The sequence below is a fragment of the Shinella sp. NM-101 genome, assembly GCF_021401195.1.
Taxonomy (GTDB): Bacteria; Pseudomonadota; Alphaproteobacteria; order Rhizobiales; family Rhizobiaceae; genus Shinella.
Genome location: NZ_JACBFT010000001.1, coordinates 166,932 through 222,330, shown reverse-complemented (window position 1 = coordinate 222,330; position 55,399 = coordinate 166,932). Strand labels below are relative to the sequence as shown.

Below are 55,399 nucleotides of genomic sequence, written 5' to 3'. Positions count from 1 at the left end.
AGACGACGCTCGCCCCGGAAGCGCTGCTCGACGCGTGTCTCGGCATCGAGCGCGACATGAAGCGCGAGCGAAAGGAGCGCTGGGGACCGCGCACCATCGATATCGATGTCCTGACCTTTGAGGGCGTGAAGCAGGCCGGCGGCCGGCTGGAGCTGCCGCATCCCCGGATGACGGCGCGGGGCTTCGTGCTGATGCCGCTGGCGGACGTCGCGCCCTCGCTCGATGTCGGGGGGCGCACGGTCGAGGCGTGGCTGAAGGATGCGGATGTCGCGGGGATCGAGCCGGCGAGCGCCGGCCCGGACTGGTGGACGGCCTGAGCCTTACTTGATCGAGCCGACGGCGATGGCGTCGAGGTTGCGGTCCAGCGACAGGCCGATGACCGGCACCATCTTGTTCTCGACCTTGACCGAGATGGTGATGTTCATCTTGTTGTCGCTCTCCAGGCGCGCGATCATCGCGCCGTTGAGCTTCTGGCGGTTGATGCCGACGACGACCTTGTTGCCGGCGACCTGGCCGGAGGTGATGTCGAGACCCTTGCCGGCCGCGCCGTCGAGGAACCTGCCCTTGTAGGTGGCGCCGGCCTTGGTGATCAGCGCGGACATCGGCTGCTTGAACACGCCGACGCGGCAGAAGCCGTCGAGCTGGATGCCGGCATCCTTGGCGACGGCGGTATCGCCGGTCAGGTCGCAACTGAATTTCGTGCCCTTGTACTTGCCGGCGACGATCTCGCCGCTGCCCTGCCAGTTGCCCGACACCTGGTCGAAGAAGGCCTTGTCGCGCGAGCCGGCGGCGGCCGGAAGGGCGAAGGCGGTGGCTGCGAGGATGGCCGCTACGGAGACGCGGGCGATCAAAGAGGTGCGCGAGTACATGAACGATCCTTGATGGGCGAGGGCCATCTGGCCTGCTTGGTGCAATGAGGTTTGCGCGAAAATGGTTAATGGACGGTTTCCCGCCGTCCTGCCTCCCGTCATTTGACGGGGGCGCAGCCGCTGAAAAGCGGGGTGTTGCCGTCGGGTCACGCCTCGTCGCGGCGGCCGGCGGCGGTGCCCGGCGTCAGGTCGCCGATGAAATCGCCGATGCCGGGGCGTTTCAGCGCCCGGAAGGGCATGGGGCGGCAGAGGTCCATGGCGGCGATGCCGATTCGCGCCGTCATCAGGCCGTTGATGACGCCTTCGCCGAGGCGGGCGGAGAGTTTCGAGGCGAGCCCGTGGCCGAGCACCTGCTGCACGAGGCTGTCGCCCATGGCGATGGAGCCGGTGACGGCGAGGTGGGCGATGACGTCGCGCATCAGGCGCATCATGCCGATCTTGCCGGGGCGCCCGCCATAGAGCTCCGCCATGCCGCGCACCAGCCGGCTGCTCTCGTAGATCACGTAGCCGAGATCGACCAGCGCGCGCGGGCTGACGGCGGTGACGATGGAGACGCGCTTGGCGGCGCCGAGGATCAACCCGCGCGCCTCGCGGTCGAGCGGCGCCATCAGCTCCCGTTCGGCAAGGTCGATGAGGTGCGCGGCGTCGATGATTTCACTCTCGGTTTCCGCCAGCCGCGCGCGGCCACGCGCCGTCTGCGGCCGGGCCGCGAGAAGATGGACCAGGCGAGCGACGATGGCGCGGCCGACCGAGGGCGATGGAGAGGCGGCGGCCTCCAGAACATCGTGCTTGAGGTCCTGCACGGCGGCGAGCCGGCGCAGGCCGATCAGTTCGCGCAGCACGACGCCGAGAAGGGCGAGCACGGCCGCCGCGGCCGCGGCGATCGCGAGGTATCCGAGCCAGTCGTTTCGGCTGAAGAGGTCGCGGATCAGCGCGTCCACCCACAGGCCGACGGTAAGCGAGACGAGAACGCCGAGTGCGCCGAAGACGATGCGGCCGAGCGTGATGCGGCGCCGGCGGGGCGTCGCCACGGGCGGCGTCAGGTCCGGCAGACCGGCCGTGGTGGCGATGAAGGGATCGTCCGCGTCCGGCGTCAGCGTGACCGCATCCTCGAAGGCAGCGGGTGCGCGGGGCTTGCCGCGCTCCGGCTCGCGCGCGGTGGCGTCGGGCGGCAACGAGAAGGCGGCGGGCTTGCGCGGACGGTCGTTCATGCGAGCCGGTCTCCGATGAGATATTGCAGCGCTCGGTCGAGGCGGATGTGCGGCACCGACAGCTTCAGGCCGCCGCCGGTCTCCTCGATATGCGGCGGGCGGAAGCGGACGAAATTGAGGAGATGCGGCGGAACGCCTTCAGGCGATGATTCAAGCGCTTGAAAAAGTGAGTCCGGATTCTTCGGCAAGTCACCGGGAAATATCGCTGTTTTGCGTTCGCCGTCGAAGGCTTCGCCGTTGATCGTCTCGCCGGCCATCGGCACGCCGACGATGACCGGCAGGTCCTCGCCATCATGCTTGACCGTCGCCTCGCGGGTGGCGCGCACGGAGGCGAGCGCCATGACCTCGATGCCCGCACCGCTCATGCCGATGCGCTCGATGGCCCGCTCGACCAGCCGGCGGGTGATGGCTTCCAGCCGCGGGTGACTTTCGTGGTGCAGGTGGTCGGCCTTGGTGGCGGCGATGACGATGCGGTCGATGCGGCGGGTGACGAAGGAGGAGAGGAAGCTGTTGCTGCCGGCGCGGAAGCAGTCGAGCACGTCGCCGAGCGCCCGTTCCAGGTCGTGCACGGCCTCGGCGCCGCGATTGATGGCCTGCAGCGCGTCGATGAGCACGATCTGCCGGTCGAGGCGGGCGAAGTGCTCGCGGAAGAACGGGCGCACGACATGGGTCTTGTAGGCTTCATAGCGGCGCTCCATCATCGCATGCAGCGATCCCCTGGCGGGGCTTCCCTTGGGAAGGTCCGGCAGGGGCGCGAAGGTGAGCGCGGGCGAGCCTTCGAGGTCGCCGGGCATCAGGAAGCGGCCGGGCGGCAGCGTGGAGAGCGAGCGTTCGTCGGACTTGCAGGCCTTGAGATAGGCGGTGAAGGCTTCGGCGAGCGACCGGGCGGTCGCTTCCTCGGCATTGGCGGCAGGATCGATCGTGCCGGAGAGCGCGAGCCAGTCGCGGGCAAGCTCGGCGCGAATGCCCGACCCCGCCAGCGCGACGGTGTTTTCGCTGAAGGTTCGGAAATCCTGCCCCAGCAGCGGCAGATCCAGCAGCCATTCCCCGGGATAGTCGACGATGTCGATGGAGAGCCTGCCGGGCGAGAACAGGCGGCCCCAGCCGGAGGCGCTTTCGTATTCCAGCGTGAGGCGGAGCTGCGAGATGGCGCGGGTCGAATCCGGCCAGATGCGGTCGGCGACGAGCGCGCGGATGTGGTCCTCGTACTGGAAGCGCGGCACGGCATCGTCCGGCTGCGGCTCCAGCCGGATCTTCGAGACGCGGCCCGAGCGCCCGGCCTCGAACAGCGGCAGGCGGCCGCCGTTCAGGAGATTGTGCACCAGCGAGGAGATGAAGACGGTCTTGCCGGCGCGCGAAAGGCCCGTCACGCCAAGCCGGATCGACGGATTGACGAGATTGGTGGCGCGGCCGGTGAGCGCGTCGAGCGCGAGCCGGGCTTCGTCGGTGAAGGTGGTCAGGCTAGGCGGCAAGGTCTTTTTCCAGCATCGATGGCGATATAGGAAACCAAATCCGGCGAAAAAAGAGGCGCCGCCGTTCGATCAGTGGGCCGGGCGCGGCGCCATGAAGCCGGCAAGGCACGCGCCGCCGTAATCCTCTTCCGTCGGGCGGCGGTCGAAATCGAGGATGGCGAGGCCCGCCGTCGGATAGCCGAAGGGCGCGGCCGTCTCGGCGATCTCCTTGCCGACGAGCCGGTGGAAGAACTCCTCGATCATCGGATTGTGGCCGACGATCATGATCGCGCTCTCCTGCCGACGGGCGAAGGCGAGTTCGGCGTAGGTCTCGACCGAGCCGGAATAAAGCGAATCGACATAGTCGATGGAAAGGTCCTCGCTGACGGTGCGGTGGAACGGCTCGGCGGTCTGGCGGCAGCGCACGGCGGTCGAGGAGATGATGAGGTCCGGCCGGTAGCCCTGGTCGGCGGCCTCCTCGGCGATCACCTCGGCCTCGGCGAAGCCGTCGTCGTCGAGCGTGCGGTCGAAATCCGACTGGCCGGGCCGGGCCCAGGCGGCGCGCGCGTGGCGAAGGATATAGAGCCGGAAGGCCGGCGTGCCGAGAGATGCCAAGTGTGTCCTCCATCCGCCCGCGGGCGAGGATCCGCACCGCTTCCGACTTCATGTCTTTCCTCGCCGGAAAGATCAACCGGTTTTGCGAATGGGGGCGTTCACGATCGTGTCGGCGGCGGCCTGGTAGGCGAGGGTTTCCTCCAACCGCTGGGGCCGGGCAAAGTAGTAGCCCTGCATCATGCGGCAGCCGAGCTTCCTGAGGGCGGCGACCTGTTCGCGCGTCTCCATGCCCTCGACCACGCAGACGCAGCCGACATTGCGCGAGAGGTCGACGATCGTCTTGACGATGCTGCGGCTGAGTTCGTTCGTCGCGATGTCGACGATGAAGCTGCGGTCGATCTTGATCTTGCTGAGCGGCAGCCTGTGCACGTAGCTGAGGCTGGAATGGCCCGTGCCGAAATCGTCCAGCGCGATGCCGACGCCGCGGTCGGCGAAGCGATGCAGGTTCTCCGCAGCGAGCACGAAGTTGCGCATGACGGCGGTTTCCGTCACCTCGATGTCGATGCGCGCGGGGTCGATGCCGCTTTCGGCGATGATCTCCAGCAGCGCATCCACCGTCTTGTTCGAGGTGATATCGCGCGTGGAGAGATTGATGGAGAGGCGGACATGGTCGGGCCATGTCGCGGCCGCGGCCAACGCCTTGCGCATCAGCACTCCGGTGAGGCGGCCGATGATGCCTGCGTGCTCGGCAGCACGGATGAAGACGCCCGGCGGCACGGTGCCGAGGGATGGGCTTTCCCAGCGGGCGAGCGCCTCGTAGGCGGAAATGCCGTCGGTGTCGGCGTCGACCACCGGCTGGAAGACGAGGTGCATCTCGCTCTCGAAGTCTGCGGCGCGCAGCGCCTGCTGGACGCGGCCCTGCTCGTTGATCTCGGCCTCGTGCTCGGCGGAGAAGACGACGGTGGTGCCGCGGAAATTCTGCTTGGCAAGGTAGAGCGCGAAGTCGGCGCGGTCGAACAGGCGGTCGGCAGCGGTGCCGGCCTCGCCGAGGATGGAGATGCCGAGCGAGCCGGAGACGCGGGCCGTCTGGCCGTTGAAGACATAGGGTTCCTGGAGCGCGGCGCAGATTTCCTCGCCGAGCGCGTGCAGACGGTCGGCGGAGGGCACGCCCTCGAAGACGAGGCCGAATTCGTCGCCGCCGAGCCGGGCGGGAAAGACGCCGCGCGCGACGAAGCCCGACAGCCGCTCGCCCACCTCGACGAGCAGCTTGTCGCCGATGCCGTGGCCGAACGTGTCGTTGACCGGCTTGAAGCCGTCGAGGTCGATGAGGCCGAGCGCAAGGCCCTTGCCGCCCGCCTCGGCGCCCGCGATGCGCCTTTCCAGCTCGGCGCGGAACTGGCGGCGGTTCGGCAGGTTCGTCAGGCTGTCGAGATTGGCCAGGCGATGGTTCTCGTCGCTGAGCCGTTGCGTTTCCGCCTGGCGCGCCGTCAGTTCCTTCTGCGACTGGATGAGGGCGCGGAAATCCCGGTAGTAGGTGAGCAGGATGAACACCATGGCGACTGTGACGAGCGCGACGTTGAGCGCCAGCGCCGTGAAGACCGGGTTGCCGGTCGCGGCGAAGAAGACCGTGAAGGGGCCGAGGACGATCGCCGTCAGGGCGAGCGCCGCGGCGCGCAGGTGCATCAGGCAGAAGATGCAGCCGATCACCGTGTTGGCGATGTAGAAGGCGACATGGGACTGCTGGTAGGCGTTGCCATAGGGAAAGAGGCTGAGCGACCAGGCGCAGAAGCCGGCCCCGAGCAGCGCGGTCAGGCGGTAGGTCGAGCTCAGCCGGCCGGCTGCTTCTTCATGGGTGTACTGCCTGTGACGGCTGAACCACCAGTGGACGAGGCGGAACAGGCTGACGGCATAAAGCACCGCCGGGATGTAGAGGGTGAGATAAGCGGGAGCGGCATCGTAATGCGTGACCGTCAGGGCGATCGTGTTCGTCACCAGCATGAAGTAGAGCAGGGGAACCTGCTTCGTGAAGGCGGCAAGCTGTGCCTGCACGAGCTCCGGGTTTCCGGATTCGATCGTGAGAATGGCCTTCACCTGCTTGAACATAAATGCGTGCTCCTTACCTTACGGCAGAAAAGCACGAGTTGCTAAAATAAGTCTGAATCGCGCGGAGCGACAGTTTCGCAAAAGAAAAACGCGTCATGATCCGTCATTAAAGCAAGCGTGGCGTGCCTGAATCGAGGGCAGGCGCGGCAGGTTGGCGGCTCGGGCGGCGGCGCTGCTGCGGCGGCGGAAGGCCTGTTCGAGGGGCGGCGCGCCGGATGTTTTTGCCAGCCCGTTGTAATCTTGATGAAATATTAGACTGGCAGGGTCCAAAATAAAGGCATGCGCGAAAAACCGTGGGTAAGTCCCGTCAGGCTTGAATCGCGTTACCCGTGGGGATATACAGCGCGCCTTGAGATGTTCTTCAGGAGAATCGCGTTGAGTGAGAAGATCGATCTTAGCAATTTCGTCCTCGACGAGGCCGAAGAATTCATGAACGCAAACCAGCGGGCTTACTTTCGGGCAAAGCTGAACGCCTGGAAAAACGACATCCTGCGCGAAGCGCGCGAAACCCTCGATCATCTGGCGGAAGAAAGCGCCAATCACCCGGACCTCGCGGACCGGGCGTCCTCCGAAACCGACCGTGCCATCGAACTGCGCGCTCGCGACCGCCAGCGCAAGCTGATCTCCAAGATCGATGCGGCCTTGCAGCGTCTCGACGAAGGCACCTACGGCTATTGCGAGGAAACCGGCGAACCGATCGGCCTCAAGCGTCTCGACGCCCGTCCGATCGCCACGCTTTCGATCGAGGCGCAGGAGCGCCATGAGCGACGGGAAAAGGTGTATCGCGACGAGTAGGCGTTTCCCGCCGGTCTGAGGAGGCCCTGGGAACGCCGATCGCACCGGACATGGTCCGGTGCGGGCATCCTTCGGGCTGCCGGCACCGGCTGATGACGATTGAAAGCCCCCGGAAACCTCGTTTCCAGGGGCTTTTTTCGTTGTTCGGGTTCAGGCCTTGCGGTTGGCGGCGATCTCGCCGAGCAGGCGGGCCATCTCCGCTTCTGTCTCTTCGCGGCTCTTTCCCGCCCCAAGGCCGATCATGGCGGCGGTCTGGGTGGGATTGGCGGTCGGCTGGGCGCTCGTGCGCGGCGCGGCGGCGTTGCCCGCCATTTCCGCTTCGAGAAGCTTTTCGAATTCGCTCACCAGCGCCGGGTTGTCCGTGGCGCTCGCGGCCGGCCTGACGGCGGTCGCCGCTGGGGCGGGACGCTGCACGTTCTGGGCCGGGACCGGCGCCGCCGTTGCGGGCGGCTGGGAGAGCACACGCTGGCGGTTCTGCTCCAGCATGTCCTCCACGCGGCTTTCCGGCACGCGCTGCGGCATGTTCGCCTGCACCTGCGGAGCAGGCGCCGCGGGTTGCGCATTGGGTCGGGCAGTCTGGGCGCGGGGGGCGGCGTCCTCGTCGCCGGCATAGAGCACCTTGCCCATGGCGGAAACGCCTTCCGGGAGGGCTGCGGGGCGGCGATCGGCCATGGCGGGGACGGCGGGCGTGGCCGGGCGGGCGGGGAGCGGCGCTTCGGCCGCCCGAGCCGGTGCCTCCTGCGGCAGGGGTGCAGGTTCGGTCTTTTCAGCCGGCCGCGCGGCTTCCCGCTCAGTGGTCTCGGCCGCGGCCTTGACGATGCGGCTCTCGATGACGATGTCGGTCGGCCCGCCGATCATGACGAGATGCTCCACGTCGTCGCGGCGCAGCAGCACGAGACGGCGGCGCGTGTCGATCGCGGCCGCATCGAGCACGGCAAGGCGCGGCGTGCGGTTCCGTCCGCCGCGGATGAAGGGCGAGGAGGGGCGGCCCCGGACGATCCAGAGCACCAGCGCGAGGCAGAGAAGGCCGAGCAGCACCACCACGGCGGCGATGACGAACTTTGTGCCGCTCTCTGCTAGGATCTCCTGGAACATGGCGCAGTCACTCCTCGTCGGCAGGTTGCTTTCGTCAGGCCGGCATCATCTGACGGCTTTTCAGGGGTCGTACAAGCGCTTGACGCCGATTGTCCAGCGCCTATTGCACCCCAATGGCCGCCTAACTATGGCGCCGTGCGGAAATTGCGATGGCAGGGCTGCGAATATTCCCTGTGAATTCGCGGCTTTGCTTTCCTCGGGCGGCTTTTTGCGCTTCCCTCGGACAGATAAACATGATTCTGGCATCGGGTCCGGGCAAAGCGCAAGGCCGGGCCGTTGCACACGAGGGACTGATGACGAGGATGAAGCGGCCTGGCGAGGACAATGTGCCGATCGTGGACGGCGGCCCGCGGCCGGCGGTGGCGCTACGCGTGGTGGTGCTCGCGGTCGTGCTGGCCGCCTCCGCCGGCGCCTTCATCGTCTTCAAGAACCAGCTCGACAACGAACTGGTCCTCGGCGTTCTCGGCGTGCTCGCCATGGCGGGCATCTTCTTCGTCGTTTCCGCGCTGATCGGCTTCATCGAGATCATGCCGCAGGCCGCCGCCTCCGACGACCTCGCCCGCTCCTTCCTCGATTCGCATCCCGACGGCACCGTCGTCACGGACCGCAAGGGCCGCATCGTCTACGCCAATGCCGCCTATGGCGCGCTGACCGGCGCAAGGGGCGATGCGGAGGTGCAGACGCTGGAGACGCTGCTGTCGCGCAACCGCGACGCCACCGAAGCCGTCTACCGCCTGACCAACGGCCTGCACGAGGGCAAGGAGGGCGCGGAGGAGTTCCGGGTCCAGAAGGCCCTCGACCCGACGTCGCCGAGCGGCTCGGGCGCCCATTGGTATCGGCTGAAGGCGCGCGTGCTGCCAAACAGGAGCAATGCCAGGCAGCCGCTCTATATCTGGCAGATTTCCGACATCACCTCCGAGCGCGACGACCAGGAGCGCTTCTTCAAGGAATTGCAGAACGCCATCGACTATCTCGACCACGCGCCCGCCGGCTTCTTCTCGGCCGGCCGCAAGGGCGAGATCGTCTATCTCAACGCCACGCTCGCCGAATGGCTCGGCATCGACCTCACGAAATTCCATCCTGGCTCGCTTTCCATTGCCGATGTGGTGGCGGGCGAGGGGCTTGCGCTCATCCAGTCCGTGCAGGCCGAGCCGGGCCTCAAGCGCACCGAGACGCTCGACCTCGACCTGCGCAAGACCAACGGCCAGAGCCTGCCCGTGCGCATCGTGCACCGCGTCTCCTCCATGCGCGACGGCGCGCCGGGCGAGAGCCGCACCATCGTGCTGGCGCGCGAGGAGGGGAGCGAGAGCGACCAGTCCGCCTCCATCGCCTCCATGCGCTTCACGCGCTTCTTCAACAACACGCCGATGGCGATTGCCTCGGTCGACGGCAACGGGCGCATCCTGCGCACCAATGCGCCGTTCCTGAAGCTCTTTTCGGGCGTCGTCTCGCGCGACGACATCGACCGCGGCGCCAAGCTCGAAACCATCGTGCACGAGACGGACCGGCTGCGCCTGCAATCGGCGCTCGATGCGGCCAAGGACCGGCAGGGCGACATTCCGCCGCTCGATTCGCTGCATCCGGGCGACGACGGCCGGCATTTCCGCTTCTATGTGAACGCCGTCATCGACCAGAGCGACGAGGCGCCGGAGGAGGCGGCCATCGTCTATGCCGTCGAGATCACCGAGCAGAAGGCGCTCGAGACGCAGATGGCGCAGACGCAGAAGATGAACGCGGTCGGCACGCTCGCCGGCGGCATCGCGCACGACTTCAACAACGTTTTGACGGCGATCCTGCTGTCCTCCGACCACCTGCTGCTGTCCGCGCGCCCGTCCGATGCGAGCTTTGCCGATCTCATGGAGATCAAGCGCAACGCCAACCGCGCGGCCGTGCTGGTGCGCCAGCTCCTCGCGTTCTCGCGCAAGCAGACGATGCGCCCGACCGTGCTGAACCTCACCGACGTCATCGGCGACCTGCGCATGCTCGTCGACCGCATGACGGGCACCAATGTGAAGATCCACGTCGAATACGGTCGCGATCTCTGGCCGGTGAAGACCGACCTCGGCCAGTTCGAGCAGGTGCTGATCAACCTTGCCGTCAATGCCCGCGACGCCATGCCGGATGGCGGCACGATCACCTTCCGCACGCGCAACGTGGACGCGGAGGAGGCCGCGGCGCGGAACCTGCGCGACCTGCCGCCCGGCGACTATGTGGAGGTCGAGGTTGCCGACCAGGGCACCGGCATTCCGCCCGAGATCATCGACAAGATCTTCGAGCCCTTCTTCACGACCAAGGAAGTCGGCAAGGGCACCGGCCTCGGCCTTTCCATGGTCTACGGCATCGTCAAGCAGTCCGGCGGCTACATCTATCTCGATTCCGAGGTCGGCAAGGGCACGACCTTCCGCATCCTGATGCCGCGCCATACGGAAGAGGCCGTGCCTGCCGATACCGCCGTCGCCTCGCAGCCCGGCGCCCCGCAGTCCGCCGCCGTCGTCCAGGTGGTGGAAAAGGAACCGCGCGACCTTACCGGCGGCTCGGCCGTCGTGCTGCTCGTCGAAGACGAGGAGGCGGTGCGGCGCGGCGGCAAGCGCATGCTGGAAACCCGCGGCTACACGGTCCACGAGGCCGGCTCCGGCGTCGAGGCGCTCGATATCATGGAGGAGCTGAACGGCGCGGTCGACATCGTCGTCTCCGACGTCGTGATGCCCGAAATGGACGGTCCGTCTCTGCTGCGCGAACTGAGGAAGACCTATCCGGACATGAAGTTCATCTTCGTCTCCGGCTATGCCGAGGACGCCTTCGCCCGCAACCTGCCCGCCGACGCCAAGTTCGGCTTCCTGCCGAAGCCGTTCTCGCTGAAGCAGCTTGCCGAAGCGGTGCGGGAAATGCTGGATGCTTAAAAGTAAAGGCGTTCGCGGGAAGAAGCAGCCCCCATCGCTCGCCCACTGCCGTCATCCTCGGCCTTGAGCCGAGGATCTGCCAACGCAGTGAAAATTTGAGATGGTGCAGATGTTCGGCACAAGTCCGAGCATAAAGAAGAAGAAGGGCGACCGGGCGGCCGGAGTAACCCGGCCGCGGGCACCATCGTCAATCCGCCAGTGCCACGGCGATTTCCGCCGCGAGGCGCGCATTGTTCTCCACCAGCGCGATGTTCGTCTTCAGGCTGCGGCCGTCCGTCAGGCGGAAGAGATTGTCGAGCAGGTAGGGCGTCACGGCCTTGCCGGCGATTTCGTCGCGATCGGCATTGTCCAGCGCGCGGGCGATGTAGATTTCCATCTCCTCGCGCGCGATCTCGTCGGCTTCCGGCACGGGATTGGCGACCAGCATGCCGCCGTCGACGCCGAGCTGGTCGCGTACCGCCTGGAAGTTGGCGATCGCCGCGGGGCTGTTCAGCGTCAGCGGGCTCTTGAGGCCCGAATCGCGCGACCAGAAGGCCGGGAAGATCGGGCTGTCGTAGGTCACGACGGGTACGCCGCGGGTTTCCAGCACTTCCAGCGTCTTGGGAATGTCGAGGATCGCCTTGGCGCCGGCGCACACGACGATGACGCCGGTGCGCGACAGCTCGTCGAGGTCGGCGGAAATGTCGAAGGTCTCCTCGGCCTTGCGGTGCACGCCGCCGATGCCGCCGGTCGCGAAGACCCTGATGCCGGCGCGGGCCGCGCCGATCATCGTGGCGGCGACGGTGGTGGCGCCGGTGCGGCGTTCGGCAATGGCGAAGGCAAGGTCGGCGCGCGAGAGCTTCATGGCGCCCTCGGTCCTGGCTAGCGCTTCGAGCTGCGCATCCTCCAGGCCGATGTGCAGCACGCCGTCGATGACCGCGATGGTCGCGGGCACCGCGCCTTCCTCGCGGATGATGCGCTCGACGCTGCGCGCCATGTCGAGATTGCCGGGATAGGGCATGCCGTGCGTGATGATGGTCGATTCGAGGGCGACGATCGCCGCGCCGCGGGCCTTGGCGGCGGCGACTTCGTCCGAATATTGCATCGGCAGGAGGGGGGAGACGGCTCTGGTCATGCTGTGTCCTTGCGGAGTCTTGGGCAAAACTGGGGGCGAAATTCCAAGCAAAAAAGTCTCATGACAGGATTTCGGCCTCCGGCACAAGCGAAAGTGCGTCGGCAAGGGCCGCCTGCGACATTTCTTCGGCGGCCGCCAGCGGTGAGCGCACGGTGATCGCCGCCGCCGCCACGCCATGGCGCAGCGCCTCGCCGATCGTCGCGCCGCCGGCCCAGGCACTGAGGAAGCCGGAGGCAAGCGAATCTCCCGCACCGGTGACGTCGCCGAGCGCCGGCACCGCCGGCGGCGTCACCAGTGCCGCGCCCCTGGCGTCGAAGGCGACCGCGCCCCTGCCGCCGCGCGTCACCACGCCGGCGGAAAGGCCTGCGGCGCGCAGTGCCGCGGGCCAGTCGGCCGGATTTTCCGGCGCCGTCCCCGCCAGCGTGCGCGCTTCCGCCTCGTTCATGAAGAGGAAGGCGAGGGCGGAAAGGCTTTCGCGGAACCGCTCGACTTTCGCGGGCGAGATGGCGATGCCGGCGATCGGCACCTGCGCCGCCTTCGCCGCCGCGGCCATGGCGGCCAGCGTCTCGGCCGGCAGGTTCGCATCGGCAAGGACGAGGCCGGCCGCCGCCATCGCCTCGCGCATCGCGCGCTGCTGCAGGCGGCGCGGCGAGAACAGCCGGTAGAGCTCCATGTCGGCCAGCGCGATGACGAGATTGCCGTCCCGCTCGATGATGGCCGTGTAGCTCGGCGTCGCGCGGTCGAGGAAGACGAAGGGCGTGTCCTCGATGCCGGCGGCGGCCGCCGCCGCCGCGACGATCTCGCCGTCGGCATCGCCGCCGCGCGGCGAGACGAGCCGCACCCTGTGGCCGAGCCGCGAGAGGTTCCGCGCCGCATTGAACGCGCCGCCGCCCGCCTCCACGAACCAGGCGCCCGGATTGCTCGCGCCCGGCGTCGTCTCGCCGGCGATGCGCCCGCGCCTGTCCACATGGGCGCCGCCCATCACCAGTATCGTCCTGCCCGTCATCGTCTTCCTTCGCATCCTTGCCGATTCGGCTTGCCCGCCGCTTTCCGCAGCAGCGTCATCCCGCTTCCGTTACGGCGCCAAACCGCCTGAAACGAAAATAGAACACGCATTCGATTCTCAAAAATATTCAAATGGATGAATGCGCCTTGCAAGAGGAGAACAAAATGTGTACATAGCTTTCATCGGCGGCTTCGTTGCCTGTCTTGCTTCAATAACCTAAAGGTGGACCAAATGGCACAGAACACTTTGCGGCTCGTAGAGGATAAAACAGTGGATAAAAGCAAGGCACTCGAAGCGGCTCTCTCCCAGATCGAGCGCTCGTTCGGCAAGGGCTCCATCATGAAGCTCGGCGGCAAGGACAGCATCATCGAGATCGAGACGGTCTCGACGGGATCGCTCAGCCTCGACGTCGCGCTCGGCATCGGCGGCCTGCCGAAGGGCCGCATCGTCGAGATCTACGGCCCGGAAAGCTCGGGCAAGACCACGCTGGCGCTGCAGACGATCGCCGAATCCCAGAAGAAGGGTGGCATCTGCGCCTTCGTCGACGCCGAGCACGCGCTCGACCCGATCTATGCCCGCAAGCTCGGCGTCGATCTCGAGAACCTCCTGATCTCGCAGCCCGACACTGGCGAGCAGGCGCTTGAAATCACCGACACGCTGGTGCGTTCCGGCGCGGTCGACGTGCTCGTCGTCGATTCGGTCGCCGCGCTCACGCCGCGCGCCGAAATCGAGGGCGAGATGGGCGAAAGCCTGCCCGGCCTCCAGGCCCGCCTGATGAGCCAGGCACTGCGCAAGCTCACAGCCTCGATCTCCAAGTCCAACACGATGGTGATCTTCATCAACCAGATCCGCATGAAGATCGGCGTCGTCTACGGGTCGCCGGAAGTGACGACCGGCGGCAATGCGCTGAAGTTCTACGCGTCCGTCCGCCTCGACATCCGCCGTATCGGCGCGGTCAAGGAGCGTGACGAGGTGATCGGCAACCAGACCCGTGTCAAGGTCGTCAAGAACAAGATGGCCCCGCCCTTCAAGCAGGTCGAGTTCGACATCATGTACGGCGAGGGCGTCTCCAAGACGGGCGAACTCATCGACCTCGGCGTCAAGGCCGGCATCGTCGAGAAGTCGGGCGCCTGGTTCTCCTACAACAGCCAGCGCCTCGGCCAGGGCCGCGAGAACGCCAAGACGTTCCTGCGCGACAATCCGGATCTCGCCCGCGAGATCGAGACGTCGCTGCGCCAGAATGCCGGCCTCATCGCCGACCGGTTCCTGGAAAACGGCGGCCCGGACCCGAACGACGCCGACGACGCGGCGGGAATGTAGTTCCCGCGCAACGCCCGCAGGAATATCGAAAGACCGGCCGCTTCTTCTTGAAAGGCCGGTTTTTTGGTGTCTGGACAGCGACTGAGGCGGGCGATAAAAGCCATCAGTTCTCGCAGGCGCCCGAGGTTTCCGGCCTTTCCCGTGAAAAGGCGGCCAGCGCGTGCGGTTTCGACGGAATTCGCGGATGGATGGGCCTTTCGGGGCCGTCCGGGCGGGCACTCCGGCCGGCGCGGCGATCTTTCATCGCCGCGGGACAATTGGGTGGGTGATGCACCGGCTTCCGGGGCAGACAGTGCAGAGATGAAGGACGCGATATGAGCGGCGTGAATGAGATCCGGTCGACTTTCCTCGACTATTTCCGCAGAGAAGGCCACGAGGTCGTATCCTCCAGCCCGCTCGTGCCGCGCAACGACCCGACCCTGATGTTCACGAATGCCGGCATGGTGCAGTTCAAGAACGTCTTCACCGGATTGGAATCGCGCCCCTATTCCCGGGCCGTCACCGCGCAGAAATGCGTGCGCGCCGGCGGCAAGCACAACGACCTCGACAATGTGGGCTATACCGCGCGCCACCACACCTTCTTCGAGATGCTCGGCAACTTCTCCTTCGGCGACTACTTCAAGGAGCGCGCCATCGAGCTTGCCTGGAACCTGATCACCAAGGAATTCGGCATCGACAGGAACCGGCTTCTCGTCACCGTCTACCATACCGACGACCAGGCCTTCGACCTCTGGAAGAAGATCGCCGGCTTTTCCGACGACCGCATCATCCGCATCCCCACCAGCGACAATTTCTGGGCGATGGGCGATACCGGCCCCTGCGGCCCCTGTTCGGAAATCTTCTACGACCATGGCGATCATATATGGGGCGGCCCGCCCGGCTCGCCGGAAGAGGACGGCGACCGCTTCATCGAGATCTGGAACCTCGTCTTCATGCAGTTCGAGCAGATCACGAAGGAAGAGCGCGTCGACCTGCCGCGCCCGTCGATCGATACCGGCATGGGGCTGGAGCGCATCGCGGCCCTGCTCCAGGGCAAGCACGACAACTATGACATCGACCTCTTCCGCGCGCTGATCGACGCCTCCGTCGAGGCGACCGGCGTTCCGGCCGAGGGCGAGGCGCGCGCCAGCCACCGCGTCATCGCCGACCACCTGCGCTCGTCCGCCTTCCTGATCGCCGACGGCGTGCTGCCGGCCAAGGACGGCCGGGGCTACGTGCTTCGCCGCATCATGCGCCGCGCCATGCGCCACGCGCAGCTTCTCGGCGCGAAGGAGCCGCTGATGTGGAAGCTGCTTCCGACGCTGGTCGGCGAGATGGGCCGCGCCTATCCGGAGCTCCAGCGCGCCGAAGCGCTGATCTCCGAGACGCTGAAGCTGGAGGAGACGCGCTTCCGCACCACGCTGGAGCGTGGCCTCAGCCTCCTTTCCGACGCGACGTCGACGTTGCACAAGGGCGATACGCTGGACGGCGAGACCGCTTTCAAGCTCTACGACACCTACGGCTTCCCGCTCGACCTGACGCAGGACGCGTTGCGCGGCCGCGGCATCGGCGTCGACCTTTCGGGCTTCACGGATGCGATGGACCGCCAGAAGGCGGAAGCGCGCGCCCATTGGGCCGGCTCCGGCGAGGCGGCGACCGAGACCGTATGGTTCGAGCTGCGCGAAAGGCTCGGCGCGACGGAATTCCTCGGCTATGACACCGAGACCGCGGAGGGCGTCGTCGAGGCGATCGTCCGCGAAGGCAAGACCGTCGACAGTGCCATGGCCGGCGACACCGTCCAGCTCGTGTTCAACCAGACCCCGTTCTACGGCGAATCCGGCGGCCAGATGGGCGATACCGGCACCATCGCCACCGACAATGCGCGCCTCACCGTCACCGACACCCAGAAGAAGGGCGACGGCGTCTTCGTTCACACCGCGACCGTCGCCGAAGGCACGATCAAGGTCGGCGATGCCGTGGCGCTCACGGTCGATCATGCCCGCCGTTCGCGCCTGCGCGCCAACCATTCGGCGACGCACCTGCTGCATGAGGCGCTGCGCGAGGTGCTCGGCACCCATGTCGCCCAGAAGGGCTCGCTGGTCGCGCCCGAGCGCCTGCGCTTCGACGTCTCGCATCCCAAGCCCATGACGGCGGAGGAACTGCGCGTCATCGAGGACATGGCAAACGAGATCATCGTGCAGAATTCCCCGGTCACGACGCGCCTGATGACGGTGGACGACGCGATCGCCGAGGGCGCCATGGCGCTCTTCGGCGAGAAGTACGGCGATGAGGTCCGTGTCGTTTCCATGGGCACCGGCGTTCACGGCGCCAAGGCCAACCGGCCCTATTCGGTCGAGCTTTGCGGCGGCACGCATGTCTCCTCCACGGGCGAGATCGGCCTGGTGCGCATCCTTTCCGACAGCGCCGTCGGCTCTGGCGTTCGCCGTCTCGAAGCGTTGACGGGTGAAGCGGCCCGCGCCTATCTTGCCGAGCAGGACGAGCGCGTGAAGGCGCTTGCCAATGCGCTCAAGGCCCAGCCGGGCGAAGTTCTCGCCCGCGTCGAGGCGCTTGTCGACGAGCGCCGCAAGCTGGAGCGCGAGCTGACCGAAGCCAAGAAGAAGCTGGCGCTTTCCGGCGGCACGGCCGGGGGCGACGACAGCGTGCGCGACGTTTCCGGCGTCAAGTATCTCGGCAAGGTGGTCACCGGCGTCGAGCCGAAGGACCTCAAGAGCCTTGCGGACGAGGGCAAGAAGAGCCTCGGCTCCGGCGTCGTCACCTTCGTCGGCGTCTCGCCCGATGGCAAGGCCAGTGCCGTGGTCGCCGTGACCGCGGATCTGACCGGCCGCTTCAGCGCCGTCGATCTCGTGCGCCGCGCATCCGAAGCGCTCGGCGGCAAGGGCGGCGGCGGGCGTCCCGACATGGCACAGGCCGGCGGCCCCGACGGTGCCCGGGCGGCGGACGCCATCGAGGCGGTGGCAGCGGCACTTGCCGGTTGACCAGCCTTTTTCGTCAGGCTTGAACATCGATATCGCGGCGGGCCTCGGCCCGCCGTTCGTTTGCGAAGTTTTCAGCGTTTCCGCCTAACGTTCACGCGTGCGGAGTGCGTGATTTGATTGCAGACGTTATCGACATATCGACCCTGATGATCTGTACCTTCCTGTCGACCATGGTCGTCGGGATTTTCATGCTCCAGGTCTGGTTCACCGACCGGCGCCATGCGGCGGCCGGCTACTGGTGCCTGACCATGTGGGTCGGCTCGCTCGCCACGTCGCTCTATGCGCTGCGCCCCATCGGCTTTCCCATGCTGACCGTCGGGCTCGGCAACGGGCTCGCCATGCTTGCCTATGCCCTCATGTGGGCCGGCTTCCGGGTCTTCGACCGCCGGCCCGTCTACCGGCTGGTCGTGCTGGCAGGCCCGTTCGTCTGGAGCCTCGCCTACCTTTTCGTGCGGCAGGTCGCCGGGGACGTGAACAACCGCATCATCCTCTCGTCGCTGATCATCACGGCCTACTCGGTCTGGATGGGCGTCGACATCTGGCGCGGGCGCGGCGGCGAGACGCTGCCGACGCGCACCATGTCCGCCATCTTCTTCCTTTCGCACGGCGTCATCTATTCGCTGCGCATCCCGATGGCGGTCCTTTCGCCGGCCGGGCTCGGCAACGGCACGGCCCATTCGCCCTGGTTCGCCGTCTTCTCGCTGGAACTCTTCGCGCACACCATCCTTGCCGCCATCGCCATGCTCGTGCTGATCAAGGAACGCGGCGAGGCGCTCTACCGGCAGGCCTCGCGCACCGATGCGCTGACCGGCATCGCCAACCGCGGCTCGTTCCTCGAAGACGTGCGGACGCATCTTCCGGGCGGCGCGGGCACGCTGATGGTCTTCGATCTCGACCGGTTCAAGGCGATCAACGACACCCATGGCCATGGCGCGGGGGACGCGGTGCTGAAGCGCTTTTCGGCGCGGATTTCCTCCTGGCTGGAGGAGGGCATGCTGTTCTGCCGGTTCGGCGGCGAGGAGTTCGCGCTCTTCGCGCCGGGACATGACATGGAAAGGGCGGAGGCCTTCGCGGAAGTGCTGCGGCGCGAGGTCGCCGCCATGTCCGTCGTCTGCGAGGGGCGGGAGATCGGGGTTTCCGTCAGCATCGGCCTTGCGGACGTGGCAACTTTCGGCGCGGATTTCGACCACCTGCATTCGGCCGCCGACAGCGCGCTCTATGCCGCGAAGGAGGCCGGGCGCAACCGGGTCATGCGTGCTATGCCCGCCGGCGCGGGGCTTGCCGATGTTGCCCGGCGCATGCGGGAGCCGGTCACGCCGGCGTCAGGCCTTGCCGCGTCCGGCTAGCGCGTTTCCACGCAATTGCGGACGCAACACCCCTGCATGCTCCTGCCGGGATTGATCTATGACGCGCGCCGCGCCGCAATCTCCGCCATGGCGGCATCGGCCGTCGGGGTGAAGGTGACGCGCGGCGCATGCAGTTCGTGGGCTTCCAGCAATCGCCGCATGTCCGGTTTCAGCCCGGCGATGAAGACGCGCACGCCGGCGCGCTCGGCCTTGCGCACGAGGCCCTCTATGACGCTGGCGGCGGTGGAATCGAGCAGCGGCACATCCGTGCAGTCGAGCACGAAATTGCGCCGCTTGTCCGCGATCCGGTCGAGCACCGAGCCGACGCTGGCCGCCGCGCCGAAGAAGAACACGCCGCTGATGCGGTAGATCACCGTATCGGGATCGTCCGCCACGACGGGCCGTTCCGGCAGGTCGTTGTCCTCGCCGGCATCTTCGATGGCGCGCACGAGGCGGGGCACCGTCTCCTCGCGAATGTTCACCGCCTTGCCCATGCGGTCGATGAAAAGCACGGCGCCGAGCAGGAAGCCGACGACGATGCCTTCGGTCAGGTCCCGGAAGACCACGAGCAGGAAGGTGACGGCGAGCACCGCCGCATCGCCCCGCGAGGAGCGGAAGAGGGCGGCGATCGCCGGGCGCTCGATCATGTTGAACGAGACGACGGCCAGTACGCCGGCAAGGGCGGCGAGCGGGATGTAGCTGGCGAGCGGGGCGGCGACGAGCATGAAGACGAGAATGAACACGGCGTGCAGCATGCCGGAGACCGGGCTGGTGGCGCCGGAGCGGACATTCGTCGCCGTGCGCGCGATGGTGCCGGTCACGCAGATGCCGCCGAAGAGCGCCGAGCCGACATTGGCGAAACCCTGGGCGACGAGCTCCATGCTGGAGCGATGCCGCCGCCCCGTCATGCCGTCCGCGACGACCGCCGACAGCAGCGATTCGATGGCGCCGAGCAGGGCGAAGGCGACCGCATCCGGCAGAACCGCGAGCACGAGCTGCGGGGAGAAGGACGGCAGGGCCGGCACCGGCAGGCTGCGCGGAATCCCGCCGAAGCGGGTGCCGATGGTGTCCGCCGGCAGCGCGAGGAGAGCGGTCACGAGCGACGACACCGCGACCGCGATGAGGAGGTTGGGCCAGGAGGGGCGGAAGCGTCGCAAAAGCAGGATGATCGCGATGGTGAGCGCGGCGACGCCGAAGGCGGCGGGGCTGAAGGTGGGGCGCGCGGCCCAGAGCGCCGAGAGCTTTTCCAGGATCGGACCCGGTTCGCGCCCGTCGAGCTTCAGGCCGAAGAGTTCGCCGATCTGGCTGGCGAAGATGATGATGGCGATGCCGGCGGTGAAGCCTACCGTGACCGGGTAGGGAATGAACTTGATGTACTTGCCGAGCCGGAGATAGCCGGCGATCGCCAGCATGATGCCGGAGAGGAAGGTGGCGAGCAGCAGGCCCTCGATGCCGTGTCGGGCGGCGGTCACCGAGACGAGCACGATGAAGGCGCCGGCCGGCCCGCCCACCTGGAAGCGGCTGCCGCCGAGCGCGGAGACGAGGAAGCCGCCGACGATGGCGGTATAGAGGCCGCGGTCCGGCGTTACGCCGGAGGCGATCGCGATGGCCATGGAAAGCGGCAGCGCGACGATCGCCACCGTCAGGCCGGACAGCGCATCGGCCCGCAACCGCGCGAGGCTGTAGCCCTCCGCGAAAATGCTGGCGAGCTTCGGCATCAATGCATCGGTCATGAGAGCCTCGAAAGGCCGGTGGATGGGGGGAGGAGGTCCGGCGAGCGCATCTCACGCCGAGTCGCCCGTTTTTGCAATGGCGGATGGCAACGCTATGCGAAAATTGCAGGGCATGCGAGAAGCGCAGGATTTGTGAAATCGCTCCGTGCTTGGTTCAATGCATCCCGGCGAAAGGAAGCGGCATGAGCGAGAACGAGATCTGGGCGGCCTACGAGAAACGCCTGCTGCGTGTCTCCGCCTATATCCACGAGCATCTGGACGAGGAGCTTGATCTCGACCGGCTGTCGGAGATCGCCTGCCTTTCTGCCCATCACTGGCACCGCGTCTACCGCGCCGTGCACAACGAGACGCTGGCGGCCACCGTGCGCCGCCTGCGTCTTCATCGCGCCGCAGGCGACCTGGTGCGCAGCGGATGCTCCGTCCGGGATATCGCCGCGCGGTGGGGCTACCCCAACCTGCAATCCTTCACGCGCATCTTCGCGGCTGCCTACGGCATGCCGCCGGCGCGCTACCGGAAGGAGGGGTCCCATCGCGCCTTTGCACCCGAAAACGATGAGGAGTCCGCCCGCATGTTCGACGTAATGATCCGCACCCTTCCCGAGCAGCCGCTGCTCGCCGTTCCCCATTCCGGGGCCTATATGGGCATCGGCAAAGCCTTCGAGGCGCTCTACGGCGCGCTCTTCTCCCGCAATCTCTTCCGGCCCGACATGCGCATGATCGGCGTCTTTTTCGACGATCCCGATCTGGTGCCGGAGGGAAAGCTCCGCTCGCTTGCCTGCGTGACGGCGGGCGAGGACATTCCCGCCGAGCCGCCGCTCACACGGTACACGCTGGCGGGCGGCGACTACGCCGTGCTGCGTCACAAGGGACCTTATGCCGACATGGGGGTCGCCTACCGCTGGCTCTACGGCACATGGCTGCCGGCCTCCGGCCGCTCGATCCGCGACGCGGTGGTGTTCGAGGCCTACCTCAACAATCCGCGGGAGGTGGCGCCGAACGAGCTGCTGACGGAAATCTGCCTGCCTCTCCAGCCGGCGGTCGCTGCCTGAGAACAGGAGCGCCCGGCCAGGCTGTCTCCGGGCGCTCTACAGGGGCGGCTCTCAGCCTTTCATCGCCGGCGACTGGCGGTGCGTTTCCGCGTCGTCGAGGGCCGTTGCCTTGAGAAAGGCGGCACGCTCCTTCAGGCGGTCCGAGTAAGCCTTGAATTCCGGCCGCGCTTCCAGCGAGCCGAACTGCAGGCCCCAGTTGATATGCGAGCCGACATAGACATCCGCGGCCGTGAAGCGGTCGCCGGCAATGTAGGGATGGAGGGTGACGGCGAAGGAGAGGGTGTCGAGGGCCGTTTCATAGCTGCCGCAGCCGAGGGCGCGCTGGCGTTCCTTCGGCACCTCCATGCCGAAGGCCTTGAGCGAGACGGCCGTTTCGAGCGGGCCGGCCGCGAAGAAAAGCCAGCGGTAATAGTCGCCGCGCCGGTCCGTCGGCGGGGCGAGGCCGGCCTCGGGAAAGGCGTCGGCCATATAGGCACAGATCGCGGCGGCTTCCGTGACGACCGTCTTGCCGTGGCGGATTGCGGGCACCTTGCCCATCGGGTTGACTGCAAGATAGTCGGGCGACTTGATCGAGCCCTCGAAGGCCAGCCACTCGACGCGGTAGGGCGCGCCGACCTCCTCCAGCATCCAGCGGGCGATGCGCCCGCGCGACATGGGGTTGCTGTAGAGCACCAGTTCCTCGGCCATGATAGTCTCCTCTGCATGCGGTGTGCGGGAGAATAGGGCCGGAGGAGAGGCGTGCAAGTCTGGGCAAAGAAAAAGCCCGGCGCTGGGGCCGGGCTTTCCTGTCGGCTGGCTCAGGCGGCCATGGCCTTCCGGAGGTTCTCGTCGATCTTGTCGAGGAAGCCGGTGGTGGAGAGCCACGGCTGGTCGGGACCGATGAGGAGCGCGAGGTCCTTGGTCATGAAGCCGGATTCGACCGTGTCGACGCAGACGCGCTCCAGCGTGTCGGCGAACCTGGCGAGCTCCGCATTGCCGTCGAGCTTGGCGCGGTGGGCAAGGCCACGGGTCCAGGCGAAGATCGAGGCGATGGAGTTGGTCGAGGTTTCCTCGCCCTTCTGGTGCTGGCGGTAGTGGCGCGTCACCGTGCCGTGCGCAGCTTCCGCCTCGACGGTCTTGCCGTCCGGCGTCATCAGGACCGAGGTCATCAGGCCGAGCGAGCCGAAGCCCTGGGCCACGATGTCGGACTGCACGTCGCCGTCGTAGTTCTTGCAGGCCCAGACATAGCCGCCGGACCATTTCAGCGCCGAGGCGACCATGTCGTCGATCAGGCGATGCTCGTACCAGAGCTTGGCTTCCTTGAACCTGTCGGCGAATTCGGCGTCGAAGACCTGCTGGAAGATGTCCTTGAAGCGGCCGTCATAGACCTTGAGGATGGTGTTCTTGGTGGAGAGATACACCGGCACCTTGCGCTGCAGGCCGTAGTTGAACGACGCGCGGGCGAATTCGGTGATCGAATCGTCGAGGTTGTACATGCCCATTGCAACGCCGGCGGACGGGGCGTCATAGACCTCGTATTCGATTTCCTTGCCGTCATCGCCGATGAACTTCATCATCAGCTTGCCCTTGCCGGGGAACTTGAAGTCGGTGGCGCGGTACTGGTCGCCGAAGGCGTGGCGGCCGACGATGATCGGCTTGGTCCAGCCGGGAACGAGGCGCGGCACGTTCTTGCAGATGATCGGCTCGCGGAAGATGACGCCGCCGAGGATGTTGCGGATCGTGCCGTTCGGCGACTTCCACATCTTCTTCAGCTTGAATTCCTCGACGCGGGCTTCGTCCGGCGTGATGGTGGCGCACTTGACGCCGACGCCGTGCTTCTTGATGGCGTTGGCCGCGTCGATCGTCACCTGGTCGTCGGTGGCGTCGCGGTTCTCCATGCCGAGGTCGTAGTATTCGAGGTCGATATCAAGGTAGGGGTGGATCAGCTTGTCCTTGATGAACTGCCAGATGATGCGCGTCATCTCGTCGCCGTCGAGTTCGACGACGGGGTTGGCGACCTTGATCTTTGCCATGGAGAGCCTCGTATTTTGTAGGGGCTGCGCGCCCCGGATCGTGGACTTGAAGGAACCGCTTGGCCCTATAGCACCCATGGCCGGGAAGGCAAAGCCGACCAATGGCTGAGGTGGTTTATTTTCAGGCGCGGGAGGAATAAGTTTCGCCACGATTCCGTTTCAGGAAAGTTCGTCCGCGGTGCCCTTCCGGGCCTTGTCTCACCAATGGAGAATGTGATGTCGCGTTTCGGTCTCGCTGCGCTTGCCCTTCTGCTTCCCCTGTCCGCGGCGGCTGCCGACTTCAAGGCGCCGGTCGCGGAAATCATGGCGGCTGCGACCGCCAACTGGCAGGACACGGCGACGGAGAGCGACACCCCGCCGCCCTATACCGACTATTTCAGCGAGGACTTCCTGAAGCGCCTCTACAGCAAGGACTTCGTCGCGAAATACCGGGAAGCCGCGAAATATCCGGCCTACGAGGACGGCGGCTCGCCCTTCGACTACGATCCGATCATCGGCGGGCAGGACGGCTGCGCCCTCAAGGAGGTCGTGACGAGCGAAGGCCAGCCGTCAAACGGCGCGGAGGACGTGACCGTCACCTTCGACAACAGCCATTGCTTCGGCGAGCGCGCCTCGGACTGGCAGCCGGAGAAGCTGGTCTTCAAGGTGGTCGAGGAGGACGGCCGGGCCGTCATCGACGATATCGAGCGCACCAGCTTCGAGGAGGGCGCTTCCTTGAAGAAGGAACTCCAGCAGATCGCCGAGGAGGGACCGAACGGCGGGGCGGGCAGCGCTGCCGAAAATCCGGACTGAGCGCCCGTGCGCACTTTTCATTTCGGGCCGCTTGTGTCAGTGAGACCCCGAATTTCCGGAGCATTTCCGGCAAAAGTGCGCAGCGGTTTTGCGTTCGCAAATGCGGCGAAACAAAAAGGTAGAGCGTTTTCGCGATTCGGAGAAAAGCGAAAATGCTCCGGGGATATTTGGGCATGGCAGGCACGAACAGCGAACGCACGCTGATCGCCGAAGGACCGGCGATCATCCTCGTTCATCCGCAACTGGGCGAGAACATCGGCATGGTGGCGCGCGCCATGGCGAATTTCGGGCTGGCGGAACTGCGCCTCGTCAACCCGCGCGACGGCTGGCCGAGCGAGAAGGCGATCTCCGCCGCCAGCAAGGCAGATCACGTCATCGAGGCCGCCAAGGTCTATCCCTCGCTGGAGGAGGCCGTCTCCGACCTCGAATTCGTCTATGCCACCACGGCGCGCGACCGCTACGGCTACAAGGAGGTCCGCTCCCCGGTCGTCGCCGCCGATGACCTGCGCACGCGCTTCCGGGCCGGGCAGAAGACCGGCATTCTCTTCGGCCGCGAGCGCACGGGCCTCACCAACGAGGAGATCGCGCTTGCCGACGAGCTGGTGACCTTCCCGGTCAATCCCGCCTTCGCTTCGCTCAACCTCGCCCAGGCCGTGCTCCTCATGAGCTACGAGTGGATGAAGAGCGGCCTTGCCTCCGTCGAGGACACGCCCTTCGACGCGCTGCCGCAGCGCCCCGCCAAGAAGGAAGAGCTGCAGGGCCTCTTCGATCATGTGGAAGAGACGCTGGATGCGCGCGGCTACTTCCGCCCGGCCGAAAAAAAGCCCAAACTGGTGGAGAACCTACGCGCCATCCTGACGCGTCCTTCCTTCACCGGCACGGAGATCCAGGTCTTGCGCGGCATCGTCTCCTGCCTCGATCGCTTCACGCGGGAATCGCCGCGCGGCGCGACCAATCCCAACCGCACCCGCAACCGCCGGCCCAAGGTGCCCCGTGACAGCGAATAGAACATTTCCAGAAAAAGTGGGAACCGGTTTTTCGTCCGGAAATGTGATCGAACAAGGCGCGAAACCCATCCTGATGTTCGACAGCGGCATCGGCGGCCTCACCGTGCTGCGCGAGGCGCGCGTGCTGATGCCGGAGCGGCATTTCACCTATGTCGCCGACGATGCCGGCTTTCCCTATGGCGGCTGGGAAGAGCCGGCGCTGAAGGCGCATGTCGTCGAACTCTTCGGCAAGCTCCTGAACGCGCACGACCCGGAAGTCTGCGTCATCGCCTGCAACACCGCCTTCACGCTCGTCGGTGCGGACCTGCGCGCCGCCTTTCCGCACATGCCCTTCGTCGGCACCGTCCCGGCCATCAAGCCCGCCGCCGAGCGCACGCGCTCCGGCCTCGTCTCGGTGCTCGCGACACCCGGCACGGTCAAGCGCGCCTATACGCGCGACCTCATCCAGTCCTTCGCCAGCCAGTGCGACGTGCGCCTCGTCGGCTCGGAAAACCTCGCGCGCATGGCCGAGGCCTATATCCGCGGCGAAAGCCTTTCCGACCAGGCGGTGCGCAGCGAGATCATTCCCTGCTTCGTCGACGAGATGGGCCGCAAGACCGACATCGTCGTGCTTGCCTGCACGCATTATCCCTTCATGGCGAACCTCTTCCGCAAGCTTGCCCCCTGGCCGGTCGACTGGCTCGACCCCGCCGAAGCCATCGCCCGCCAGACCCGCCGCCTCGTCCCGCCGCTGGAAACCATCGCCCCCGGCGAGGACATCGCCGTCTTCACCTCCGGCAGGCCGGATTTCGCGACGTGCCGGCTGATGCAGGGTTTTGGGCTGCGCGTCGTTTGATGCTTGTATCGCGTATCGATACGCGATACATTATGCCATGATCGTCAGCTTCCGGCACAAAGGCTTGCAGCTCTTCTACCTGTCGGGATCGACGAAGGGCATCCAGGCATCGCACGCTGCCAAACTGGGGCGTATCCTCGGCCTGCTCGATGTCGCGAGCGGGCCTGCCGACGTCGACCTTCCCGGCTTCAGGCTGCATCCGCTCAAGGGCGGCTTGAAAGGGCACTGGTCGGTCTGGGTGAACGGAAACTGGCGGGTGACATTCCGTTTCGTCGGAGCGGATGTCGAGCTGGTGGATTATCAGGATTACCATTGAAAGGATCGAGGCAATGATGAAATCTCCTCCCCATCCGGGTGAGCTGCTTCGCGAGGACGTGCTTCAGCCGCTGGGCCTTTCGGTGACGGATGCGGCCGGTCGCCTCGGCATGTCGCGTGTCGCCCTGTCGCGCGTGCTGCATGGCCGTGCCGCGATCAGCCCCGATCTGGCGTTGCGGCTGGAGCGGGCCGGCGCTAGCACCGCCCGCGCCTGGTTGGGAATGCAGGCCAATTTCGACCTGGCGCAGGCCATGCAACGGGGCCAGCCCGACGTACAGCCTCTGGACGACAAGGCTGCCTGAGCGAAACCTTGTGGGTTTTTCAAAAGCCTGGGGCGGCGGGCGCGGTTTCGTGTTAGGGCTTGCCGGCCCGTCGGCGGCGGCCGGGCGAATCGGATTTTTCAGGAACGAGGAACGGGATGAAGGTCGGCATCGACATGGGAACGGTGCAGGGCGGCGCACCGGCCAGGCTCGATATCGAGGAACTGCTGGCGACGCGCCTGCTCGTGCAGGGCAATTCGGGATCGGGCAAGTCGCATCTGTTGCGCCGCCTGCTCGAACAGTCCGCGCAATGGGTGCAGCAGGTCATCATTGATCCCGAGGGCGATTTCGTCACGCTCTCCGACCGCTTCGGCCATGTGGTGGTCGATGGCGAGCGCACCGAGGCCGAGCTTGTCGGCATCGCCACCCGTATCCGCCAGCATCGCGTCTCCTGCGTGCTCTCGCTGGAGGGCCTTGAGGCCGACGAGCAGATGCGCGCGGCCGGCATCTTTCTCAATGCGCTGTTCGATGCGGATCGCGACTACTGGTATCCGGTGCTCGTGGTCGTCGACGAGGCGCAGCTTTTCGCCCCCGCCGTCAGCGGCGAGGTCTCCGAGGAAGCACGAAAACTTTCGCTCGGCGCAATGACGAACCTGATGTGCCGCGGCCGAAAGCGCGGCCTTGCCGGCGTCATCGCCACGCAGCGCCTTGCCAAGCTCGCCAAGAACGTCGCGGCGGAAGCCTCCAACTTCCTGATGGGCCGCACCTTCCTCGACATCGACATGGCGCGCGCCGCCGACCTCCTCGGCCTCGACCGGCGGCAGGCGGAGATGTTCCGCGACCTGCCGCGCGGCTCCTTCGTCGCGCTCGGCCCGGCGCTGTCGCGCCGCCCGCTGCCGGTGACGATCGGCGCCGTCGAGACCTCCGCGCGCTCCACCAGCCCCAAGCTGATGCCCCTGCCGGATGCGCCGCAGGACGTAGAAGACCTGATCTTCACGCCCGACCCGGACGAATTCACGCGTCCCGTCGTCCGTCGCGCGCCGCCCGCGCCGCGTCCGACGACGGATATCCTTGCCGAACTCTCCCGCGCCCGGCCGGATCCGGTGCAGGCGGAGGCGAAAGCCCCAGCGCCGGAGATTTCGGCGGAGGAGCGCGAAGGCCTGCTCGACCAGGCGCTTGCCGAAATCCTCGCCAACCCCGAGGCTGCTTTCCGCGCCGATGCCGAGCTGTTCCAGGATTTCCTCGTGCGCTGCCGCATCCGCCGCGTGCCCGGCGCGCCGCTCTCGCTGCCGGCCTTCCGGCGCAAGATGGCGGTCGCGCGCTCCGGCGTCGACGCCGATACGGCGGCGACGGAGGTATGGGCGAGGGCGCTCGACCTTTCCCGCAGCGTCACCGAGGATTTGCAGGGCGTGTTCCTGCTCGTTGCGCAGGCGGCGGTGCGCGGGCTGGCCTGCCCCTCGGATGCGCGGATCGCGCGCGCTTATGGTACCCATTCGGCCCGCCGCGCGCGCCGTCTGCTCGGCTATTTCGAGGAGCAGGGGCTGGTGGTCGTGCACAGCGATCTCGCTGGCCACCGCATCGTCGCCTTCCCGGATCTCGGCTGCGAGACGCTGCCGGGCGACGCCAACGGGCCGGACCTTGCGGATTCTCACCGCGACGCCGCCGAATAGTCGGATTTCCGGGCTTTCCGCGTTGACATCTTCCTGAAACCCGCCTAATGACCCCGCCAGCGCCGGGCAGAAATGTCCGGTGTTTCATTTGACATGTCCCGTGGATTCTCCGGTCGCGATCGTGAGAAACCTGTCGGAACCCGAAAAAGGTTCAGAGGAGGGCGTGTTTCCTTCAGCCGGTCCCGCAAGGGAACGGCATAACAAGACCTAGAGGAAATGCGATGAGCAAGCGCGCTGCATCCAAGTACAAAATCGACCGCCGTATGGGCGAAAACATCTGGGGCCGTCCGAAGTCCCCGGTCAACCGCCGCGAATACGGCCCGGGCCAGCACGGCCAGCGCCGCAAGTCGAAGCTTTCGGACTTCGGTGTTCAGCTCCGCGCCAAGCAGAAGCTGAAGGGCTACTATGGCGATATCCGCGAGAAGCAGTTCCGCGCGATCTTCGCCGAAGCCGAACGCCGCAAGGGCGACACCCCGGAAAACCTGATCGGCCTGCTCGAATCGCGCCTCGACGCGATCGTCTACCGCGCCAAGTTCGTTCCGACGGTCTTCGCCGCCCGTCAGTTCGTCAACCATGGCCACGTCAAGGTCAACGGCGTCCGCGTCAACATCGGTTCCTACCGCTGCAAGCCGGGCGACGTCATCGAAGTCAAGGAAAAGTCCAAGCAGCTCGTCACGGTTCTCGAATCCGTTGGCCTCGCTGAACGCGACGTTCCGGACTACATCGAAGCCGACCACAACAAGATGACCGCGACCTTCGTTCGCGTTCCGGTTCTCTCCGACGTTCCCTACGCGGTCGTCATGGAACCGCACCTGGTCGTCGAATTCTACTCGCGTTAATTCGCGACAGACGCCTTGCGCAATCCGGAAAAGCCGCCAAGAGATTGGCGGCTTTTTCTTTTTGGAAGCAATTCCAGGAAAAGTGTGAAGCGGTTTTCCGTGTGGAATTGCGCAAGAAAGAGACCGCATGACGGACTTGCAGGCCATCGTCGAGGAAATCCATGCGAGCCTGTCGCCGCGCCGCGGCGAGGGCAGGGTGGCCGATTACATTCCGCAGCTCGCCCATGTGGACCCTCAGAAATTCGGCATGGCCGTCGTCACGGTCGATGGCGAAACCTACCTTGCCGGCGATGCGCAAGAGGCTTTCTCCATCCAGAGCATCTCAAAGGTCTTCACCCTGACGCTGGCGCTCGGCAAGCACGGCGAGGGTATCTGGAAGCGCGTCGGGCGCGAACCATCCGGCTCGGCCTTCAACTCCATCGTCCAGCTCGAACAGGAAGCCGGCATCCCGCGCAATCCCTTCATCAATGCCGGGGCCATCGCCATCACCGACCTCGTGCTCGCCGGCCACACGCCGAAGGAGGCGATCGGCGAGGTCGTGCGCTTCCTGCGCTATCTGGCGGATGAGGAGGATATCATCGTCGACCAGGCCGTGGCGCGCTCGGAGCAGGCGACGGGCTTCCGCAATTTCGCGCTCGCCAATTTCATGCGCTCCTTCGGCAAGCTCGACCATGCGGCCGAACTGGTGCTCGGCGTCTATTTCCATCAATGCGCGCTGGCGATGAGCTGCCGGCAACTGGCGCGGGCAGGGCTGTTCCTCGCCAACAGCGGCACCAACCCGCTCACCGGCCACCGGGTCGTCTCGCATCTTCGGGCGCGGCGCATCAATGCCCTGATGCTGACCTGCGGCCACTATGACGGCTCGGGTGATTTCGCCTATCGCGTCGGCCTGCCGGGCAAGAGCGGCGTCGGCGGCGGCATTCTCGCCGTTGCGCCCGGAAAGGCCTCGGTCGCGGTCTGGTCGCCGGGGCTCAACGAGAACGGCAATTCGCTGCTCGGCTCGCTGGCGCTGGAAATGCTGGCGGCGCGCACCGGCTGGTCGGTCTTCGGGGCTTGATTGTGCCGGCCGTTCGGGGCATTGCAGGGCCATGACCCTTGCCCTTGCCGAAATCGAAGACGATGCACCGGAGGATGGCCGCCATCCGCTCTTTGCCGATGCGCCGTCGAGCGTCTCCTTCAACAAGCTGCGCAAGCGCCTGCTCCGCCAGGTGCGGCAGGCGATGGACGACTTCGCCATGCTGAAGGGCCAGAAGCGCTGGCTCGTCGGCCTTTCGGGCGGCAAGGACAGCTACGGCCTGCTGGCGCTCCTCATGGACCTCCAATGGCGCGGCCTTCTGCCCGTCGAGTTGATCGCCTGCAATCTCGACCAGGGCCAGCCGAATTTTCCCAAGCACATCCTGCCGGACTACCTGAAATCCATCGGCGTGAAACACCGCATCGAATATCGCGACACCTATTCCATCGTGAAGGAGAAGGTGCCGACGGGATCGACCTATTGCTCGCTCTGCTCGCGCCTCCGGCGCGGCAACCTCTATCGCATCGCCCGGGAGGAGGGCTGCGACGCGCTGGTGCTCGGCCACCATCGCGAGGATATCCTCGAAACCTTCTTCATGAACTTCTTCCATGGCGGGCGGCTCGCAGCCATGCCGCCGAAGCTCCTCAACGACGAGGGCGACCTGATGGTGCTGCGCCCGCTCGCCTATGCGGCGGAGGACGACCTTGCCAAATTCGCCGCCGCCATGCGGTTCCCCATCATTCCCTGCGACCTCTGCGGCTCGCAGGACGGCCTCCAGCGCAATGCGATGAAGGCGATGCTGGCGGATATCGAGACGCGCATGCCGGGCCGCAAGGACGCCATGCTGCGGGCCCTCGGCCACACCAACCCGTCCCATCTCCTCGATCCGAAGCTTTTCGATTTCTCCTCCCTGGAAACGGTAAGACAGAATGACGACGATTGACATCAATGCCCTGGCGCTCGTGCTCGCACAGGCGGCCGAGGCCGAAATCCGCCCGCGCTTCCGCGCCCTCGGCAAGGGCGACATCCGCACCAAGGCGGATGCCAACGACCTCGTGACGGAAGCCGACGAGGCGGCCGAGCGCTTCATCAAGCGCGAGGTGACGGCGCAGTTTCCGGGCGTGCTGTTCGTCGGCGAGGAATCGGTCGCGGCCGATCCTGCGCTGCTGGGCAAGCTTGCGGATGCAGAGCTCGCCATCGTCGTCGATCCGATCGACGGTACGTTCAACTTTGCCGCCGGCGTGCCGCTCTTCGGCGTCATGGCGGCGATCGTTTCCGGCGGCGAGACGGTCGGCGGCATCATCTACGATCCGATGGGCGATGATTTCGTGATGGCGGAAAAGGGCGGCGGCGCCTGGCAGACGGGCGATCATCGCCCGGCGGTCCGGCTGAAGACGCGCGGCGCCGCGCCGCTCGAGGCGATGACCGGGATGGCCTCCACCAGCTTCCTCGACCGCGAGCGCCGGGCGCGCATCCTGTCGAACCTCGCCAAGGTCGCCTTCGTCTCCAACTACCGCTGCGCCGCGCACGAATACCGCACCTTCGCAGGCGGCAACCTGCATTACCTGATGTACAACAAGCTGATGCCCTGGGATCACCTCGCCGGCACGCTGATCGCCGAGGAGGCCGGCGCCTATGCCGCCCGCTTCGACGGCTCGGCCTACAAGCCCCATCATGTCGAGGGTGGGCTGCTGGTCGCGCCGGACAGGGAAAGCTGGGAGATGCTCCGCCGCGAGGTCTTCGTCGACTGAGCGGAGCGCATTGAATGAAAAGGCCCGGCTGCATCCGCATCCGGGCCTTTTGTTTGCCTTCAAACCTTGCCTCCCGTCATCCTCGGGCTCGACCCGAGGATCCACCGGCGTCCGCGGCATGGATGGCCAGCCCTGCCGCCACGCCTCTCAAACCGCCTTGTTATGCGGCTGGAACAGCTTGCCGTGCTCGGCGATGAGCACGAAGATCAGGCCGATGACCGACAGGATGAAGAACCCGGCGACGAGCGGCAGGGCCGTGCCGTTGAAGGACTGGCCGATGATGGCCCCGATCACCGTGCCGCCGGCCGTGCCCATGAAGCCGAGCACGGAGGAGGCGGTGCCGGCCACGTGGCCGAGCGGCTCCATGGCGAGCGAGTTGAAGTTCGAGCCGATCCAGCCGAACTGGAACATCGCCAGCGCAAACAGCACGATGAAGATCGGGAACGGCACATGCGGCGTCCAGGCGAGCGTCAGCAGCAGCCAGATCGTGTTGACCGCAAGGAAGCCTACCAGCGCGCCGTGCGACAGGCGCCGCATGCCGAAGCGTCCGACGAGCCGCGCGTTGACGAAGGACGACAGCGCCATGAACGCGGCGACGCCCGCGAAGGCGACCGGGAACCAGACGCCGAGCCCGTAGATGCCGACATAGATCTGCTGCGCCGAGTTGATGAAGCCGAACAGCGAGCCGAAGATGAAGGTGCTGGCCAGCGTGTAGCACAGCGCGACGCGGTTCGTCAGGACGATGCGGAAGCCGGCAAGGACGGAGCGGACCGTGAAGGGACGCACGTCCTCGGGATGCAGCGTCTCGGGCAGGCGGAAATACATCCAGGCGCCGACGGCGAACGCCATGACAGCCATGAAGATGAAGATCAGGTGCCATTCGCCGAACAGCATGACGACTTGGCCCGTGCCCGGCGCCAGCACCGGAACGACCATGAAGACCATCATGATGAGCGACATGACCTCCGCCATCGCGCGCCCGCCGAAGACGTCGCGGACGATGGAGATGGTGATGACGCGCATGGCGGCCGAGCCGATGCCCTGGATGAAGCGCAGCGCTAGAAGCGCGGCAAAGCTCGGCACCAGGATCGCGGCGAGCGATGAGACGATATAGACCGCAAGGCCGAAGAACATCGGCGCGCGGCGGCCGAAGCGGTCGGAGACCGGGCCGTAGAGCAACTGCGCGAAGGCAAAGCCGATCAGGTAGGCCGAGATGACATATTGCCGGTGGTTCTCGTTCTCGACGCCGAGGCTTGCGCCGATCTCCTGGAGACCCGGCAGCATGATGTCGATGGCGAGCGCATTGAGTGCCATCAGGAGGGCCATCAGCGCAATGAATTCTATCTTGCCCATGCCTTTCAGGCGCTGGGCCGATTCGGGGGAAAGTCCTGACATATCAATTTATTCCATGAAAGAGATAAGGCGCCGCTTGGTGCGGCGCCTTTGAAAAGCTTGCCGTAGGAAAAACCAGTGAAGCGTCAGGCAGCGCCCTTGAGCGCGATACCCTGTCCCTGCAGGTGCGACTGCAGTTCGCCCGACTGGAACATCTCGCGCACGATGTCGCAACCGCCGACGAACTCGCCCTTGACATAAAGCTGCGGGATGGTCGGCCAGTTGGAATAGTCCTTGATGCCCTGGCGGATGTCGGCGTCGGCGAGCACGTTGATGCCCTTGTAGTCCACACCCACATAGTCGAGGATCTGCACGACCTGACCGGAGAACCCACACTGCGGGAATTCCGGCGTGCCCTTCAAGAAGAGGACGACGTCGTTGGTCTTCACTTCGTTTTCGATGAAATCGTGGATGCCGCTCATTTCCGTATTCCCTAGCAAATCGGCTTCAAGGACCGATGCGATGAACAATGCGCCCTAAATAACAACCTCGGGTGAGAATTGCCAGAAGCCGCCCAGAAAAATTGCCGCTGTGTGTGCTTCAGGCCGCAGTGCGGTGCGGGCGATAGGCGATGAACCAGTGGGCGAGCCCTCCGGCGAGGCCGCCTGCGACGGCGAAGAAGAAAAACTCTCTCCAGTCGAGCAACCGGGCGATGAGGACGGTCGCGATGAAACCGGGCAGGGCACGGCGGCGATGTAACCGCCGCCGACAAGAAGGGCGCCGGGCTGACGGCCGGATGAGGCCCCTACGCTCGCGTCGCCGGTCAGCGGCTGCGCTGGCTGCTGCGGCCGGCCGCCGTACGGCGGCGGCTCACCTGTTTGCGGGTGCGCTTGGGCGCCTTCTTCGCCGGCTTGAGCGCTGCCTCCAGAATATCGCCCAGGAGCCCGCCGGACGCCTTCTTGGTCGTCGTCTTGCGGCGCGTGCGCTTGGTTGTCGCCTTACGCACGCCGGTCTTCTTCAGCACCTCTTTCAGGGCTGCATCGACCACGCCGGAGACGAGTTCATCGAGAAGGCCGGCCATGGCGGATCAGTCCGGGATCGAGGTCTGGAGGGCGAGGGCATGCAGCACGCCGCCCATATTGCCCTTGAGGGCGTCGTAGACCATCTGGTGCTGCTGCACGCGGGTCTTGCCGCGGAAGGCTTCCGCGACGACCTCGGCGGCGTAGTGATCGCCGTCGCCGGCAAGATCGCGGATGACCACCTTCGCGCCGGGGATGCCGGATTTGATCAGGTCTTCGATATCGCCGGGTGACATAGCCATGTGTACTGCTCCCTTGTCTTATTCCGCGGCGGCAGCGGCATTGCCGTTGCCATCCATGAAGTCAGGGAACCACGATTCATGGGTGCTGCGCAATTGCTCAATCGGCAGCGACAGATAGCCATCCACGGCCAAGGCATCGCCGCTTACCGTGCCGAGGCGGCGGAACGGAACGCCCGCGCCTTCCGCATTGGCGCAGATGAAGCCTGCGAGATCGGCCGGCACGGCGATGACGTAGCGGGCCTGGTCCTCGCCGAAGAGCAGCGCATGGGCCGGGCCGTTCGCCTCGGAAAGGTCAATCCTGGCGCCCTTGCCGGAGGACATCGCCATTTCCGCGAGCGCGACGGCAAGGCCGCCCGAGGAGATGTCGTGGCAGGCCGTGACCTGGCCGTTGCGGATGGCCGAGCGCACGAAGTCGCCGTTGCGGCGCTCCGCGTAGAGGTCGACTTCCGGAGCCGGGCCGTCGACGATGCCGAGCACGTCGCGCAGATAGACGGACTGGCCGAGATGGCTGCCGTCGACGCCGATGAGGAGGAGGTGGTCGCCGTCCTTCGCGCCGCCGATCTTCGCCATGACGGACCAGTCGGGCAGGAGGCCGACGCCGGCGATGGTCGGGGTCGGCAGGATCGCGATGCCGTTGGTCTCGTTGTAGAGCGAGACATTGCCGGAGACGATGGGGAAGTCGAGCGCGCGGCAGGCTTCGCCGATGCCCTCGATGGCCTTGACGAACTGACCCATGATCTCGGGCTTTTCCGGGTTGCCGAAGTTCAGGTTGTCGGTGGAGGCGAGCGGCTCGGCGCCGGTCGCGGTGATGTTGCGCCAGCATTCGGCGACGGCCTGCTTGCCGCCCTCGAACGGATCGGCCTCGACATAGCGCGGGGTCACGTCGGAGGAGAAGGCGAGCGCCTTGGTCGCATGGCCCTCGACGCGCACGACGCCGGCGTCGCCGCCCGGAATCTGCAGCGAATTGCCCTGGATCAGCGTGTCGTACTGCTCGTAGACCCAGCGGCGGCTCGACTGGTTCGGCGAGCCGACGAGCTTGAGGAGGGCCTGTCCGTAGTCGTTCGGCTCGGCGACGAGATTGGCCGGCAGCGGCGCGGGCTTGCCCGGCTCGCGCCAGGGGCGGTCGTATTCCGGCGCTTCGTCGCCGAGCTGCTTGATCGGCAGGTTCGCGACTTCCTCGCCCTGGTGCAGGATGCGGAAGCGCAGGTCGTCCGTCGTCTTGCCGACGATGGCGAAGTCGAGGCCCCACTTGACGAAGATCGCCTTGGCGACCTCTTCCTTGGCGGGTTCGAGGACCATGAGCATGCGCTCCTGGCTTTCCGACAGCATCATCTCGTAGGCGGTCATGCGCTCTTCGCGTACCGGCACGAGATCGAGGTTGAGCTCGATGCCGAGGTCGCCCTTGGCGCCCATCTCGACCGCCGAGCAGGTGAGGCCCGCTGCGCCCATGTCCTGGATGGCGATGACGGCGCCGGTCTGCATGAGTTCCAGGCAGGCTTCCAGCAGGCACTTTTCGGTGAAGGGGTCGCCGACCTGGACGGTCGGGCGCTTCTCCTCGATGGATTCGTCGAACTCGGCCGAGGCCATGGTCGCGCCGCCGACGCCGTCGCGGCCGGTCTTGGCGCCGAGATAGACGACCGGAAGGCCGACGCCCTTGGCTTCGGACAGGAAGATCGCGTTGGACTTGGCGAGACCGGCGGCAAAGGCGTTGACGAGGATGTTGCCGTTGTAGCGCGCGTCGAACTCGACTTCGCCGCCGACGGTCGGCACGCCGAAGGAATTGCCGTAGCCGCCGACGCCGGCGACGACGCCCGAGACGAGGTGGCGGGTCTTCGTATGGTCCGGCTCGCCGAAGCGCAGCGCGTTCATCGCCGCGACCGGGCGTGCGCCCATGGTGAAGACGTCGCGCAGGATCCCGCCGACACCCGTCGCCGCGCCCTGGTAGGGCTCGATATAGGACGGGTGGTTGTGGCTCTCCATCTTGAAGACCACGCAGTCGCCGTCGTCGATATCCACCACGCCGGCATTTTCGCCCGGGCCCTGGATGACGCGCGGACCCTTGGTCGGCAGCGTGCGCAGCCAGCGCTTGGAGGACTTGTACGAGCAGTGCTCGTTCCACATGGCCGAGAAGATGCCGAGTTCGGTGAAGGTCGGCTCGCGGCCGATCAGCGAGAGGATGCGGTCATATTCATCCGGCTTCAGCCCGTGGGCGGCAATCAGCTCCGGGGTGATCGGGCGGGTGTTCGAAATGGTCATCGTCGCTCGTCTTGTCGGTGGAGGGCAGGATTGCGGTCTCTTTACCCCATGCCGCTTTGCGGCGCGACAGGAAAATGACCGCCAACCACATGAGAAAGCGGCGCTCAGGCCGGGCTGTCATAGCCGGTCGGACCGTGCGCGAGCAGGCGGCGCAGGCGCGTCAGGCCGGTGACGACGTCTTCCCGGTTCTCCGGCGAGGAAAAGCCGATGCGCACCCGGTAGAAGGTCTTTTCCGAGCGGCCGGCCTTGAACTCGTCCTCGTCGTCGATGAGGATGTCCTCGGCGAAGGCCGCCTGGCGGAACGTGCCGGAAAGCCAGGGGTCCGGCAGCTTCAGCCAGAGGAAGGGCACGCGCGGGTGCGAGTTGAAATCGAGCCCGGCGAGGATGTCGCGCGCATGGGCCTCGCGCGCGCTCACCTCCTCGGCGACCTGCGTGCGGATGGCATCGGCCGTGCCGCTCAGCACCAGCCGCGCGGCCAGTTCGGCAAGCAGGTAGGGCAGGCCGCCGCTCACCATCTTGTGGGCGATGCGCACGCGCTGGGCAAGGTGCGGCGGGCAGGCGATCCAGCCGCCGCGCACCCCGGCCGCCACGCTCTTCGACAGGCCGCCGACCAGGAAGGTGCGCTCGGGCGCGATTTCGGCAAGCAGCGGGATGCCGTTGTCCGTCGCCCCGCCGTAGAGATTGTCCTCCACCAGGAAGACATTGTGCCGCCTGGCGATGGCGGCAATGGCGCGGCGACGCTCCTCCGGCATGGTGGCGAGCGTCGGGTTCTGCGCCGAGGACATCAGGAAGGCGAGCTTGGGATGCTGCTGCAGGCAGACCCGCTCGAAATCCTCGGGGATGACGCCGTCCGCGTCCGATTCGACGAGCGCGGTCTGGCGGCCGAGGAGGGCGGTGCCGCGGCTGATCTGCGAATAGGTGACGTGCTCGAAGGCGATTCGGTCGCCGGGCGCGGTGATGACGGAGACGGCCGCGATGACCGCCGCATGGGCGCCGAGCGTCGGGACGATGCTGTCGAGGCCGGGCTGCCAGTCGCCCCGCCTCAGCCAGACGCGGCCCGCTTCCAGCCAGTGCTGCGGGAAGTTCCGGGTATAGCTTGCGATTTCGCTCGGCTTTTCCCGGCATATCGCCGAGAGGACGTCGGTGATGACGGCCGCCTGGCCGACATCCGTCGCCGCCGTGGTGTCGAAGCGCAATTTACCCGGCGGGGCGTTGGCGGCACGCGTGCCGGACAGCCGGGCGCTGACCATGTCGACCGGCGCCGGCTCGTCCTCCGCCCCCGTGCCGAGCACGTAGGTCCCGCGGCCGACCTCGCCGCTGACCAGCCCGCGTTCGCGCACCATGCTGTAGGCGCGGCTGACCGTGCCGATCGTCACGCCGATGTCATAGGCGAGGTTGCGCTGGGGCGGCAGCTTGCTGCCGGATGCGAGCGCACCGGTGTTGATCGCCTGCTCGATCTGGTCGGCGATGCGGACATAGAGCGGGCCGTCGGAGGCCTGGAGATTGGGCAGCCAATTTGTCATGGTGGCAATTCTTATATTGCACCGTTTTTAGAGTCAATTCATCTCTGCCTCCACCGATTGTCACCATCACCGGTGACGGTTCAGGAGGTGCAGCAATGGCAATCGATACATTTTACGCCGATGCAAAGGGCAAGGCGCAAGGCTCGCTCCGGGCGATCCTTCGGCGCGCATGGCGCGCCTGCTGGACATGGCATATCAAGCGGCATACGCGCTACGCGCTGCTGGAGCTGACGGACGAGCAGCTGCGCGATGTCGGGCTGACCCGCAGCGAAGCCCGGCGCGAGGCCGGAAAGTCCTGTTACTGGGATTGATCCCGTCAGCAGCCCTTGCCGCCGCCGGCCCAGCGCCTGACGTCGGTCGCGATGCGCGGACCGACGGCCTCGCCCATCAGCGGGCCGAATGCGTCGAGCTTGGCGGGGCTGCCTTCCGCCTGCACGACGAGCAGCGGACGGGATTCCGGCGAATTGCGATGGACGACGAGGATGCGCGGGCGCCCGGAGAAGGAATTCAGCTCCGGCGCAAGGCGATAGGCCTTGAAGGCCGGATCGCCCGACTTGAACCAGCAGCCGTTCGCGCCGAGCGCGACCCGCTCCATCATCGGAAGGGCGCGATTGTCGGCCTTCGGCGCCGGGGGCTTCGCCTGGCAGCCGACCAGGGCCGCAGCGGCGACGAGCGGCAGGAGGAGCTTGGCGGAGAGGAGAGGGCGCATGGAAGACCTTTCGGGAGCGAACATGCGCCCTTGATAGCAAGGGCCGGTTAAGAGAGGCTGACGAAACCGTGCGGAGCCGACGGATCGGTGCTTTTCGGCGCCCTCGTCCGGCAGGTTTCGTCCGGTTGCCTCAGGCAGCGATGACGTCGAGGACCGATGCGAAGAGACCGCGGCCGTCGGAACCGCCATGGGCGGCTTCGATGAGGTTTTCCGGATGCGGCATCAGGCCGAGGACGTTGCCCTTTTCGTTCATCACGCCGGCAATGTCGTTGATAGAGCCGTTCGGGTTGGTGCCTTCGGCATAGCGGAAGACGACCTGGCCGTTGCCTTCGATGGCCGCCAGCGTCCCGGCGTCGGCGAAATAGTTGCCGTCGTGGTGGGCGACCGGGCAGCGGATGATCTGGCCCTTGTCATAGGCGCGGGTGAAGTCGGTCTCGGCATTCGCCACTTCCAGCTTCACTTCGCGGCAGACGAATTTCAGCGAGGCGTTGCGCATCAGCGCGCCCGGCAGGAGACCCGCTTCGAGCAGGATCTGGAAGCCGTTGCACACGCCCAGCACCTTCACGCCGGCCTCGGCCTTCGCCTTGATCGCCTGCATGACGGGCATGCGGGCGGCAATCGCGCCGCAGCGCAGGTAGTCGCCATAGGAGAAGCCGCCCGGGATGACGATCAGGTCGACATCCGGCAGGTCCGTTTCGGTCTGCCAGACGGTCACCGGCGCCTTGCCGGAAATCTTGGTCAGCGCCGCGATCATGTCGCGATCGCGGTTGAGGCCGGGAAGTTGGACGACGGCGGACTTCATGGGTGTTCTTCAAACCTTGCCTGGGCCTCGGCGAGTTCACGCAGTTCGAGGCGGTTTTCGATACGGTCGAGACGCTGGTCCATTTGGGCGAAGGTCCCGCGGAGACTGTTGATGTCACCCTGCATGCTGTGAATCTGGTTGCGTATGGAGAGATTATCCTGACGAAGGTCGCGCTGGCCTTCCTTCAGCAGGGCAATGTCGATCTGGATACGCTTCAGGATTTCACAGACAAGATCGGCATCGACGGTAGCCATCGCCCGTCTCCTCAACCATTAAGAGAGGGCGATAGTATAGTTCTCGATTACCGTGTTGGCCAGAAGCTTGTCGCACATGGCCTTGAGGTCGGCTTCGGCCTTGGCGCGGTCGGCGGTCTGGAGCTCCAGGTCGAAGACCTTGCCCTGGCGGACCTGGCCGACACCGTCGAAGCCGAGGCTGCCGAGCGCGCCCTCGATGGCCTTGCCCTGCGGGTCGAGAACGCCGTTCTTGAGCGTAACCGTTACGCGTGCCTTGATCATGTCTCTCATTCCATCCTTGGAAGACGTGTTACTTCACCAGAACGGGGCCGGTGCCGCGCACGGGCTCGTTCTCGTTGATGATGCCGAGGCGGCGGGCCACTTCCTGGTAGGCTTCCACGAGGCCGCCCATGTCGCGGCGGAAGCGGTCCTTGTCCATCTTCTCCTGGGTGGCGATGTCCCAGAGGCGGCAGCTGTCGGGCGAGATCTCGTCGGCGATGATGATGCGCATCATGTCGCCCTCGTAGAGGCGGCCGCATTCGATCTTGAAGTCGACGAGCTGGATGCCGACGCCGAGGAAGAGGCCGGAGAGGAAGTCGTTGACGCGGATGGCGAGCGCCATGATGTCGTCGAGTTCCTGGGGGCTTGCCCAGCCGAAGGCGGTGATGTGCTCCTCGGAGACCATCGGGTCCTCGAGCGCGTCGGCCTTGAAGTAGAATTCGATGATCGAGCGCGGCAGGACGGTGCCTTCCTCGATGCCGAGGCGCTTGGAGAGCGAGCCGGCGGCGACGTTGCGCACGACGACCTCCAGCGGGATGATCTCGACTTCCTTGATCAACTGCTCGCGCATGTTCAGGCGGCGGATGAAATGGGTCGGGATGCCCATCTTGTTGAGCTGCGTGAAGATGTACTCGGAGATCCGGTTGTTGAGCACACCCTTCCCGTCGATGACATCGTGCTTCTTCTTGTTGAAGGCGGTGGCATCGTCCTTGAAGAACTGGATCAGCGTGCCCGGCTCGGGACCCTCGTAGAGAATCTTGGCCTTGCCCTCGTAGATACGGCGGCGACGGTTCATGAATTTTTCTCTTTGTTGGCGCGCTTGGGTCGCGCAGGTGTCAATCGTTTGCGCTCCCATAAACGAAATGCCGCAGTTTAACAATCGCCGTGAGACCCGATCCCCTGTTTTCCGGGCATCACGAAAGTTCGCATTGCACTTTTGCCGGTGTTTTGATTTATGAGCGGGGAAGCCTGCGGGCGAAAGAATCTACGGGAGTTACGGATGACCAGCATACAGGATCGGGAAAAGGCCTTCGAGGCCAAGTTCGCGCTGGACGAAGAGCTGCGCTTCAGGGCCGAGTCACGCCGCAACAAGCTCCTCGGCCTCTGGGCTGCCGGCCTGCTCGGCAAGACCGGCGAGGCGGCGGACGCCTATGCCAAGGAGGTCATCGCAGCCGATTTCGAGGAAGTCGGCCACGAGGATGTCGTGCGCAAGGTCAAGGCCGATTTCGACGCCGGCGGCGTCGCCCGCACGGAAGACGAAATCCGCGTGCAGATGATCGAGCTTCTGGCGGTCGCCATCTCGCAGCTCGAAGCCGGCTGACCGGCGCCATATCGCCCATTCGAGAGGCCGCCCGGTCATGCCGGGCGGCTTTTTCGTTTCTAGTGGCTGATGGCGCGGCGGATTTCGTTCTGGAGGTCATGCGCGTTGCCGGCGTGCACGCGCCATTCCTGGCGCTCCACGAAGCCGGGTATGGCGGCTGCCGGCATGGGCCGCGCGAGCGCGTAGCCCTGGAGGATGTCGCAGCCGAGATCGCGCATGATGGCGATGTGGGCGGGCGTTTCGACCCCTTCGGCGATGACCTCGATGTTCAGCGAGCGGCCGATCTCCACGATGGTGCCGACGAGCTTGCGCTGGCCGGGCGAGCGGACCACGGGCTTGACGAGCTGGCGGTCGATCTTCAGCCGGCGGGGACGCAGCTTCATCAGGCTGACGATGGAGGCGTGGCCGGTGCCGAAATCGTCGATCTCGATATCGATGCCGAGCTTGCGCATTTCGGCGAGGTTCTCCAGCACCGTGCGGTCGCAGTCGTCGAGGAAGATCGATTCCAGCAGCTCGAAGGACAGCGATTTCGGGCGGATGTCCAGCGTGCGCAGCGAATGGGCGAGTTCCGGGTCGTGCAGGCGCTTGGAGGAGACGTTGGCCGAAATCTTGCCGATCCCGAGCCCGAGCCTTTCCCATTCGGCGAAGTCGGCGAGCGAGGCTTCCAGCACGGTGCGGTCGATCATCGCCACGCAATCGAGGTCTTCGGCGATCTTCAGGAAGGCGTCGGGCGTGAGGATGCCGCGGGTCGGATGGTCCCAGCGCGCCAGGGTCTCGACCCCGAAGATGTCGAGCGTGCGCGCGCAGAACTGCGGCTGATACCACGGCAGGAAGCGGCGCTGCTCGATGCCGGAGAGGATGTCGTCCGCCGTCTGCTTGTTGACGATGATCTGCGCCTGGAAGTCGCTGGTGAAGAATTCATGGCGGCTGCGGCCGCGGTTCTTGGCGCGATAGAGGGCAAGGTCGGCATTGACGAGGAGTTGCCGGGCGTCGATGGCCGCGCCCGATTGGCTGGCGATGCCGACGCTGGCGCCGAAGCGACAGATATGGCCGTTGAAGGTGACCGGCTTGCGCATGGCCTCCACGATGGCCTCGGCCAGCATGGCAAGGTTGCGGCCGGCCGAGCCGGCGGAAACGAAGACGAACTCGTCGCCGCCGATGCGGGCCACGAAATCGTCGGGTCCCTTGAGCTCGCCCAACACCTTGGCCGCATGCACGAGCATCCGGTCGCCCGCAACGTGCCCGAGCGTGTCGTTGATCTCCTTGAAGCGGTCGAGGTCGATATGCAGCACGGCCAGCCGGCTTCCGGCCTGCCGCGCGTCCTGCGCCGCCCCCTCGATCGCCGCGTCGAGATAGCGGCGATTGGGCAGGCCCGTCAGATGGTCGTGCAGCGCGGTGTATTCGATGCGGGCCCTTGCGGCCTCCAGTTGCTCATTGCGGGCCTCGGCAAGATCCCTTGCGCGCTTCAGTTCCTCCTGCAGCCGCACGTCGTCGGTCGCGTCCCAGTTGGCCCCGATGAGGCGGGGAACGCCGGTCATGTCGACATAGGGTGCGGCGCGCCCGCGGATATGGCGGATCTCGCCGTCGCCGCGGACGATGCGGAACTCGTTCGCGAAATCCCGGCCATGGAGGATGCCATCGCTGACCCTGGCCAGGGCCCTCGGCGCATCCTCGGGATGCAGCGTACGCTCCCATGTGGCGTTGTCGGGCGCTTGCGTCAGGCCGTACATCTCGATCATGCGGTCGTCCCAGCGCACCTCGTTCGTGCGCAGGTTGACCTCGAAGACGCCGATGCGCGAGATGTCGAGCGCCAGCTCCAGCCGGCGGGACATCTGGGCGAGGCGCTCTTCCGCCTCCTTGCGCTCGGTTATGTCGGTATCCGTGCCGGCGATGCGGCTCGGCCTGCCGTCCGGGCCGTATTCGACGACCGCGCCGCGGCTCTCGATCCAGACCCAGCGCCCATCCCTGTGCCGCTCGCGATAGCTGAAGATGGAGAAGGCGGCCTCGCCGGTCTCCTGCCGGGCGATCTGCGCGAGAACGTGCGCCTGGTCGTCCGGGTGCACCGACCGGATCCAGGCGTCGAGGGAGGCTTCGACCGGGTCGTCCGGCTGCAGGCCGCGGATCGCGCGCCATTGGCGGGAATAGAAGAGATCGCCGCGGGCGAAGTCGTGATCCCAGACCCCCTGGCCGGCGGATTCGAGGGCATGATTCCAGCGGCTTTCCCGCTCCGCCAGTTCCAGCGCATTGCGCTTGCGCTCGTCGATGTCGAGCGTCTGCACGATGAGGGCGGGGCCGGGGCTTGTCTCGGAGAGCGACGGCGGCTCGATGAAGGAGGCAAGCACCCAGAACTCCTCGCCGTCCGGCCGTTGCAGGCGGATTTCCCAGGGGGCCTGTTCCGCCACGGACGGGCGCATGGCAAGGGCGAGAACGGCACGGTCGCTGGGAGAGACGCAGGCGGTAAAGTCCGGCAGCTCGCTCGCCGCGGTGACCGCGAACGGCCTAAGGAAGGCCGTGTTCGCATCGACGATACGCCCCCTGGCGTCGAGCGCGGCGTAACCGAATCCGGACCGCGCGAAGAGCCGGCGCCAGAACGGCTCGTGTTCCGTTTCTCGCATGGCAATGGAGGTCGAACCGTGCGGTTTGGCCATGAATGCAGCGCCTGCTGTGAACTCAACTGACGCAGCGTGCGGGATTTCTATGAAATTCCTCTTAATGGCGATGCGCGCAGCGCTCAGGCCGGCGCCTTCAGCCGGCTGAGGAACTGGGCGAAGACCATGGTGCCCTCCGGCCAGGGACCGTGGCCGGATTCGGCGTTGATATGGCCGGATTCGCCCGCGTCGAGCAGCAGCGACCCCCAGGCGGCGGCGATGTCGTCGGCGTGCTCGTAGGTGCCGAACGGATCATTGCGGCTGGCGACGACGAGGGAGGGGAAAGGCAGCGGATCGCGCGGATAGGGACCGAAGGTCATGAAGTGCCTCGGCCGGATGTCCGGGCTGGCGACATCGGGCGGCGCGACGAGGAAGGCGCCGGCGACCTTGTCGCCAAGATGCGGCACGGCATGGATGGCCGTCGCCACGCCGAGCGAATGGGCAACGAGCACCACCGGCTTCGTCGCCGCCGCGACGTCCGCGACGACGCGCTTGACCCAGTCCTCGCGCACGGGCTTGGCCCAATCCGCCTGTTCCACGCGGCGTGCCGTCGAGAGCCTGGACTGCCAGCGGGTCTGCCAGTGGTCGGGGCCGGAATTGCTGTAACCGGGAATGAAGAGGATATCTGCTTCCGAGACTTTCATGCCGGCGCATGTGCGTTCACGAAGTGCTGAAGTCAAGGGGGTGGGACAAAACCGCCCTCCGGGTGTATGATTCGCGCTCTTCAATGCCAGTCGCGGCCTGCCGTGGTGGCGCATGATCGCCCTCCACGCATGCCGTGACGGTTCAAACCGGCAAGGAGGAGTAACATGGCGACCTTTCATGTCATGGCCGGCCCCGATGCGACGGTTGCGCGGCCGGCGATCCGGCGGATAGGGCTTTCCGATGTGCGGGATGCGCTCGCGCGCGGCGTCGACGATTTCCGCGCCAAGCCGTCCCACTACGTCTTCCTTTGCCTCATCTACCCGATCTGCGGCGTCGTGCTCGTCACCTGGAGTTCCGGCGCCAACATGCTGCCGCTGATCTTCCCGCTGGTGGCCGGCTTTGCGCTGCTCGGGCCGTTCTTCGCCCTCGGCCTCTACGAGATCAGCCGCCGGCGCGAACGGGGCATGGAGGCGTCCTGGCGGCATGCGCTGGCGGTGCGCCATTCGCCGGCGCTGCCGTCGATCCTCGCCGTCGGGGCGATGCTGATGGTGCTTTTCGTGGCCTGGCTGGTCTTCGCGCAGATGCTCTACACCAGCCTTTTCGGGCCGGAACCGCCGCAATCGCTTGCGCTGTTCCTTGCCTCCGTCTCCAGCTCGGAAAACGGGCTGCTGCTGATGCTTGCCGGCAATGCCATCGGCTTCTGCTTTGCGCTCGTCGTGCTGGCGACGACCGTGATCGCCTTTCCGCTCCTGCTCGACCGGGATGTCGGCGTCGTCGCCGCCATCGAGACGTCGCTGCGCGCCACGCTGGTCAATCCGGTGCCGATCGCCTGCTGGGGCCTGATCGTCGCGGCGCTGCTGGTCGTCGGCACGATCCCGCTCTTCGTCGGGCTTGCCGTGATCATGCCGATCCTCGGCCATGCCACCTGGCATCTCTACAGGAAGATCGTCGTCGACGAGCGGGGATAACGGTTCGCGGGCGGAACGCGCCAGGAGGAGGGCGCGGGGCCGTCCGTCAGAGGGGAGCGATGGCGCCACTGGCGCCATCGCCGTTTTCAGGCTTCAAACGGTGCCGAAGACACGGCGGAAGATCGTGTCGACGTGCTTGGTGTGGTAGCCGAGGTCGAATTTTTCGCGGATCGCCTCTTCGGAGAGGGCCGCGCGCACCTCCGCGTCGGCCAGCAGTTCCTCCAGGAAGTCCTTGCCCTGTTCCCAGACCTTCATGGCGTTGCGCTGCACGAGGCGGTAGGCGTCCTCCCGCGACACGCCGGCCTGCGTCAGGGCAAGCAGCACGCGCTGCGAATGGACGAGGCCGCGGAACTTGTTGAGGTTTTTCAGCATGTTGTCCGGGTAGATCACCAGCTTCTCGATGACGCCGGCAAGGCGGTTCAGCGCGAAGTCGAGGGTGATCGTCGTGTCGGGGCCGATGCCGCGCTCGACGCTGGAATGGGAAATGTCGCGCTCGTGCCAGAGCGCCACGTTCTCCATGGCGGGCGTGACGGCCATGCGCACGAGGCGGGCAAGGCCCGTCAGGTTCTCGGTCAGCACCGGGTTGCGCTTGTGCGGCATGGCGGAGGAGCCCTTCTGGCCCGGCGAGAAGAATTCTTCGGCCTCCAGCACTTCCGTGCGCTGCATGTGGCGGATCTCGATGGCGACGTTCTCGATGGACGAGGCGATGACGCCGAGCGTGGCGAAGAACATGGCGTGGCGGTCGCGCGGGATGACCTGCGTGGAGACCGGCTCCGGCACGAGGCCGAGCCTGGCGCAGACGTGTTCTTCGACGCGCGGATCGATATTGGCGAAGGTGCCGACGGCGCCGGAGATCGCGCCGGTGGCGATTTCCGCGCGGGCGGCGACGAGGCGGGCGCGATTGCGGTCCATCTCGGCATAGAAGCGGGCGAGCGTCAGGCCCATCGTCGTCGGCTCGGCATGGATGCCGTGGCTGCGGCCGATGCGGATCGTGTCCTTGTGCTCGAAGGCGCGGGCCTTGAGGGCCGCGAGCACGCGGTCCATGTCGGTGAGGAGGATGTCGGCGGCGCGCACGAGCTGGATGTTGAAGGTCGTGTCGAGCACGTCGGAGGAGGTCATGCCCTGGTGCACGAAGCGGCTGTCCGGGCCGACGAATTCGGCAAGATGCGTCAGGAAGGCGATGACGTCATGCTTGGTGACGGCCTCGATCTCGTCGATGCGGGCGACGTCGAACTCGGCCTTGCCGCCCTTTTCCCAGATGGTCTCGGCGGCGGATTTCGGGATGACGCCGAGCTCGGCCAGCGCGTCGCAGGCATGCGCCTCGATCTCGAACCAGATGCGGAACTTCGTTTCGGGCGACCAGATGGCGACCATGTCCGGTCGGGAATAGCGAGGGATCATCGGCTCTAGACTTTCCTTGGGAGGGTGGGAATTGCCGCCGCTTTAGCAAAGATGGCCGGCAAGCTCAACGCATGGCGGCCCTACGGGCGGAAGGGCACGGCGATCCAGCGGCCGTCCGCGCCCTCGAAGCCGAAGCTGCGCACGAGGACGAGCGCGACATGGACCGGTTTCACATCGAACGCGTTGAAGGTGACCGCGCCGGATATCTGGTAGGAGAGCGGGCAGTTGCGGCTTTCGGGAATGCGCGTATCCGCGTGGACCACCGTATCGGCGGCCTCGCCGTCGCGCCTGACGAGCTTCAGGCGGAAGCCCTTGCCGCCATCGGGCGTGATCTCGCGGCACTTTTCCGGCAGGGGCAGGGGAATTTCTTCCAGTGCAAGGGCGAAGCTGCCGCCCGGCGTCGGCTCGATGGCGTGCTGGACGTATTCGATGCGCATCCTGTCGACATTGCCTTCGCCCATCGGGTTGAGGGCGGCGAGCACGCCGGGATTGTCGAGCACGTCATATGTGTCGGCGAGCGCCTTCGCCTTGTCGCGGCTTTCCGCGCGTGCCTTGGCGATGCCGGCCGCTTCGTCGTCGATGCGCACGCGGATCGGCGTGCCGGGAAGGTAGGCGTCCTTTTCCGTGTCGATGAAATAGACGTTGGAATAGGGAAAGCCCGAGCCGTCCTGGATACCGAATTCCTCGAAGGCGTAGACCTTGCCGTCCGGCGAGAAGCCGAGGGACTGGAAGGTGGAAAAATCGCCCGCCTGCGCGCCCGCCGCCAAAAGATAGGCCGCAAGAACGATGGCCGCTCTTCCCGAGGTCGTCACGCCCGCGCCCCCTCCGCATTGCCGCGCAGGGCCTCGACCGTCTTGCGGTAGGCCTCGACATGGCCGCCGCCGAAGATGGCGGAACCGGCGACGAAGACATTGGCGCCGGCCGAGGCCGGCAGCGCGATCGTATCGACGGTGATGCCGCCGTCGACCTGCAGCTCGATCGGCCGCTCGCCGATCATGGCGCGCACGCGGCGGATCTTTTCTTCCATCGCCGGAATGAACTTCTGGCCGCCGAAACCGGGATTGACGGTCATCACGAGGACGAGGTCGATCTTGTCGAGGAGATAGTCGAGCACGCTTTCGGGCGTCGCCGGGTTGATCGCCACGCCCGCGCGCTTGCCGAGCGCCCGGATCGCCTGAAGCGAACGGTCGAGATGCGGACCGGCCTCGGCGTGGACCGTGATGCCGTCGCAGCCCGCCTTGGCGAAGGCTTCGAGATAGGGATCGGCGGGGGCGATCATCAGGTGGCAGTCGAAGAAGGCGTCGGTATGCGGGCGCAGCGCCTTGATGACATCCGGGCCGAAGGAGATGTTCGGTACGAAATGGCCGTCCATGATGTCGAGATGGATCCAGTCCGCCCCGGCCGCGACGACGTCGCCCACTTCCTGGCCCAGCCTGGCGTAATCGGCGGCGAGGATGGAGGGCGCGATCCGGATGGGAAGGGTCATGTCAGGCTCCTGGCAAGAAATCTGGCGTCGCCATATCATTCCCGGCAGGGGGGAACAACGGCGAATTACCGTGCCGCCCAGCTCGGCAGCACGTCGCCCGCCATGGGCGCGGCGTCGTGCACGCCGCGGGCGATGGCGCGGGCCATCGTCGAGGCCGCCGCGGCGCAAAGCCCGATGAAATCCTCCGGTGCCGGCGCCTGGCCGCTTCTGCCGGTCGCGAGCGCGAAGACGAGGTCGCCGTCGAGCGGCGTATGTGCCGGCCAGAGGGCGCGAGCCAATCCGTCATGGGCCGCGATGGCGAGGCGCTTGGCCTCCGCCTTCGTCAGCACGGCATCGGTGGCGATGACGGCGATGGTGGTGTTCTCCACGCCGGCCGGCCGTGGCGACAGTTTCGTGCGCGGGATGCGCGCATCGGCCGGGAAGGGGACGGGCAGGCCGAGCCCGCCGAACTCGCCGTCCTCCTCGAAGGGGGCCGCCCAGAAATGCCGCGTGTCGCCGACGGTGGCCGAGCCGAGCGCGTTGACCGCCACCAGCGCGCCGACCGTGACGCCGTTTTCCAGCACGCTGGAGGCCGAGCCGAGGCCGCCCTTGAACGTCGCCGTCAGGGCGCCGGTGCCGGCGCCGGCGCTGCCGGTCTCGAAGGTTCCGACCGCATTGGCGAGCGCTTCGTAGCCGAGCTCGCGATAGGGCGGGTAGCGGCCCCAGTCCTTGTCGCCGCCGTTCATGAGGTCGAAGAGGATGGCGGCGGGGACGATGGGCACGCGGTGGGGGCCGACGGCAAAGCCGCGCCCCGCCTCGCGCAGGCCCGCCTGCACGCCCGAGGCGGCATCGAGGCCGAAGGCCGAGCCGCCGGACAACACCAGCGCATCGACCGTCTGGACGGTGTTGTGCGGCTCCAGCAGGTCCGTCTCGCGCGTGCCGGGCGCGCCGCCGAGCACCTGCACGGCCGCCGTCGCCGGCTCGTCGCAGACGACCACGGTGACGCCGGAGCGCAATGCAGGATCGGTGGCGTTGCCGACCTTGAGGCCGGCGACGTCGGTGATCAGGTTTTTCGGGCCGGGCGCCATCTAGTCGCTTTCCGCAGCCGTTTCCACTGGCACGAAGGCGCCGGCGCGCCAGACGAGCAGGCGGTAGGGGTTTTCCCTGAGCTCGTGGTCCGCGCCGAAGGCGAGGGTGCCGATGGCCGTCGCGAAACGGCCGTTCGCAAGCCTTGCGGTGAGGTCGCCGCCTTCCGCCGCCGCGGCCGCAAGCGCCGTCACGGCGGCATGGGCGGGAAGCACGTAGCCTTCGGCGACGATGTCCTTTTTCGCCATGGCCCCGGCGACCGGCTCGCCCTCCGGCAGGGACTGGTAGTCGGGCAGCGCGACGGCCTCCACGCCGTCCGTCATCGGCACGACGGGATCGGCGCCGACAAGCGCTTCGCCGCCGAGAAGGGCGAGCGGCTTCTTCTCGGCCTTCGCGTCGCGGGCGATGATTGCGACATCCGTCCGGTCGCCGCCGACGAAGACATGGGTGACGCCGGTCTTGGCAAGGCGGCGCACGAGGGTGAGCTGCTGTTCCTGCGCGGGGCGGAAGGTGTCGACAAAGGCGGGTTTCATGCCGACCTCCTCCAGCGCGAGGCGCACCGCCTCGACCAGCTCGCGGGCATGGATCGTGCCGTCGTCGATGAGGGCGAAGGATTCGGATTTCCAGTCGCGGGTGATGACCTCGACCGCCTTGTCCGCCTCCGCCTTCGGGCTGGGGGCAAGGCGGAAGAGCGGCCAGCCCTTCTTCAGCGCATCCTCCATCAGGATGCCGGAGCGGACGGAGAGGGTGACGGCCGGCACGTTCGCCTCGGCAAGCGCCGGAAGCGTGGCGGAAAGCCCTTCCGTGCAGAGGAAGCCGACGGCGGCCGACGCGTTCGCGGCGAGGATCTGCCTGGCAATGCCGTCGCCGTCGGTCTCGTCGCAGGCCTCGGTGATCTCGACGACCGTATCGCCGGCCGCCTCGGCGGCAAATCGGGCGCCGTCGCGCACCTGCCGGCCAAGGATCGCCAGCGGCCCTTCACCGGGCGCGACGACGGCGATGGTGAGACCGGCGGCAGCGGCGGGCGAGGCCGCGAGCACGGACGCAGCGAAGAGACTGGCAAGGAAAGCGGGTTTCATTCTCAATCCATGGATCGCGATCCCGCCCTTTGTAAGGATCGCGCCCCGGGCGTCAAAGGGAAATATCCGCGAAAGTCCTGCCCGTCTTGGGCAAGACAGAAAATTGGACTTCAGGGGTTACATTTTTCTTCATTTTCGCCATGTATTTCCTTGGTCAAAGGAGAATGCAGTGTTGGACAGATTGGTGGTGGATTCGTCGCTTTACCGGGATGCCATGAGCCGCTATGCCGGCCATGTGCAGATCGTGACGACGGCACACGAGGGTGAAAGGCGCGGCGTGACCATCACCGCCGCCTGCTCGGTGTCGGACAACCCGCCGATGCTGCTCGCCTGCGTCAACGCCTCCAACCCGAAGAACGCGATCTTCCAGAAGAGCGGCCGCTTCGCGCTGAACACGCTCGCCGCCGACCAGATCGACCTTGCCAACGCCTTTTCCGGCCGCGACCCCGCGCTGAGCTCGCAGGAGCGCTTCGCCATGGGTGCCTGGCAGGAGCTGGTGACGGGCGCGCCGGTGCTGGAGGGCGCGCTGGCCGCCTTCGACTGCCGTATCGTCGAGGCCAGGGTGATGGCGACGCATATCGTCCTCATCGGCGAGGTGATGGACATTTCCTTCGGCGATCACAAACCGGCGCTTCTCTATATGGACCGGGGCTACCGCGCGCTATAAGTTCATTCTCCGGACTGGAGGAGTGGCGTGCCCTATCGACGCGGACAGATCCCGCAATCCATCGACGAGACCGTGGAGATGCTGTCCGCGGGGAACTACCTTGCCGGCCGGTCGCTCGCGACGGTGCTGTTCCTGTCGCTGCGCATGAAGCGCCCGCTCTTCCTCGAAGGGGAGGCCGGGGTCGGCAAGACCGAGATCGCCAAGGTGCTGGCCTCAGCCCTGGACCGGCCGCTGATCCGCCTGCAATGCTACGAGGGCCTCGACATCTCCTCGGCGGTCTACGAGTGGAACTATCCGGCGCAGATGCTGGAAATCCGCCTGGCGGAAGCTTCCGGTACCACGGACCGCGGCCGCATCGAGGCCGACATCTTCTCCGAGCGCTACCTGATCCGCCGCCCGGTGCTGCAGGCGCTTTCCGCGCCGGACGCGCGCGCGCCCGTCTTCCTCATCGACGAGCTCGACCGGACCGACGAGGCCTTCGAGGCCTTCCTTCTGGAAGTGCTCTCGGATTTCCAGGTCACGGTGCCGGAGCTCGGCACGATCCGCGCCGCCGAGCCGCCCATCGTCATCATCACGAAGAACCGCACCCGCGAGGTGCACGATGCGCTGAAGCGGCGCTGTCTCTATCACTGGGTCGATTATCCCGCAGCCGCGCAGGAGCTGGAGATCGTCCGGCGCAAGGTGCCGGGCTGCAACGCGGCGCTCTCCCGGCAGGTGGTCGCCTATGTGCAGAAGCTGCGCACGCTCGACCTCTTCAAGAATCCCGGCGTTGCCGAGACCATCGACTGGGCGACAGCGCTCACCGAACTCGACCGGCTGGCGCTCGACCCGGAGACGGTCTCCGACACGCTCGGCACGCTGCTGAAATACCAGGACGACATCGCCCGCATCGACGGTGCCGAGGGCCGCAGGCTGCTCGACGCGGTGAAAGCCGGCCTGGCGGAGGCGGGGTGAGCGATGGCGACGGCGGGCGGCAGCGGGATTCCAGGGGCCGCCGACGGGCGGCTTGCCGACAATATCGTGCATTTCGCCCGCGTGCTGCGCAAGGCCGGGCTTCGCATCGGCCCGGCGGCCGTGACGGACGCCATCGAGGCGGTGCAGGCCATCGGCATCGGCGGGCGCGAGGAATTCCACACGGCGCTCCACGCCACGCTGGTCAAGCGCCATGAGGACGACGCCGTCTTCGACGAGGCCTTCCGCCTGTTCTGGCGGTCGCGCGATCTCGTCGGCAAGATGATCGCGCTGATGTCGCCCGTCGTGGCGCGGCACGAGGAGCGGGACAGGCGCAAGGCGGGGGAAACCCGCGTCTCCGACGCGCTTCTCGGCGGGCGGGAGGACCGGCGTCCGCCGCGCGAGGAACCGGATATCGAGATCGACGCCCGCTTCACCGCGTCGGGCAGCGAGCTTCTGCGCCGCACGGACTTCGCGCAGATGACGGCCGCTGAGCTTGCCGCGGCCAAGCGGGCGATTGCCGGTCTCGTCCTGCCGATGGACGAGGTGCGCACGCGCCGCTTCCGCCGCAGCAGCCGCCCCGTCGCCATCGATGCCCGCGCCACCATGCGCCATGCCATGCGCACCGGCGGCGCGCTCATCCTGCCGCGCCACCGCGCGCCGAAGACCGTGTACCCGCCGCTCGTCGTGCTTGCCGACATTTCCGGCTCGATGAGCCAGTACACGCGCATCTTCCTGCACTTCCTGCATGCGCTCGGCGAAAACCGCCGCCGCGTCCATGCCTTCCTGTTCGGCACGCGGCTTACCAATGTCACCCGCCAGATGCGCAACCGCGATCCCGACCTTGCGGTGGAGGCGTGCAGCCGGACGGTGAGCGACTGGTCCGGCGGCACGCGCATCGGCGAGACGCTGAAGGAGTTCAACCGGCTCTGGTCGCGCCGCGTGCTGGGGCAGGGTGCCGTCGTGCTGCTCATCACCGACGGGCTGGAGCGCGAGGACACCGATCTCCTCGAAAAGGAGATGGACCGGCTGCACCGCTCCTGCCGGCGGCTCGTCTGGCTCAATCCGCTCCTGCGGTTCGAGGGCTTCGAGGCGCGGGCGCGCGGGGTGAGGGCGATGCTGCCGCATGTGGACGAACTGCGCCCGGTGCACAATCTCGAAGCCATGGCGGATCTGGTGGCGGCACTGTCCGGCGAGGCGCGCCGCGGCACCGGCGACCCGCGGCGCTTCCTGCCGGCTGCATGAGGGAACGAGGAGGAGGCGATGGAGACGAATGACGTGCTGGACCCTTTGACGGTCGCGGAGCGCTGGATGGATGACGGCCGCATGGTGGTGCTCGCCACGGTGGTCGAGACCTGGGGCTCGGCGCCGCGACCGGTCGGCAGCCATCTGGTCATCGATGGCGAGGGCAATTTCCACGGCTCCGTCTCCGGCGGCTGCGTGGAGGGGGCCGTCATCGGCGAGGCGATGGAGGTGATCGGCGACGGCGAGCCGCGCATGCTGGAATTCGGCGTCGCCGACGAGACCGCCTGGCGCGTCGGCCTTTCGTGCGGCGGGCGCATCCGCGTCTATGTGGAGCGCGTGGGCTGATGGATCCCTATCTGCTGCGCAAGCTGAACCGGGAGCGCGCCGCACGCCGTGCCGTGATCCATCTGACGGATCTCGGCGACGGGCGCGACCGGGTGATCCGCGAGGGCGACCTCGTCGCCGGGCCGCTCGGCGCGGCCATCGCCGCCGCCTTCCGCTCCGGCAGGTCCGGGGTCGTGGAGGCGGACGAGCGGACGTTCTTCCTCAACGTGCACCTGCCGCCCGCCCGCATCGTCGTGATCGGTGCGGTCCATATCAGCCAGGCGCTGGCGCGGATGGCGACGATCGCCGGCTTCGACGTCGTGATCATCGATCCGCGCACGGCCTTCGCCACGCCGGAGCGCTTTTCCGGCATCGACCTCGTGGCGGACTGGCCGGAGGATGCGCTGAAGGCCCGCCCGCTCGATGCCTACACGGCGCTTGCCGCCGTCACGCACGATCCGAAGATCGACGATTTTCCCCTGTCGCAGGCCCTTTCCGCCGGCTGTTTCTATGTCGGCGCGCTCGGCAGCCGGAAGACCCATGCAAAGCGCATCGAGCGGCTGAAGGCGCTGGGGCATGGCGAGGCGGAGATCGCCGCCATCTCCGCCCCCATCGGCCTGGACATCGGCGCCGCGAACCCGGCGGAGATCGCCGCCGCGATCCTGGCCGACATCATCCAGCATCTGCGCCGCCGCCCCCTGCACGGGGCCGGGCCATGATCTTCGGGGAGATACCCGTCGGCGAGGCGGTCGGTGCGCGGCTGGCGCATGGCGTGCGCGCCGAGGGCCTCTCGCTGCACAAGGGGCGCGTCCTGACGGAAGAGGACCGGGCGGCGCTCGTTGCCGCTGGTGTGGCGACCGTCGTCGCCGTGCGCCTGGAGGCGGGCGATGTCGGCGAGGACGAGGCGGCCGCGCTGATTGCCGCGGCCATCACGCCGGATCACCTTGCCTTCACGCCGCCGGTCACGGGCCGCATCAACGTGCATGCGCGGGAAAGCGGTCTCTTCGTCGCCGACCGTGCGGCGATCGATCGCTTCAACCGGGTGGATCCCGCCATCACCATCGCCACCCTGCCGGATCACGCCGGCGTGACGGCGGGCGACATGGTGGCGACGATCAAGATCATT

Annotated in this window: 55 protein-coding genes (2 of these 55 only partly in view); 26 read left to right on the top strand and 29 right to left on the bottom strand. The window is 66.6% G+C overall.

Going from position 1 to position 55,399, the window contains the following annotated elements; all coding sequences use genetic code 11:
- Positions 1-317, top strand: partial view of a 2-amino-4-hydroxy-6-hydroxymethyldihydropteridine diphosphokinase gene (gene folK, locus L0976_RS01090; RefSeq protein WP_234185656.1) — the 3' portion only. Its footprint begins 199 nt before the window's first position; 317 of the gene's 516 nt are visible here — the last part of the coding sequence; the start codon falls outside the window, past its left edge; it ends in the stop codon at positions 315-317.
- Positions 318-320: 3 nt separating this feature from the next.
- Here the strand turns inward: folK and L0976_RS01085 are convergent, their stop codons facing one another.
- The 5 genes from L0976_RS01085 to L0976_RS01065 all read right to left on the bottom strand — a co-directional run bounded on the left by L0976_RS01085 (position 321) and on the right by L0976_RS01065 (position 6,189).
- On the bottom strand, positions 321-869 hold the full coding sequence (locus tag L0976_RS01085) for a hypothetical protein (protein WP_234185655.1): 549 nt from the start codon (positions 867-869) through the stop codon (positions 321-323).
- Positions 870-1,015: 146 nt separating this feature from the next.
- Positions 1,016-2,080, bottom strand: coding sequence for a YcjF family protein (locus L0976_RS01080; RefSeq protein WP_234185654.1), 1,065 nt, complete (start codon positions 2,078-2,080; stop codon positions 1,016-1,018).
- The gene (locus L0976_RS01075) at positions 2,077-3,552 is read right to left on the bottom strand and encodes a YcjX family protein (RefSeq protein ID WP_234185653.1); all 1,476 of its coding nucleotides are present in this window, start codon (positions 3,550-3,552) and stop codon (positions 2,077-2,079) included. Before L0976_RS01075 ends, L0976_RS01080 begins: the two co-directional genes overlap by 4 nt.
- A gap of 69 nt (positions 3,553-3,621) precedes the next feature.
- The gene (locus L0976_RS01070) at positions 3,622-4,146 is read right to left on the bottom strand and encodes a histidine phosphatase family protein (RefSeq protein ID WP_203319062.1); all 525 of its coding nucleotides are present in this window, start codon (positions 4,144-4,146) and stop codon (positions 3,622-3,624) included.
- Between the two features lie 72 nt (positions 4,147-4,218).
- Positions 4,219-6,189 carry a bifunctional diguanylate cyclase/phosphodiesterase gene (locus tag L0976_RS01065; protein WP_234185652.1) on the bottom strand — a complete coding sequence of 657 codons (1,971 nt, stop codon included), beginning with the start codon at positions 6,187-6,189 and terminating at the stop codon, positions 4,219-4,221.
- A gap of 375 nt (positions 6,190-6,564) precedes the next feature.
- On the opposite strand from L0976_RS01065, the gene dksA reads away from it, so the two are divergent.
- Positions 6,565-6,984 carry an RNA polymerase-binding protein DksA gene (gene dksA, locus L0976_RS01060; protein ID WP_203319747.1) on the top strand — a complete coding sequence of 140 codons (420 nt, stop codon included), beginning with the start codon at positions 6,565-6,567 and terminating at the stop codon, positions 6,982-6,984.
- Between the two features lie 150 nt (positions 6,985-7,134).
- On the opposite strand, the gene L0976_RS01055 is transcribed toward dksA, so the two are convergent.
- Positions 7,135-8,079 carry a flagellar biosynthetic protein FliO gene (locus L0976_RS01055; protein WP_234185651.1) on the bottom strand — a complete coding sequence of 315 codons (945 nt, stop codon included), beginning with the start codon at positions 8,077-8,079 and terminating at the stop codon, positions 7,135-7,137.
- A gap of 293 nt (positions 8,080-8,372) precedes the next feature.
- Between L0976_RS01055 and cckA the strand changes: the two genes are divergently transcribed.
- Positions 8,373-10,979, top strand: a complete 2,607-nt coding sequence (gene cckA / locus L0976_RS01050; protein ID WP_234185650.1) for a cell cycle histidine kinase CckA — start codon at positions 8,373-8,375, stop codon at positions 10,977-10,979.
- Positions 10,980-11,166: 187 nt separating this feature from the next.
- Here the strand turns inward: cckA and L0976_RS01045 are convergent, their stop codons facing one another.
- Entirely contained in the window at positions 11,167-12,093 is a 927-nt protein-coding gene (locus L0976_RS01045) for a pseudouridine-5'-phosphate glycosidase (RefSeq protein ID WP_203319058.1), read from the bottom strand.
- A 58-nt stretch (positions 12,094-12,151) separates the two neighbouring features.
- On the bottom strand, positions 12,152-13,099 hold the full coding sequence (locus tag L0976_RS01040; protein ID WP_234185649.1) for a carbohydrate kinase family protein: 948 nt from the start codon (positions 13,097-13,099) through the stop codon (positions 12,152-12,154).
- 231 nt (positions 13,100-13,330) lie between these two features.
- Here L0976_RS01040 and recA point away from each other — a divergent pair, with 231 nt between their 5' ends.
- The 3 genes from recA to L0976_RS01025 all read left to right on the top strand — a co-directional run bounded on the left by recA (position 13,331) and on the right by L0976_RS01025 (position 18,740).
- Positions 13,331-14,419: a recombinase RecA gene (recA, locus tag L0976_RS01035; RefSeq protein WP_203319056.1), complete on the top strand. Its 1,089-nt coding sequence runs from the start codon at positions 13,331-13,333 to the stop codon at positions 14,417-14,419.
- 314 nt (positions 14,420-14,733) lie between these two features.
- Entirely contained in the window at positions 14,734-17,394 is a 2,661-nt protein-coding gene (gene alaS / locus L0976_RS01030; RefSeq protein WP_234185648.1) for an alanine--tRNA ligase, read from the top strand.
- A gap of 113 nt (positions 17,395-17,507) precedes the next feature.
- Entirely contained in the window at positions 17,508-18,740 is a 1,233-nt protein-coding gene (locus L0976_RS01025; protein ID WP_234185647.1) for a GGDEF domain-containing protein, read from the top strand.
- Between the two features lie 56 nt (positions 18,741-18,796).
- Here the strand turns inward: L0976_RS01025 and L0976_RS01020 are convergent, their stop codons facing one another.
- Positions 18,797-20,473 carry a SulP family inorganic anion transporter gene (locus tag L0976_RS01020; RefSeq protein WP_234185646.1) on the bottom strand — a complete coding sequence of 559 codons (1,677 nt, stop codon included), beginning with the start codon at positions 20,471-20,473 and terminating at the stop codon, positions 18,797-18,799.
- A gap of 182 nt (positions 20,474-20,655) precedes the next feature.
- Here L0976_RS01020 and L0976_RS01015 point away from each other — a divergent pair, with 182 nt between their 5' ends.
- Positions 20,656-21,522 carry a GyrI-like domain-containing protein gene (locus tag L0976_RS01015; RefSeq protein ID WP_234185645.1) on the top strand — a complete coding sequence of 289 codons (867 nt, stop codon included), beginning with the start codon at positions 20,656-20,658 and terminating at the stop codon, positions 21,520-21,522.
- A 51-nt stretch (positions 21,523-21,573) separates the two neighbouring features.
- Here the strand turns inward: L0976_RS01015 and L0976_RS01010 are convergent, their stop codons facing one another.
- Complete coding sequence (locus tag L0976_RS01010; RefSeq protein WP_234185644.1) at positions 21,574-22,209, bottom strand: glutathione S-transferase family protein; 636 nt, start codon at positions 22,207-22,209, stop codon at positions 21,574-21,576.
- Positions 22,210-22,319: 110 nt separating this feature from the next.
- Entirely contained in the window at positions 22,320-23,534 is a 1,215-nt protein-coding gene (locus tag L0976_RS01005; RefSeq protein WP_234185643.1) for an NADP-dependent isocitrate dehydrogenase, read from the bottom strand.
- A 216-nt stretch (positions 23,535-23,750) separates the two neighbouring features.
- On the opposite strand from L0976_RS01005, the gene L0976_RS01000 reads away from it, so the two are divergent.
- From L0976_RS01000 to L0976_RS00955, 10 genes are all read left to right on the top strand, one after another.
- Entirely contained in the window at positions 23,751-24,326 is a 576-nt protein-coding gene (locus L0976_RS01000) for a hypothetical protein (protein WP_234185642.1), read from the top strand.
- A gap of 173 nt (positions 24,327-24,499) precedes the next feature.
- Complete coding sequence (locus tag L0976_RS00995) at positions 24,500-25,333, top strand: RNA methyltransferase (RefSeq protein WP_203319048.1); 834 nt, start codon at positions 24,500-24,502, stop codon at positions 25,331-25,333.
- A gap of 73 nt (positions 25,334-25,406) precedes the next feature.
- A complete protein-coding gene (gene murI / locus L0976_RS00990) occupies positions 25,407-26,168 on the top strand; it encodes a glutamate racemase (protein WP_234186190.1) in 762 nt (253 codons plus the stop codon).
- Between the two features lie 37 nt (positions 26,169-26,205).
- Positions 26,206-26,484, top strand: a complete 279-nt coding sequence (locus L0976_RS00985) for a type II toxin-antitoxin system RelE/ParE family toxin (protein ID WP_203319047.1) — start codon at positions 26,206-26,208, stop codon at positions 26,482-26,484.
- A gap of 13 nt (positions 26,485-26,497) precedes the next feature.
- Positions 26,498-26,785: a HigA family addiction module antitoxin gene (locus L0976_RS00980; RefSeq protein ID WP_234185641.1), complete on the top strand. Its 288-nt coding sequence runs from the start codon at positions 26,498-26,500 to the stop codon at positions 26,783-26,785.
- A 116-nt stretch (positions 26,786-26,901) separates the two neighbouring features.
- Positions 26,902-28,413, top strand: coding sequence for an ATP-binding protein (locus L0976_RS00975; RefSeq protein ID WP_234185640.1), 1,512 nt, complete (start codon positions 26,902-26,904; stop codon positions 28,411-28,413).
- A gap of 221 nt (positions 28,414-28,634) precedes the next feature.
- Positions 28,635-29,252, top strand: coding sequence for a 30S ribosomal protein S4 (gene rpsD, locus L0976_RS00970; RefSeq protein ID WP_119258341.1), 618 nt, complete (start codon positions 28,635-28,637; stop codon positions 29,250-29,252).
- A 127-nt stretch (positions 29,253-29,379) separates the two neighbouring features.
- Positions 29,380-30,309 (top strand): glutaminase, encoded by a 930-nt coding sequence (locus L0976_RS00965; protein ID WP_234185639.1) that lies wholly within the window; start codon positions 29,380-29,382, stop codon positions 30,307-30,309.
- A gap of 31 nt (positions 30,310-30,340) precedes the next feature.
- A complete protein-coding gene (ttcA, locus tag L0976_RS00960; protein WP_234185638.1) occupies positions 30,341-31,210 on the top strand; it encodes a tRNA 2-thiocytidine(32) synthetase TtcA in 870 nt (289 codons plus the stop codon).
- Entirely contained in the window at positions 31,197-32,018 is an 822-nt protein-coding gene (locus L0976_RS00955) for an inositol monophosphatase (RefSeq protein WP_234185637.1), read from the top strand. The genes ttcA and L0976_RS00955 overlap by 14 nt, the downstream gene beginning before the upstream one ends.
- 147 nt (positions 32,019-32,165) lie before the next feature.
- On the opposite strand, the gene L0976_RS00950 is transcribed toward L0976_RS00955, so the two are convergent.
- The 6 genes from L0976_RS00950 to L0976_RS00925 form a co-directional block, all read right to left on the bottom strand.
- Positions 32,166-33,371: a multidrug effflux MFS transporter gene (locus tag L0976_RS00950; protein ID WP_234186189.1), complete on the bottom strand. Its 1,206-nt coding sequence runs from the start codon at positions 33,369-33,371 to the stop codon at positions 32,166-32,168.
- A 125-nt stretch (positions 33,372-33,496) separates the two neighbouring features.
- The gene (grxD, locus tag L0976_RS00945) at positions 33,497-33,832 is read right to left on the bottom strand and encodes a Grx4 family monothiol glutaredoxin (RefSeq protein ID WP_203319041.1); all 336 of its coding nucleotides are present in this window, start codon (positions 33,830-33,832) and stop codon (positions 33,497-33,499) included.
- Between the two features lie 341 nt (positions 33,833-34,173).
- The gene (locus L0976_RS00940) at positions 34,174-34,431 is read right to left on the bottom strand and encodes a hypothetical protein (RefSeq protein ID WP_203319040.1); all 258 of its coding nucleotides are present in this window, start codon (positions 34,429-34,431) and stop codon (positions 34,174-34,176) included.
- A 6-nt stretch (positions 34,432-34,437) separates the two neighbouring features.
- The gene (locus L0976_RS00935) at positions 34,438-34,671 is read right to left on the bottom strand and encodes a BolA/IbaG family iron-sulfur metabolism protein (protein ID WP_117366205.1); all 234 of its coding nucleotides are present in this window, start codon (positions 34,669-34,671) and stop codon (positions 34,438-34,440) included.
- A gap of 18 nt (positions 34,672-34,689) precedes the next feature.
- Positions 34,690-36,927 (bottom strand): phosphoribosylformylglycinamidine synthase subunit PurL, encoded by a 2,238-nt coding sequence (gene purL / locus L0976_RS00930; protein WP_234185636.1) that lies wholly within the window; start codon positions 36,925-36,927, stop codon positions 34,690-34,692.
- Positions 36,928-37,031: 104 nt separating this feature from the next.
- The gene (locus L0976_RS00925; RefSeq protein ID WP_234185635.1) at positions 37,032-38,450 is read right to left on the bottom strand and encodes a PLP-dependent aminotransferase family protein; all 1,419 of its coding nucleotides are present in this window, start codon (positions 38,448-38,450) and stop codon (positions 37,032-37,034) included.
- A gap of 95 nt (positions 38,451-38,545) precedes the next feature.
- Here L0976_RS00925 and L0976_RS00920 point away from each other — a divergent pair, with 95 nt between their 5' ends.
- Positions 38,546-38,761 (top strand): DUF1127 domain-containing protein, encoded by a 216-nt coding sequence (locus L0976_RS00920; protein WP_203319037.1) that lies wholly within the window; start codon positions 38,546-38,548, stop codon positions 38,759-38,761.
- A 5-nt stretch (positions 38,762-38,766) separates the two neighbouring features.
- On the opposite strand, the gene L0976_RS00915 is transcribed toward L0976_RS00920, so the two are convergent.
- From L0976_RS00915 to purC, 5 genes are all read right to left on the bottom strand, one after another.
- Entirely contained in the window at positions 38,767-39,159 is a 393-nt protein-coding gene (locus L0976_RS00915) for a hypothetical protein (protein WP_234185634.1), read from the bottom strand.
- Positions 39,160-39,289: 130 nt separating this feature from the next.
- Positions 39,290-39,961 (bottom strand): phosphoribosylformylglycinamidine synthase subunit PurQ, encoded by a 672-nt coding sequence (gene purQ, locus L0976_RS00910; RefSeq protein ID WP_234185633.1) that lies wholly within the window; start codon positions 39,959-39,961, stop codon positions 39,290-39,292.
- Positions 39,958-40,215, bottom strand: coding sequence for a hypothetical protein (locus tag L0976_RS00905; RefSeq protein WP_234185632.1), 258 nt, complete (start codon positions 40,213-40,215; stop codon positions 39,958-39,960). Before L0976_RS00905 ends, purQ begins: the two co-directional genes overlap by 4 nt.
- Before the next feature lie 18 nt (positions 40,216-40,233).
- Positions 40,234-40,476, bottom strand: a complete 243-nt coding sequence (gene purS, locus L0976_RS00900) for a phosphoribosylformylglycinamidine synthase subunit PurS (protein ID WP_203319033.1) — start codon at positions 40,474-40,476, stop codon at positions 40,234-40,236.
- Between the two features lie 28 nt (positions 40,477-40,504).
- Positions 40,505-41,269, bottom strand: a complete 765-nt coding sequence (purC, locus tag L0976_RS00895; RefSeq protein WP_064330132.1) for a phosphoribosylaminoimidazolesuccinocarboxamide synthase — start codon at positions 41,267-41,269, stop codon at positions 40,505-40,507.
- Between the two features lie 204 nt (positions 41,270-41,473).
- On the opposite strand from purC, the gene L0976_RS00890 reads away from it, so the two are divergent.
- A complete protein-coding gene (locus L0976_RS00890) occupies positions 41,474-41,794 on the top strand; it encodes a DUF1476 domain-containing protein (RefSeq protein ID WP_203319032.1) in 321 nt (106 codons plus the stop codon).
- 59 nt (positions 41,795-41,853) lie between these two features.
- Here the strand turns inward: L0976_RS00890 and L0976_RS00885 are convergent, their stop codons facing one another.
- Positions 41,854-44,442: a bifunctional diguanylate cyclase/phosphodiesterase gene (locus L0976_RS00885; protein ID WP_234185631.1), complete on the bottom strand. Its 2,589-nt coding sequence runs from the start codon at positions 44,440-44,442 to the stop codon at positions 41,854-41,856.
- 83 nt (positions 44,443-44,525) lie between these two features.
- Positions 44,526-45,086, bottom strand: a complete 561-nt coding sequence (locus L0976_RS00880) for an alpha/beta hydrolase (protein ID WP_234185630.1) — start codon at positions 45,084-45,086, stop codon at positions 44,526-44,528.
- A 165-nt stretch (positions 45,087-45,251) separates the two neighbouring features.
- On the opposite strand from L0976_RS00880, the gene L0976_RS00875 reads away from it, so the two are divergent.
- On the top strand, positions 45,252-46,055 hold the full coding sequence (locus tag L0976_RS00875; protein WP_234185629.1) for a DUF2189 domain-containing protein: 804 nt from the start codon (positions 45,252-45,254) through the stop codon (positions 46,053-46,055).
- 93 nt (positions 46,056-46,148) lie between these two features.
- Here L0976_RS00875 and purB read toward each other — a convergent pair whose 3' ends face one another.
- From purB to L0976_RS00850, 5 genes are all read right to left on the bottom strand, one after another.
- On the bottom strand, positions 46,149-47,456 hold the full coding sequence (purB, locus tag L0976_RS00870) for an adenylosuccinate lyase (RefSeq protein WP_234185628.1): 1,308 nt from the start codon (positions 47,454-47,456) through the stop codon (positions 46,149-46,151).
- 80 nt (positions 47,457-47,536) lie between these two features.
- Complete coding sequence (locus tag L0976_RS00865; protein ID WP_234185627.1) at positions 47,537-48,268, bottom strand: DUF2259 domain-containing protein; 732 nt, start codon at positions 48,266-48,268, stop codon at positions 47,537-47,539.
- Positions 48,265-48,942 carry a ribulose-phosphate 3-epimerase gene (gene rpe / locus L0976_RS00860; RefSeq protein WP_234185626.1) on the bottom strand — a complete coding sequence of 226 codons (678 nt, stop codon included), beginning with the start codon at positions 48,940-48,942 and terminating at the stop codon, positions 48,265-48,267. Before rpe ends, L0976_RS00865 begins: the two co-directional genes overlap by 4 nt.
- Before the next feature lie 65 nt (positions 48,943-49,007).
- Entirely contained in the window at positions 49,008-50,009 is a 1,002-nt protein-coding gene (locus L0976_RS00855) for a P1 family peptidase (protein ID WP_234185625.1), read from the bottom strand.
- Complete coding sequence (locus tag L0976_RS00850; RefSeq protein WP_234185624.1) at positions 50,010-51,086, bottom strand: ABC transporter substrate-binding protein; 1,077 nt, start codon at positions 51,084-51,086, stop codon at positions 50,010-50,012. It lies immediately after the preceding gene.
- Between the two features lie 214 nt (positions 51,087-51,300).
- On the opposite strand from L0976_RS00850, the gene L0976_RS00845 reads away from it, so the two are divergent.
- From L0976_RS00845 to L0976_RS00820, 6 genes are all read left to right on the top strand, one after another.
- Positions 51,301-51,753, top strand: coding sequence for a flavin reductase family protein (locus tag L0976_RS00845; RefSeq protein ID WP_234186188.1), 453 nt, complete (start codon positions 51,301-51,303; stop codon positions 51,751-51,753).
- A gap of 78 nt (positions 51,754-51,831) precedes the next feature.
- Positions 51,832-52,707, top strand: coding sequence for a MoxR family ATPase (locus tag L0976_RS00840; protein ID WP_234186187.1), 876 nt, complete (start codon positions 51,832-51,834; stop codon positions 52,705-52,707).
- Between the two features lie 3 nt (positions 52,708-52,710).
- The gene (locus tag L0976_RS00835) at positions 52,711-53,949 is read left to right on the top strand and encodes a VWA domain-containing protein (RefSeq protein ID WP_234185623.1); all 1,239 of its coding nucleotides are present in this window, start codon (positions 52,711-52,713) and stop codon (positions 53,947-53,949) included.
- An 18-nt stretch (positions 53,950-53,967) separates the two neighbouring features.
- Positions 53,968-54,294 carry an XdhC family protein gene (locus L0976_RS00830; protein ID WP_234185622.1) on the top strand — a complete coding sequence of 109 codons (327 nt, stop codon included), beginning with the start codon at positions 53,968-53,970 and terminating at the stop codon, positions 54,292-54,294.
- Entirely contained in the window at positions 54,294-54,992 is a 699-nt protein-coding gene (locus tag L0976_RS00825) for an XdhC family protein (RefSeq protein ID WP_234185621.1), read from the top strand. Before L0976_RS00830 ends, L0976_RS00825 begins: the two co-directional genes overlap by 1 nt.
- Positions 54,989-55,399 carry the 5' portion of an NTP transferase domain-containing protein gene (locus tag L0976_RS00820; RefSeq protein ID WP_234185620.1) on the top strand. Its footprint extends 1,200 nt past the window's final position, so only the first 411 of its 1,611 coding nucleotides appear in the window; the start codon lies at positions 54,989-54,991; the stop codon falls past the right edge of the window. The genes L0976_RS00825 and L0976_RS00820 overlap by 4 nt, the downstream gene beginning before the upstream one ends.

Coding starts and splice junctions, on each gene's coding strand:
- L0976_RS01085 (WP_234185655.1), bottom strand. CDS start 869: ATGTACTCGCGCACCTCTTTGATCGCCCGCGTCTCCGTAGCGGCCATC.
- L0976_RS01080 (WP_234185654.1), bottom strand. CDS start 2,080: ATGAACGACCGTCCGCGCAAGCCCGCCGCCTTCTCGTTGCCGCCCGAC.
- L0976_RS01065 (WP_234185652.1), bottom strand. CDS start 6,189: ATGTTCAAGCAGGTGAAGGCCATTCTCACGATCGAATCCGGAAACCCG.
- L0976_RS01055 (WP_234185651.1), bottom strand. CDS start 8,079: ATGTTCCAGGAGATCCTAGCAGAGAGCGGCACAAAGTTCGTCATCGCC.
- cckA (WP_234185650.1), top strand. CDS start 8,373: ATGACGAGGATGAAGCGGCCTGGCGAGGACAATGTGCCGATCGTGGAC.
- L0976_RS01045 (WP_203319058.1), bottom strand. CDS start 12,093: ATGACCAGAGCCGTCTCCCCCCTCCTGCCGATGCAATATTCGGACGAA.
- L0976_RS01040 (WP_234185649.1), bottom strand. CDS start 13,099: ATGACGGGCAGGACGATACTGGTGATGGGCGGCGCCCATGTGGACAGG.
- recA (WP_203319056.1), top strand. CDS start 13,331: ATGGCACAGAACACTTTGCGGCTCGTAGAGGATAAAACAGTGGATAAA.
- alaS (WP_234185648.1), top strand. CDS start 14,734: ATGAGCGGCGTGAATGAGATCCGGTCGACTTTCCTCGACTATTTCCGC.
- L0976_RS01020 (WP_234185646.1), bottom strand. CDS start 20,473: ATGACCGATGCATTGATGCCGAAGCTCGCCAGCATTTTCGCGGAGGGC.
- L0976_RS01015 (WP_234185645.1), top strand. CDS start 20,656: ATGAGCGAGAACGAGATCTGGGCGGCCTACGAGAAACGCCTGCTGCGT.
- L0976_RS01010 (WP_234185644.1), bottom strand. CDS start 22,209: ATGGCCGAGGAACTGGTGCTCTACAGCAACCCCATGTCGCGCGGGCGC.
- L0976_RS01005 (WP_234185643.1), bottom strand. CDS start 23,534: ATGGCAAAGATCAAGGTCGCCAACCCCGTCGTCGAACTCGACGGCGAC.
- L0976_RS01000 (WP_234185642.1), top strand. CDS start 23,751: ATGTCGCGTTTCGGTCTCGCTGCGCTTGCCCTTCTGCTTCCCCTGTCC.
- L0976_RS00995 (WP_203319048.1), top strand. CDS start 24,500: ATGGCAGGCACGAACAGCGAACGCACGCTGATCGCCGAAGGACCGGCG.
- murI (WP_234186190.1), top strand. CDS start 25,407: ATGTTCGACAGCGGCATCGGCGGCCTCACCGTGCTGCGCGAGGCGCGC.
- L0976_RS00985 (WP_203319047.1), top strand. CDS start 26,206: ATGATCGTCAGCTTCCGGCACAAAGGCTTGCAGCTCTTCTACCTGTCG.
- L0976_RS00980 (WP_234185641.1), top strand. CDS start 26,498: ATGATGAAATCTCCTCCCCATCCGGGTGAGCTGCTTCGCGAGGACGTG.
- L0976_RS00975 (WP_234185640.1), top strand. CDS start 26,902: ATGAAGGTCGGCATCGACATGGGAACGGTGCAGGGCGGCGCACCGGCC.
- rpsD (WP_119258341.1), top strand. CDS start 28,635: ATGAGCAAGCGCGCTGCATCCAAGTACAAAATCGACCGCCGTATGGGC.
- L0976_RS00965 (WP_234185639.1), top strand. CDS start 29,380: ATGACGGACTTGCAGGCCATCGTCGAGGAAATCCATGCGAGCCTGTCG.
- ttcA (WP_234185638.1), top strand. CDS start 30,341: ATGACCCTTGCCCTTGCCGAAATCGAAGACGATGCACCGGAGGATGGC.
- L0976_RS00955 (WP_234185637.1), top strand. CDS start 31,197: ATGACGACGATTGACATCAATGCCCTGGCGCTCGTGCTCGCACAGGCG.
- L0976_RS00950 (WP_234186189.1), bottom strand. CDS start 33,371: ATGGGCAAGATAGAATTCATTGCGCTGATGGCCCTCCTGATGGCACTC.
- grxD (WP_203319041.1), bottom strand. CDS start 33,832: ATGAGCGGCATCCACGATTTCATCGAAAACGAAGTGAAGACCAACGAC.
- L0976_RS00940 (WP_203319040.1), bottom strand. CDS start 34,431: ATGGCCGGCCTTCTCGATGAACTCGTCTCCGGCGTGGTCGATGCAGCC.
- L0976_RS00935 (WP_117366205.1), bottom strand. CDS start 34,671: ATGGCTATGTCACCCGGCGATATCGAAGACCTGATCAAATCCGGCATC.
- purL (WP_234185636.1), bottom strand. CDS start 36,927: ATGACCATTTCGAACACCCGCCCGATCACCCCGGAGCTGATTGCCGCC.
- L0976_RS00925 (WP_234185635.1), bottom strand. CDS start 38,450: ATGACAAATTGGCTGCCCAATCTCCAGGCCTCCGACGGCCCGCTCTAT.
- L0976_RS00920 (WP_203319037.1), top strand. CDS start 38,546: ATGGCAATCGATACATTTTACGCCGATGCAAAGGGCAAGGCGCAAGGC.
- L0976_RS00915 (WP_234185634.1), bottom strand. CDS start 39,159: ATGCGCCCTCTCCTCTCCGCCAAGCTCCTCCTGCCGCTCGTCGCCGCT.
- purQ (WP_234185633.1), bottom strand. CDS start 39,961: ATGAAGTCCGCCGTCGTCCAACTTCCCGGCCTCAACCGCGATCGCGAC.
- L0976_RS00905 (WP_234185632.1), bottom strand. CDS start 40,215: ATGGCTACCGTCGATGCCGATCTTGTCTGTGAAATCCTGAAGCGTATC.
- purS (WP_203319033.1), bottom strand. CDS start 40,476: ATGATCAAGGCACGCGTAACGGTTACGCTCAAGAACGGCGTTCTCGAC.
- purC (WP_064330132.1), bottom strand. CDS start 41,269: ATGAACCGTCGCCGCCGTATCTACGAGGGCAAGGCCAAGATTCTCTAC.
- L0976_RS00890 (WP_203319032.1), top strand. CDS start 41,474: ATGACCAGCATACAGGATCGGGAAAAGGCCTTCGAGGCCAAGTTCGCG.
- L0976_RS00885 (WP_234185631.1), bottom strand. CDS start 44,442: ATGGCCAAACCGCACGGTTCGACCTCCATTGCCATGCGAGAAACGGAA.
- L0976_RS00880 (WP_234185630.1), bottom strand. CDS start 45,086: ATGAAAGTCTCGGAAGCAGATATCCTCTTCATTCCCGGTTACAGCAAT.
- L0976_RS00875 (WP_234185629.1), top strand. CDS start 45,252: ATGGCGACCTTTCATGTCATGGCCGGCCCCGATGCGACGGTTGCGCGG.
- purB (WP_234185628.1), bottom strand. CDS start 47,456: ATGATCCCTCGCTATTCCCGACCGGACATGGTCGCCATCTGGTCGCCC.
- rpe (WP_234185626.1), bottom strand. CDS start 48,942: ATGACCCTTCCCATCCGGATCGCGCCCTCCATCCTCGCCGCCGATTAC.
- L0976_RS00855 (WP_234185625.1), bottom strand. CDS start 50,009: ATGGCGCCCGGCCCGAAAAACCTGATCACCGACGTCGCCGGCCTCAAG.
- L0976_RS00850 (WP_234185624.1), bottom strand. CDS start 51,086: ATGAAACCCGCTTTCCTTGCCAGTCTCTTCGCTGCGTCCGTGCTCGCG.
- L0976_RS00845 (WP_234186188.1), top strand. CDS start 51,301: ATGAGCCGCTATGCCGGCCATGTGCAGATCGTGACGACGGCACACGAG.
- L0976_RS00840 (WP_234186187.1), top strand. CDS start 51,832: ATGCTGTCCGCGGGGAACTACCTTGCCGGCCGGTCGCTCGCGACGGTG.
- L0976_RS00835 (WP_234185623.1), top strand. CDS start 52,711: ATGGCGACGGCGGGCGGCAGCGGGATTCCAGGGGCCGCCGACGGGCGG.
- L0976_RS00830 (WP_234185622.1), top strand. CDS start 53,968: ATGGAGACGAATGACGTGCTGGACCCTTTGACGGTCGCGGAGCGCTGG.
- L0976_RS00825 (WP_234185621.1), top strand. CDS start 54,294: ATGGATCCCTATCTGCTGCGCAAGCTGAACCGGGAGCGCGCCGCACGC.